Source organism: Paenibacillus sp. DCT19 (assembly GCF_003268635.1).
Lineage (GTDB): Bacteria > Bacillota > Bacilli > Paenibacillales > Paenibacillaceae > Paenibacillus.
In genome coordinates, this window is record NZ_CP029639.1 from 5,925,343 (window position 1) to 5,983,013 (window position 57,671).

Here is a 57,671-nt window from a genome sequence, read left to right on the forward strand (position 1 = left end):
ACAGCTTCAATGAATTGCTTAGGATTCTTTTAGAATGTATTTTATACATCTCAACACACGTTAAAACAAATACTAGTCTGTTTCCAAAAATGAATTTTGAATAGGTTCTGTATAATCCCAACTAATCAATTTAATTTTGTACTTGTCCAATAGTTCTTCTGCATAGACAACCCCATACCTTGTTATTTCCCCATCTCGTTCAATAAATTCTGCATCAGGGAAAGAGTGTTTGTATTCAACGTAATCTTCCAAATCATCCATATAATACTTGGTACTTCCAGGAGGGTAATATATTTCGAATGAATTATTCACCTTTAACAAAGTAATATTCTCCTTACCACTTTTCAATCTTTGCTTCCACTTTCTGAATTTGCCATTCCCCTCATCCATTCCAATACCATCATACTCGACGATTAATGTGTCTTGGATTACCTTTCGCTGACCATTAATATCATACTCTAGACGAAATGGGAACTCACCATATTCAACTTTTGGTAATGCCGGGTTCGGCATAGTCTTCATTCCTATAAAAATTAGCAACCATGGCAGAGAAATAAACAGAAAAATCAGTACCAGAACTCCCAGTAGTACTAGGATCCCCGTTTTCACTTATATCCCGCCTCTCTCAAAGCACTCTTAACAGCATCCATTGAGTGGTTTTTATATGAATTTTGGATATTTCTTTTCACGTTCCACTTTGAGTTAACTGGATACTGTGTTGGTAGATAAATTAGCCTATCAATTGGTTTTGAAAATGTTTTTAGTCCCTGATTTAATATTTCGCCTTTTACAATATATACTGTCATTCTACCACTATACTTTGAAGAATTTAAACCATATGATTTCAAACTAGTAGTTGCAGGATTAAAAATTATAGCGTTTTTATTGGTAGCAACTGCGTTAGCAGCCGCTTCTGCTCCTCCTTTTGAATGTCCTACCATAGTTATTTCATTGCTTTGATGCGTCTTTACAAAGTATTTAGCTTCTTTAATTGAATCTTTCATATCATCAGATATTCCAAACGGTTGCTCTACATTATTGAGCCAATCTCCTCCAGTTGAGGAGCCTTTATTAACCAAGGCGTATTCTTTAGTCTTATTTGTTTTCATTCTAGAATAAACACCCAGCTTTAACCCCTCATTATTATAAATAATCCACTCAAGTCCCCATCCTCCAGGAAGTACATCCTTTCTGGAACCATCATATATATGTTGTGCCATATTTGCTGCTTCCATCACTGTTGGAATATGCCCACTCGGATCAACATATTTCAACGGATTGTTATGCACATACGAATACAAGTTCAAACTCAGTGGATCATTCAATTCCCCTTCGTACGTATCCTCACCGATAAATCGTGCCATGCTAGGGTCATACCACCGAGCTCTCAAGTATTGAAGCCCTACCGTCTCATCCCAATACTCTCCTGCATAGCGAAGTACATTTGGCACATTTTCTTCCGTTGTTAACGGTCCACCCCAGATATCATACGTATATTTATTTAATTCTTGACCTGTATCGTCCACAAGCCCGATGACATCTCCGTGTCCGTTCAACTGGTAGTATTCTAATTTACCTGTCTTCTTGTCCTGCCGAGCCCATAGCTGTCCATACAAGTCATAGATATAAGCGTAAGTAAGCTCCACCTTGCCGGATGTTACAACTGCTTCTGCCATCAGTTTGGCTTGCTCATCATAATAATACCGAACCGTCTGCTCACCTTCGGTACGTTCATACAATAACCCATCTCCGTTGTAGCTATAGGTCACCGTTTTGCCTTCACCTGTTGCTTTAATCAGGCGGTTCTGGCTGTCATACGTGTACTGCGCATCTTTCAGCCCATAGACCTTATTATTTCCTGTACTGTACCGATTACCATTAGAGTCGTATGTGTATGTTTCCTGTTGTGTACCCGTTTCGGCCTGAATCCGGCTCAGTTCATCATACGTATATTGATCAGCCTCTCCGTTCTGTGTCCGAGAAGTGATATTTTTGTTTCCATCGTATTCATAAGTAAACTGATGTACCGTGGATGTCCCTTGAGAAATAGTAACTCCTGATAGATCATATCCGCTGAACTGGTAACTTGTACTAAGTCCTTTACCAAAAGATAATTTTTCCAACATGCTGTTTGGTGCATAACTGAACGTCATTCGATCCACAATTGTTGTTCCTGAGGTAATGTCCATGGAAGTTACCCGGTTCATAGCATCTACTTCACCGTGAACACGCAATGCTTGTCCTTGTGCATCTGTCATGGTATACCCTAGACGTTGCTGGGTATTACTTTCATATTTCAGCTGTGTTCCATCTGGAAACGTTAGTCCATCTAACATACCATCTGATACTTGATAACTGTACGTGGTTTTCCCATGATCGTCAGTCATTGATATTCTGCGTCCAACATTATCGTACGTGTAAGATACGCTCGTATCCGGCGCCTTCATGCTAGTGAGCATGTTGTCACTGTTGTAGGTATATTCTATTACTTGACCAAGTCGATCTTGCTTCTTGACTAGATTACTTCGTTTATCATAATAGTAGCTGGTTGCAGAACCATCCAGAATAGCAGGTGTTTGTTTAATCAATCTTCCCAACTCATCATACTGCTTGGTTACCGTTTGTCCGTTCGACGATACTACCTGCGTTACTTGACCTTGATTGCTGTAGAAATAGCGACTTGTTTCTTCTTTTGGTGTTGTCGCAGTTGTTATTTGTCCAATCGCATCGTGCGTATAAGTCGTTCGCTCTCCGTTGCCATCAATGGATGCTATTACGTTTCCGTCCAGATCGTACTCGTTTTGTTGTAATGGAACGTATGAACCATTTCGATATTCTTCCATCACTGTCAAGCGGCCTAATAGATCCTTCTTCTCTCGGGTTTTGTTACCAGCCGCGTCCTCATAGGTTACCATCCGATCGACAAAATTATAGGTTGTGGTTGAGGTGGACTTATCTGGGTACTGTGTCTTGGTCGTTTGTCCAAATGCATCAACTACAAATCTTGTAACATTCCCTTCTGCATCTTCAACAGCTGTAACATTACCTTCACGATCATAGGCATACTTGTAAGTAGCTTCTGCTGTTTGCTCTTCAACCAATAAATCCAATGGATTGTACTGCTCTTTGGTAATTATACCGTCTGGTGCAGTATTGATAATGATATTTTTGGTATCATCATAGGATGTCATTGATTTGGTACCGTCAGCATGTATGGACTGAAGGATCCGTCCTGCTTGATCATACTGATATACTTCTTCTTCACCTGAAGGATCTGTTGTTTTGGTCAATTCCCCAGCGCTGTTATACTCATAGGAGTTTACGTATGATTCAGCTTTCCCAGCAATATCACTTACAACTATAGCTTCCGATTGGACTAGATGTCCCGCATTTATATCATAACTTAGTGTTGTGACGCTGTCTTTTGCCAGATAGCCGCCTTTATCTGTGGTGCTTACAACTCTTCCTTTACTGTCCAGCTTCAATTCCGACTCAGAGAGCAGCTGTCCACTGTATCCATTTTTAGTTGTACTTTTCAAGACGGTACCTTGGCTGTTATATGTTGTTTCGGTGTATCTCTCCAATGAACTATTAATCTTGGTTGTCGATCGAATAGGCTTGATCCAATGATACGGTGTTCTTCCTGTTTCATACGCATAAGTTGATTCTTGCCCTGTACTAAGCTTTTCGAAAGTTACCATTCCGTCCTCATCATATGTGTAAGTCGTGCTCAGTTTTTCGCCATTACGGCCACCCTCACTAACCCACTCTGTCATTTGAATGGGAAGGTTCCGCTTCGTTTGACTGTCATACTGGAACTCCGTGGAAGAAGTTGTGTCATCTCCAGTTAACATGTGCTTATCTGCATAAACCAAATCTGGATGCGCTGCAGCGTTAAACGTTTTGGAAAACATCCAAGTATCTACAGTGTTCTCTGCTTTTACTTTCGTTGTCCATGATGCAGATTGACCATAGCTGTCAAGATCTTCCTCAGAGTACTCAAAGTTAACCTTGCCTAGGAAGCCTTCGCCATCTGTTGTACTAAAATGACTCTTTCTCTCTCTGACTTTAAATACGAAATGAGAGGAAGCTTCTCCGATCTGCTTCAACGCCGGAATGTATGCATAATCTGTTATAGCTGATGAAGGGCTTGTAATACGTGATAACAATGCTGTGTGCATCACACCTTGAGCATTCTGGTTGCTTTGCAATTCAGGTAAAAAGTTAAATTTGGATTCTGGATAATAGTACGTATACGTAGTTGTACGATCTAATGCATCCGTAAACTCTCGCAAAATACGAATCCCATCGTCTTCACGTTGTGTATAGGTTACTTTCCGATCTGTTCCAGCTAGTTGTACGGTAACCTTAAGGTTGTCATAAGCAAATGTCAGTGCTTGACCCTCACTATTTACAATTTTTGAAATTACTTGATTTCCATTCAAAGTCGTATAGTGAAAATTCACATTATTCCGGTAGCCGTCTGTAATTTGCAACAGTTCCCCGGCTTCATTAAGAAGATAATCGTAGCCGTTACGGATGGATAGACGGTAACTGCTAGATATGCCATTAACAGTAACGGTCGTATCTCGCTTAATGGTTAAGTCATTCCATACGTAACCTTCTAGTTCCAGGTTCGCGTTTAAGCGGTAATACCCCACGCCAGGGATCAGAATAAACTGATTATCTCCGCGCGTCTCATATAAGGGATGTCCCAGCGCCAGCCCTGCCCCAATCCAGAAGAGAGTCCTTCCTTACGTGGCGTAACCACATTGGAGTACGTTTGTGTCGTTTCATCATATTCAACACCAAGTTGTCCACTTGCTCTAGCGCTATCATAGACACGTGTTAAATCAAACGTAATGAGTCCAGGCAGAGAGAGGTCAGTACTCTGAATTATCATCTCCCCTGTAGCAGCAGAGATTGACTCAGCTCCATAAGACGTCATATACAGCGATACGTCATCGCGAAGATCGACATGATCCAGACCTGTTTTGTCTATAGTCGTTCCGGTACCTGGCTCTTCATCTTCAAGCGCATTTGTTGAAAATGTATTTAACTGTGATGAATCAGGCAGCGGTGATCTGGAAGGAAGCAGCCCCTCCATTTGAATTGGTTCGCTGATTTCTTGTGTTCTTAGCCATTTCTCAGCAGTCTCGCCGCCTGTGCGGTCTGTCTGTAAAGCCTTGTACAGTTGATACAACGAGTACCCTTGATCTAGTTTCTGTTCAATCCAGTCTTCTTTAACTCCAAATTGCTCTTGTAAACTATGAATTGTAATGTAGGTAGCGGAAGGAAGGGAATCCCTACCTTCTGCTGCCGCTGCTGCTTGTCCTCCATATCCAAAAGAAACAAGTCCACTAAACACCAAAGTCGCACATAACCAAATAATCGTTATTTTCTTAAACACTTCATCACCTCAACCTAGTTATAGAGAATCGTTTAGTTAAACGGGAAGATTTTCTTCGTTCGTTTCGTCAAATTACCATTACGGTCATACTCAAATACAATTTGGTCCCCTGTAAATAAAACTACTTTAAGCAGTTGATTGCCATAACCATATTCGTAGCTGTTATCACTCCGCATGTTCATTTCTGCTGCTTTAATTTCACCTTGGACTGGTTTCCCATCCTTTTCGCCTAACTTCAGATAATAATTCTGTCCACCCTGAAGTTCCCACTCCAGCACGGTATACTGTTCGCCATACACCTGCTCCTGTTCGACTGAAGCAGCTATTCGACTGCTTAGTTCCTTATCTGTATATAACTCAAGCCAAGGCTCAATGGAAAAATCTTTTGACTCTTTAATCGCTATTCGATACTTACCTGTACCGTAAGGATTAAAGCGGTAGTACACGTTTCCTTGTTGCTTCTCAGGCAGCGTTGTTTCCAAACCTTCATACAACGTCAGAAACTCGACTTCTGGTTCTTTGACCGTAAAATGACGGTAAGGAGCTACAAATTTCAGCGATTGGGACGACTGATTATGCACCTGAATATTAGACTTTCCAGGTATGTGTTGTGACCCTGCCACATTCTTACCTTCCCTTACAACCACTTGGTTCTGATCCCTTATAACGTAATCATAGGCTAATGCTTCTACATGAGATGTAAAGAGCACTGATGAATAAGATGATGAGTTTGAGAACAACATCGTGTTGTTTGGCTCCAAACTTCGTTTAATGAGTGCAGGCTCTTGACTGGGACTGGCTGTCACCGGAACGTTATATTGAATGGTTACCGGTTCTGGAGATATTACAGTGACGACAAGTGTTCCACCCGCTGGAATTTCCCATGTATCAAGACTTGAGCCTACCACTAAATACTGATATTTATTATTTGCTTCGTAGACCACGAAATCTACAATAGAATCGGTTGTTCCAATTCGGTTAACCTGTGCAGGTTCTGAACTCGGATTCGTAAATACTGCGCTCTGCCCTTGGTTGATTGTGATTTCCGTTTCTGGTGAAGGTACTTGATCATCTTGTCCACGGAAAATACGGTAAATTCCACCATATGTGATGGGTTGATCTGAGACATTGGTCACAACAACTTTTTTGCCACCCAGGACAAGCGGTTCCATTGTTGTTGCTGATCTACTGCTCGATACTGTTCCATCTACGTTGTAAATCGTGTAATCATACACTCGCCCCGCACTGCTGGAAGCATCGTTTCGTAGCCTCTTCGAATCAGAGCTTATGTTGGTATAAGCATAGCTTTCACTTTTGTTCAACGTTACACGTAGATATGCCGGTTCCTGGCTATCCACTACAGAGAAGTCATCCGTATATTCAAATAACACAGGTGTACTTCCACCTACAGTAACGATGGCTTCACCACCAGAAGGAATGGTAGCGAGACTTACATTGCTATTGAATTTGTCGCTATGTGCTCTGCCGTCTGCCTTATACACGACAATATCAAACATTGCACCTATTTTTTTGGCGTTACTCCGGATCGGGTTGCTAAGTGAACCCCCATTATGGAATTTGACCGACTGGCCTGGTGACACAGTAATTTTACTGAGCGCTTCATTTGGTCGATCCTCTACATCAAAAATCGTATAAATTGCACCTATGGTCACAGGCTGAACAGATACACCCGTAACTACAGCTTTATTTCCATAAAAGACAACAGGACTAACTGCCGTTGCTTTTCTTGTGCTCCGCTCAGTACCGTCCGGATAATAAGTTACGTAATCAAATATCCGCCCTTGGCTGACGGACGCATCACTGTCGAGATACTCTCGGTCGGTACTGTTATTCCAAAATGTCACACTTTCTCCCTGATTCAGTGTTACCCGATGATAGGCGGGTTCCATGCTTTCTTCAACGGAGAAATCATCCGTGTAACTAAACTCAATCGGAACTTGACCAGCTACTGTCACGACTGCATAACCTTGAGAACGAATGGTCGGATTCGTAGTTTTGTTGAAGCCATCTGAATGAACAACATCTTCTGCTGTATACAGGACATAATCAAAAACGGCTCCATTGGAACTGCTTGCATTGTTTTTTATCGGATTAGCCAAGGAACCGTTATTCCGAAAAATCACGGATTCACCGGGATAAACGGTAATTCGAGTAATGGCGTCACCACCGGCTTTCTGAACATCAAATGTTCGATACGGCACACCGTATGTTACCGGTGTTGCTGTTACCAAGGTCACTATAGCGGTTCTCCCAGCAGCTACCGTAGGCTTAGTGGATGTATTGGTTCCGGTGGAACTTTCTGTACCGTCTGGAAGATATACGACATAGTCATGCTTATCTCTGGTGGAACCATCACTTTGAAGTGCATCGGACTTAGCGCTAATATTGGTGAATTGGTAGCTTTCGCCTTGGTTAAGTGTCACTCGAGTATACGCTGGCTCATCGGTCCACTCACCGCTATAAACTTCGTAGGGAAATCCAACACTAACAGGCTGTGAGCCAGCACCAGTAATAATGATTTCGTTCCCTGCTGCAAGTGAAGGTTTCCCAGTTGTTTGGAAATTTGAAGTCACTAGACTACCATCTTCTTTATAAGAAGCGTAGTCTATCCTCCTATCCTGAGCTGTGGAAGTATCGGCACTTAAGACTCTTGACTGTGTGCCATTATTGAAATAGCGATAACTCTCTCCATGGGATAAAGTAACTCTATTCATGGCCGGGTTGGCTGAGACGCTATATGAAAATTCTGAACGGACTGTCACTGTAAAAGGGTTTTGCCCCGTTGAGGTAATTACAGCTGTATAACCTGAACCTACTGACAAATTGTTAATAGAGTTCATATTTTCGCCCATAATACTCCCATCCGGTCTATAAACAACATAATCGTAAGCACTGCTTCTTGAGGTCGCCGCATCAGTACTTAACGATCTTGTAGCACTTCCGTTATTCGTAAACGTATAGGAATCTCCGGGGTTCATGATCAAAATGTCCTCAGCCGCCAGAGCCATAGATTGAGGAGTGTAAATATCTGCTTCGTATGTATCATCAGTTACCTCTGATGCACCTTCTGGTTCCTCAATAATTTCATTTACGTCCTCTGGTTCTTCGTAAATTCCTTCTATATCTTCAAACTCATCATTATCTTCGTCCACACCTTCTGGTCCTTCTTGGATGTCCTGATCTGTAATATCCAAATTATCCTCGTCTGCCAAAGCTGGATCCTCAGTAAAGACATCGACGTTCTCGATGTCATCCTCCATTGTAACGATCTCATCAGATTGATCAGATAGAGCATAACCGGTTGTCGGATATATGGTGCCAATCAACAATACAGCCATCATTAAAACAATAAAACCCTTTTTTAAACTCATGAAATCAAATTCCTCCTTTTGTAATATTCATCCATTGAATCCCTAAAAAGATATTCAAATGGATTGTGAATAATTAATATCGGCATTATCCTAATTTTAGGTAATAGTAAGATAGTCCTTATTATCTGGGATAATTCTCCTTTTCGAATTCGGATAACAAGAATTCATCATACATACAGACATAAAAAATATTCAGACTATGAGGGTATCTGATAAGCCCTATTTAAGAAGTAAGCCGGCCTTTACACTCTGAAAAAAAATAAAAACACCTCAAGAAATGTAATTTCTTGAAGTGTTCCTATCAATTAATCTCTATGCTTTAACTTTAAATGAATCGTATTACTAGTATTGTTAATCTATACCCTTTACAGATACCCTAACTTATCCAATACACGCTTCAACATCACTGCTGCTTGTGCACGGGTCGCATTACCTTGGGTTCGAATGTTCTCGATGTCATCCCTTGAATAATTCCCTCTTGTACCGCTTTGGCAACAGAATCCTTGGATTGGATTTTCTTGTTGTCATTGAACTTCGATAAAATGGACGTCGATGAAGAGCTCAGCACCGTTTGCTTACCTCCGTAATTCAAAGCACGAACCATCATAATCGCCATCTGTTCACGCGTAATTGGACGATCTGGCTTAAACGTACCATCGGTATTACCTGTAATGATTCCTGCCTCAGCAGCAGCACCAATATAGGCACTTGTGATACTCCCACTACGAACGTCAGGAAAACGACTTGCAGCGGTCGGTTCTCCGCTTAACCCTAGTCCTCTAGCAACTAATTCAGCGAACTCTGCACGTGAGATGTTCTCATTCGGACGATAGTAAGAACCATTCGGCGCACTAATGATCCATTTAGCCGAAAGCTCCTTAATGACCTCACTTGCCCAGTGTGAAGTTGTATCCGGATAACTCACAACGTTATTAATCGGAACAATCGCCTGATTGCCGTTTAGTTGTCCTTGGATGACTACTCCACTAGCAATATTTTTGAAGGAACTAGGTACATTCGAAAGTTTAAATGTCACTGGATCAACAAAGGCAAATCCAGAGGTTTTAATAGACGTGTTGGCAGCCAGTTTCATTGCCAATTGGCTTTTAACCTTTTGCTCTACGCGCTGATTATTCGTTCCAGCAAATACATAGACATCCGTAGAGTTAGCAAGCTTTTGCGCTCTTGCGCTTGCAATCAAACTCTCCATTGTCCCCGATGAAGTTACAGGAACCGTTTCTAATTGAACATAGAAGGATGGAGCCGCTGCCCCTGTAGTTGTGCTTGTGTTAATCGGTGTAATCACCGTAGCAGCACTAATCGTTCCCAGGCTCCGGTTCATTGCCGCCAGATCTAGATTAGCTAGTGGCACTGTCCAGAGACGATCACCATATTTTACACCAATTGAACCTGTACGATAGCTTGTTACCACCTGAGTCAATGCATTCAATGGGAATCCAACAAACGCAGAGGCTTCACTATCTGGAATCTCGAACACAATCGGTTGAGTCAACTTGCCCGAAGCCGAAGCATATTCAAATGCCTGAATCAACTTCGCTGCATCCACATTGAACTGACGAGTCGAACGATTATTACGTGACATCGTAGACTCGGCAGCAGAGGCAGTGTTATTGTTCATCACAAGTAAAGGTTGACCATAGTTTGATGTATCCAATTCCGTCACCCAAACCGGACGACTTCCCGTCTGATTACTACTACCATTATTATTGGTTGTATGCTGCAAAGTAAGCGGCCCAAAAGCTGGTACAGTTACACTAGATGCATCCCGGATTGGGACAGCTCCAGGTACATAACTTACCGTTCCCGTTGGTGTAGTTGTAGTTGATCCTGTCCCAATAGTAGACGTATCTAATTTCAATGTCACCACTGAGCCAAAAGCTGTAGCTGATAATATCGTTGCAGTTGAACTGCCCACGACTACACTGAACTGAGGCAATGTTAGTGATGCCTCAGTTTGGATTGGATCACGGAAGTTAATCTGAACCGTGTCTCCCTGAATCGTAGCTGACAGGATTTTGCCGTTACCGTACGTATACGTGACTGGCGTGAGATTCAGATATCCAGCAGGGTTATTATTCAGATCCGTTAAGCGTAATGAACCAGGTACATAAGATAATGAAATATTTTGAGTATCCCTCACAGCCGAAACCAGTGTCAACGTAACCAGATCATCCTCGATCACCGAATCATTAACGTAGACCGGCTTGCCATCGACTAGAACCGAATACTGGCTATTCGCTGGTTTGTTCGTTGTATTCAATGGTTCATTGTAGCGAATCCATAATTTGTTACCACTGACCTCTGCACTCTTGAACTCAGGTGGTTTGGTATCAATCGAGTTACGGACATAGAATCCGCTGAAGCCAGCAAGAGCTTGTCCACGTGTATCTTTTACAGGCCATGCGCCTGGTGTGTATGCTACACGAACCACTTCACCATCTGTAATAGAACGACTGAGATTCAAGGTTACAACTGAACTTCCGTTGATCGATATGCTATTGATGCCTACAGTAGACTGATCTGCTGTTACGCTGAATTGTCTCGCAGCATCACTCGAAGTAATGTACACCGTCTCAGGATAATACAACGTAATGGTACTGTAGTATGCATTTCCTTCACGCGGCTTAGACATAACGGAGTCTAACCCGTTCTCTACATCTCGTGCGCCAAATGCAGCCGCAGCATTAGAAGACTGGTCGGTCACGCGATTACCTGTCGTGCTAGGCGTATACTCAATCCGTACAACCTGTCCTACTGCTACTCCCGTGCCCAGTACTATATATACACTGTCACCTGAGATGTACGTCGTGCTGACACTCCGATTTTCTCCGTTCACCGTAACCGTATAGCTACTGCTTAGTGGGCTAGTGCTGCTAAGCCACTTGTCATACGTAAGACGAATCGTTGAATTGTCGTGCATCTTAGACGTTTTCAGCACAGGTGCTGTTGTATCTCTGCTTATTGTCTTAAATGCCCATGAGGTTGATCCATTCAGGCCGGCAAACGTATTGCCTGCTTGATCACGGAACGTATTGGCAGGAATATCGACAACATAATTCGTATTATTCTCCAACGTGCTGGTTGGGGTAACAATCAGCTGTCTGTTGTTCGAACTAAAGGTCGTTGTTGAAGCAACCGTTGTTCCGTTTGATTTTTTGAGTGCGATTTGTCCTCGATACGTAGGATCGAGTTCCTTGCTAAATGTAACCGTTAGCGTGCTGTTTAGAGCAGCATTGGTTGTTCCATTGGTAGGAGACAAATTGGTCACAGTTAATGCAGTTGGATCAGACTGCACAGTGAATCCCCAATCCATACCGCTGATCGCACTGATGTCATTCCCCTGTTGATCTCGCAAAAATCCTTCAGGCATCACGATGTAATATGTATTATTGCTGTTGAAGTTTTTGACAGGATCAATCGTAATTGTCCGAGTTCCCAAACCTTTAATTAACGAAGATCCAATAGCAATTTCTTCAAATGGTGTGCCCGTAGCATTTCCTTGGAAAATCTGTAGCGTACCTACACCAGCAACGACTGGCTTATCAAATGTCATCGACACACTGGAAGCAGGTGTCACCCCAAAAGCTGCATTCTGAGGGGTTTTGTTCGTAATGGAAGCTGTACCTACACCATCCGTATCAAACGTCCACTCTTTGTTCAATCCCGCAAAAGCAGCAGGTTCGGTACTATCCGTGTAGACAAATGCCCCTGAATCGATCTGAACGTAATATTTCCCCCCTGGGATTGTAACTGAAGAACCCAGCGTAATGGTTACAAATTGTCCCGTAGCCGGTGCTGTAGTTGAGTCATCTTCAGTTGGTGGTACTGCTGGACTGGTGATTGGCCCTGTAGTTCCAATGATTACTTGATTACTGGATACCGGTATCGAAGCAACCACCGTATCGTCATTAACACGTTTAATCGCTACGATACCTTGTGTATCCATTGCTTTCTGTACCGGTCTGGCGAATTCAATCACCAATGGTGTTGAGCCATCGACATTTTTCGCATTCACTCCTGGAACTGTATTCACAATTCCTTTGTTCGTCAATTCACCAGCAGCATATGTTGCCTGCTCTACTCCACTCCAACCCGTTAGCCAGCCTTGTGCGGTCAGCATCACGATGAGAATTCCAAGTAAGCCTTTTCTCGCTATTCTATTCAAATTCACTGATCTTCCCCCTTATCCTGTATTTCTTCTCCTGTCTGATGTACAGACCTCATTATGTATGTCGGCAAAACAAGGCATTTCGTTTAGATAAAAGGGGAATTTGGTATTAATTTCTGAACTTCCTGTAGGAAATCCATCGGAGTGAAGCACCTGCTCTCACCAAAACAAAAAAGCTCCTGATTCCTTAGATCGGAACCAAGAGCTTTCTTCAGATCGTTCTCATATGTTACTGGATTAACTTACAGACCTGCTTGAGATTTCAGAAGATCTGCTTTGTCCACTTGCTCCCAAGGTACATCCAAGTCTGTACGGCCAAAGTGACCATAAGCAGCGGTTTGTTTGTAGATTGGGCGACGCAGATCCAGCATACGGATGATGCCAGCCGGACGAAGATCGAAGTTGTTACGTACAAGCTCAACCAATTTCTCTTCGCTGACTTTGCCTGTTCCGTATGTATCTACGTTAATCGATACCGGATTGGCTACACCAATCGCGTAAGCGAGCTGGATTTCTACTTTGTCTGCAAGACCTGCTGCTACGAGGTTTTTCGCCACGTAACGAGCTGCATATGCAGCAGAACGGTCTACTTTTGTCGGATCTTTACCAGAGAACGCACCGCCGCCGTGACGTGCATAACCGCCGTAGGTATCTACGATGATTTTACGTCCAGTCAGACCTGCATCTCCCTGTGGTCCGCCAATAACGAAACGTCCTGTTGGGTTGATGAAATATTTAGTCTGCTCATCCAGCAATTCAGCTGGTACAACAGGCAAGATGACATGTTCTTTGATATCCTTTTGGATCTGCTCAAGCGTCGTTTCTTCCGCATGCTGGGTAGATACAACGATCGTGTCCACACGTACTGGCTTGTCGCCATCGTATTCGATCGTTACTTGAGTTTTACCATCTGGACGAAGGTATTCTAATGTACCGTCTTTACGCACTTCTGCCAGACGGCGTGCGATGCGGTGAGATAGTGCGATTGGCAAAGGCATAAGTTCAGGTGTTTCATTCGTAGCAAAACCGAACATCAACCCTTGGTCACCAGCACCAATATTTTCTGTTTCGCGCGCAACTTGCTCAGGATCACGGTGCTCAAGAGCTGCGTTTACGCCCTGTGCGATATCAGCAGACTGCTCGTTCAGAGAAGTCAGTACGGCACAAGTGTTATAATCAAAACCGAATTTCGCACGTGTGTAGCCAATATCCTTAATCGTATTACGAACGATGGACGGAATGTCCACGTATTCAGACGCTGAACTGATCTCACCGATGACAAGCACAAGACCTGTAGCTACGGAAACTTCGCACGCCACACGAGCGTTAGGATCGTTCGCAAGGAACGCGTCCAACACGGCGTCCGAAATCTGATCGCAAATTTTATCCGGATGTCCTTCAGTTACAGACTCCGAAGTGAATAGATGCCGGCCTTTAATAGACATTGAAGTTTCAACCTCCCATAACGAGTAGTATGGCGATTGCCCGAACAAAACATTTACGGTGGTTCGTTCACTGTACCCTCGAAGCTTTCCAGTCGGAATAAGGACCCAGAGTCCTAAGTTACGAAGATAAGGATTTTTCAGGTAATTGCCCTAATAAAAAATCAACCTTCTCCTACCATGGAAAAGGTTGCATACCTAACTGCCATCTTATCGTATTTGTCAAGTAGTGTCAAACATTGTTGATATGAAAGAAAAGCTATAATAAGTGCTGCTCTGCCTGGCGAATCAGCCTTTTGGTGATCTCTCCACCGACGGATCCGTTCTCACGGGAAGTCAGATGTCCCCAGCCTTTGTATTGACCATAAGAATGATTGATCTCGCCCAGCTCAGAGCCAAACTCAGTATCTGCACCTGCAAGACTGCCTCTACCGCCATACCCCACATTAAGACCAAACTCCGCTGCAATTTCATACTTCATCTGATCCAGCATTTGTCGACTTTGCGGTACCACTTTGCGGTTGCTTCTAGCCATCGTTCCTGCACCTCCGGTTATTGGTTGTTTACAGGTTTAGATTGATCCAGAAGCAGGCTGGCTAGCCGTATAAATGTTTGTTAGAACTGGTTAATCTGCGCAATCCATTATACATAATCATGAATAATTGCTACTACTTATGCACACTCTATTTCAGAGTATATCCGCCGCGTACCATCACAGTCAGGCTGTATTTGTTACCGTCAAGAACGGCAATACCGCGCCCATCCTTTGGAAAAGAAAGCAGATGATTGGTCGGTGCCTCTTGACCATTCGTCAGGTCTACCCCGTCCGTCAGATCGGCTACACCATTCGTACCCTCACTGACGATCACAGCTTTACCGCTACGTACAATGAACTCCGCGCCAGTTGCACCGATAAGCTGTTGACCAGGCTTCACCATAACAATCTCCAGCGATTCCGAAGCACCGGATACTAATGGAGGAAGCGTCGTATCTCCACCTGTGCTACCTGTAGAAGGTGGAGTTGAACCTGTACCGGACCCACCTGTGTTGCCTGAACCAGCGTTGCTGTTATCACCACTAGTATTTCCACTTGTCGGAATTTTACCGCCCAAGGCTTGTTGAATCTGCTGATCTACATAACTTTTGGTCACCACCGGATCGTCTGCTGTTCCCGGTTGAATTGTCCCTGCACCAATTGCCGTATTGCTGTATACCGACCCAACCCACACGCCAACACCAATGGCCAGCGCCGCCAGGGATACTTTCATATAAGGTTTCATCTGTCTATGTTCCTCCTCTGGTAATCTATCTAATATTTACTATAGAGAAAAAAGCGCGATGCGACAAGCAAAACCTCGTCTCCTTTACACTAGAGACGAGGTTTTGGATGCCTACCTGGCAAATTGATAACTAAAATCTCTTAATACAAGTAACTTTGTTTTATTACCTTATTCAACCCCACCCTCAGGGATCACAGGTGTTTCAGGTTCTTCTTTCGGTAGCTTGGATACATCATACCCATAAGCTTGATCCGCAATTAACAGACGTTGTCCTTGGAATTGGTCATACAAAGCTAGTCGATATGAGCCACCTCTTAATTTTTCGAAGAAGCTATCCTCTACACTCCAACTTAATGTTTGATTGCTTCCCACTTTCACATCTGTTCCTGGAGTCAGTTCTTTCTCGAATACTTTCCCATTCTGAGCAGTAAAGGTAAGAATCCATTTGTGTTCGTACTCAGCCATCTCGATCTCTTCACTGCGATCTAATGTGTAATTCATGTCGACTTGTACAGAATTACTGCCCACCAGATAAGCACGTACGCTGTTAGCAGTTAATGCATACGGATAAAGATCAATATTAGTAAAGTTACCTTGAACACTTATAGTAGTAGGCGGTACCTCGAATGCCATTGCATTCACATAAGCGGTAGCTTCTCCATCTCCAGTAACAAACTTGCTATCCGCAATACCTTCACCTACAAGCAGACGCAAATCTGAGAATGTAACTGACTTCGGCAGTTTAGCCGAGAACGTAACAATTGACTTCTGACCTGGCCCAGGAGAACGTTCGGATTGCTTAGACGTTGCTTTGTAATACTGACCATCTGACGTTTTAAAATAACCTACTAATTTGCCAATGCCATTCTGACGGAGTGATTTATTGGTCATCTCAAACTCAGTATATACAGTATCTGACGAGGTTCCAGGATAACGGATTGTTCTACGTACACTCATTTCAGTCTCTTTATCCGTAGCTCCAGTTGTGTAAGTCTTGCCCGCTCCCACGTATGATACAGGTTGGATCAATCCCGACGTATTCAAAGTAATCCATTCATTCGTTTCTTCTTCACTTATCTTCTCAATCAGACTTACCTCTAGACGTCCCATACGCAGTTCTGAAGGTATCTTCGTCAATAGGTACGCTTCGGTACTCATACCCGCACCAAGGAGCTTTCCACTTTGAGTGTAGATCAGTTTCTTGTCTCCATCAATCTGAGCCGAATCAATCGTAAACATCGCTTCAAGCTCTGGAAGCTGTACTGTTTTAGTGCCTGCATTACGAATTGTAACTTTAGCCGCAACAATATCACTATCTAGCCATGGTAAGCGTTGTAATGAACCCAAGGATACACCGAATGTTCCTTTATTGTTCTTAATCACGGTTTCCGTTGTTAGACCATCCCCACTTGATACAGACTCTGGAATAGCATAGATTCCAACAGGGTAAGAAAATACAATCGGATTAGACGGACTCGTATTTTCAGTAGTCTCATTCTTATCTACTGGACTCATTACATATAACTTATTCTGACTTGCATCACCAATTCCTTGAATCGTCGTATTCAATTTAATCGTCTTGATATCTCCTGGATTCAACTTCAACGATTCTAATGCTTTCGTATCAATAGGATAAACGGTACCATCCTCAGTACGAATTTCGAAGGTGTACGTAGGCACTTTAATTGCCTTCTTACCTTCGTTTTTGAATACAAATTGCATGTTTAAATCGTAGTCACTGTCATTTACACGTATTTTCGCGGATTCAAGCAACGTTGATAGTCTTTGACCTTCAACAGAGATGATGTTAGGTTCATTCTCTGTGGTTTCAACGTTTGAGGTGCTTGCTTCTGGTAGTTGAAGAGCTGCTACAGGAAGTGCTGTCTTCTCTTCACCCTGTTCTTCCACCAGTAGTAGTTCTGATTTTAATAACTTTACTGAGGTAGGCAAGGATGCCATCAAACTAAGCGTCTTGTTCGCTTGAGCTTGAATACTAATACTTGCGCTATCTTTGTCTGGAGTTAAAGGATAATTAGTTCCACTTGGGGTACGTAAAATCCACTTAATATTTGGGTTTTCAAGTAATTTATAACTGATATTATTGAGGTTAACACCGACTTTGACATATTGATTCTTGTTTTCCCCAGGGAAAATCTTGATACCTGATACCTTCACTTTTACAGATGAGTCATTCAGACGAACTGTTTTTGTTTTACCTACAGGTGTGGTAATGCTATAGGATGCAGGAACATTAAATTTCCCGAGTGTACTTTCATAGTTAGGTTTACTGAAATCCCACTTTACGATCAGGAAATTCAGATCACTAAGCTTTACTTCGCGTCCAACCTTCATTGTATAGGTTAGATCTACACTTGATCCAGCAGCGACGGTTTTCTTTTCTTGATCCTTAGCTATTAATTTGGGGGAGAAGCTAGTTCCACCTTTTGTTTTCACTTTGCTCCAGTAATCGAGCATCATTAATGGTTTGCTATCATTATTCTTATATGTCAGTGTGTACGTAACCACATTGCCATCATCTTGAGAGAGAATGTTTACGTCAGTTAATCTAACTGAACTACGTGCAGTTACCTTCACAGGGGACAAGTTCCCTAAAGTATGTACTACCTTGTTCTCTGATGCTGGTTTACTAGATGTAATATTCGAACTATTGGTAGTTGTTTTGTCATTATTATTACCCGCATTCGCTGCAGCTGTAATTCCAGCAGTTGAACTCAAAACCAAGGCACTCGCCAAAAGACTCACTAAAACTTTCCTTTGCTCCACTTCCAAACCTCCCATAAGTTGCTTGTTGCTTTATAGTATAAACGTTTGAGAGAGTGAGAAAGTTACGATCTTGTTTACAAATAAAAAACAAGCTAGCAAAGGCTAGCTTGTTTCCTAGTTTAAAAATTAGTTCACTTCAATGTCATCAATTTCTGGAACTGTTACAGTAAATGTTTTCACATCTGTAATATTTCCTTTAGTGATATTAGCAGTGATTGTTTTTGTAACATCTGGTGCTCCACCAGTAGGTCTAGCTGGAGTAGTATATGAACCACCAGAAACAATTGCTCCATCAACTACCCATGTGATATTTGTACCATTCTCGCCTGTTGCAGGCAAAGTAATTGTTGCATTTGCAGCGCCAGCTTGAGCTGTAGGAACTTCAAGTGTCAAGGCTGCCTTAGCTGCTGCAACAGCTTCAGTGTCAGTTGCTGCATTTTTAGAAACTGTTACTTCTGTAGCAGCACTTGCAGTACCAGTTCCAGCTGCAAATCTTACAAGATATGTGCCAGGATCTACTACAATTTCAGAAGAACCAGCTGCTACAGAGCTGTAAGAAGGAGCTCCAACTGCTTTGTACTCATATGATTTAGTTGTATCAAGACCTTTGATTTTACCTTGAGAAGCAGTAGCAAATGCAGCATTCTCAGTAGTCAAACCAGTTGGAGCAACAGCACCAGCAAGTTTAACACTGATTCCATCGAAGTCAGCTACAGTATTGCCAGCTGCATCAACAAGAGCTTTTGCATTTTTAACAATTACACGATAAGCAGTTTCTGAAGAACGAGTATCAGCATCGTTCACAGCAACAGTTACAGTGTGATCGCTGTTAAGAATAATTTCGAATTCACCTTTAGTAGCGATCAGTTCTTTGTTGTCAAAATCACGAATCACTTGGAAGTCGCCAGCTGCGAGCTCTGGAGAAGCTGCTGTAACGTTCTCAGAGAAGGAGATTTTGAACTGATTATTATTAGTTCCTACTTTAGGGAATGGATATACATTCACATCTGCACTTGGTTTCAATGCCACAGGCTTAACGGAATCCTTAACATTGGCAACACCTGTAGCTGTGCTTACAGTAATAGTTCCAGTAGCCGGAGCGTTTCCTGCAGTAGTAACCAATTGGCTCAGGTTAATTTTAAGATTCAGATCGCTTGCATCAGTAGCAAGATCACTATTAAATTTAACGCGAACTGTGGAAGTACCATCTACTTCTACGTTAGATACAGAAGGTGCATTTGTTCTATCGTTGTAGAATGCTCCTGTACTGTAGTTATTGATACCAGAAGTGAATTTGATTTTCACAGTTCTTCTGTCAACCAATTCAGCTTTACCATCCAAAGCTACAACAGTATCAGCTGTTACAGGTACTTGGTTAGCAGTTCCACCTTGAGTGAATTCTTTCAGAACATTACCAGCTGTACTCTTAACACCCAGAATTGTCAGTGTGTTAATGTTTGTAGTAGTTGTTGTTCCAGTGCCAGATGCCAAACGTACAGTTTTACCATTCAGGCTTTCAGCAAATTTAATCGATACCGCCAGTCCGTCTTGGAATGGAGTAATTTCAGCGATGGAAGAAGTCAATGGCTGGAATTTATCATCGATTGATACAAGATAGTTTGAGTAGTTTGCCAATGATTCAGCATCCATTTTTTTATCAAAAGTAATAACTACACGACGTTCTGCAGTATTTACTGTTTTGGTATCAATTGCTGGAGCAGTCTTGTCAGCCAAGTTCACTTTACCAGTGTAGTCCAAAATAGTGTTTTGCAGTTTAGTGTTGTCTTTTACGTTTTGAATTGTGAATGCATTGTCACCAACAGACAAGTCAGTGTACAGATATACACGTACAACTTTGCTGTCCAAGTTGTCACGAACTGCTTCACGAACTGTAATAGATTTACCATCTTTATCTTTCACAGTGTAGTTTGCATTCGTTTCAGCACTAGCTTCGTTCACTTCTTTGGAGAAAGTAACTTTAATAGTGCGTGCATCTTCTGCAATTACAGAAGCAACTTCAGGACGAACTTGATCAATAACAGGTGTTACAACAACAGAAGTATCTGCAGCGATTTGATTTCCAGAGTAGTCTTTCACACCTTCAACAAAGATCGATACGGAACCAGTTGGAAGGGATTTGTCTACTCCAAAAGTGAACTGCCATTTGTTATCAGCCAATTGTTTTTTGCTAATTGCTGTGATTTTGTCGGAACCGGATTTCCAGTATACTTTAGCAGCATCAACAGTTTCTACATCTACATCCTCAGAGAAAGTAACTGTAACAGTTTCCAATGTTGCAGTCGCTTCAGTGATTGTAGGCGCAGTAGTATCTTCTACAACAGTAATGTCATGAGTGGAAGCCAAAGATACGAAATCAGCATAATCTTTAACACCGCTCACTCCAAGTTTGTGTTCACCAACAGCTAAAGCAGTTGTGCTGTATGGAGTCAAAACTACTGTTCTGTAGTTGTTGCTTACAGTTACTTTACCAAAGTACTCTTTGCCATCCAAAGTAAAGTTTGCTTGACCAACGTTTTTCACTGGCTCACTGAATACCACTTTAACAGATTTTGTTCCCAGAGATTTAACTTCTTTAACTTCTGGAAGAACGTTATCTACAGCAGTGAACTCAACGTTAGTAGCGCTAATTGTAGCTGTTCCAGCTTTAACATTAGCAACAGTTACAGCATCAGCACGGTTGTTAGTCAAAGCACTGTCTTTCAAGAGCAAAGTTACAGAAGCTTGATCATCAGAAAGTGTTGCAGTATCAATCACTTTACCAGATCTCAAAGTGTAGTTAACTACGTTTTCCGCAGAATCTTTATCAACTTTACCATCAAATTGAACTACTACTTCTTTGAGGTTAGTTGCAGCTGCACTTTGTACTTTAGTAGCTGTAGTTACTACATAAGTAACTTTCTCAGTGAATTCTTTATCTTTGTAAGTGAATTTCACTTCAGTTTCTTTGTTAGCTTCAAGAGCTTTATCCAAAGTTACTTTAACGGATTCACCATCGCTAATTTTGAACGTTACAACTTTACCAGCTTCAGAAACTTCGTAAGAAGAAACTTTCAAGTTTTGAGCTTCGTCAATTACGTAAGCTGCGCCTACGAGCAATTCACGGGAAGCGTTAGCTGTGAAGTTAGCGTTAGCATCCAAGAATCCAGCGTTGATTGCTGCTTGAACGTAACCCTTAGCCCATTCAGGAGCACTGTTGTTTGTTTCAGCAGGGATTTCAAGATCAAGTGCACGAGTAAGGATTGTAGCCATCTCGGACACAGTCACTTTGCCGTTGAAGTCGAAGATTTTCTTCTCAACGTTTTTACCTTCCATGATACCTGCAGCAGTTACTGCTTCGATGTAAGGTACAGCCCAGTTTTTAGCTGTGTAGTTTTGATCAGTATAAGAAAGGGTACCAGTGATCTCTTTCAAGCCAAGCAATTTAGTGATAACTTTAGCGAACTCAGCGCGAGTCATGTCTTTTTCAAGACCTGCTGTACCATCTGGATAACCAGAGAAGATACCTTTTGCTTTCAAAGCATCAAACTTTTGTTGTGGTGAAACTGCTGTATCACCGAATGCTACAGATGCAAACATTGAGAATGCCATTGCTGTAGACAAAGCGACGGATAAAATTTTCTTCATAACCTTTTTTTCTCCTCCTTGGGTGTTCATAACATTGGAATTTTCTTTAATAGGGTCGCTCGTATTTCTCATTCTATTGTCGCACCCCCTTTCCAGAGTTCTGAGCAAGTTAATATAAATGATGTCTGTGAGCTATCACAGAAACTTGTAAACTAGTTCATCAATCAGAATCACACATAAATAGAGTAGTTTCCTAATCCTACCTACGTATTATACAATGGGTCTTGCGAGTCGTAAAGCAATTTTTTCTAATAAATAGACAAGATTCTTCACGAGGTCATTCTTGGTAAGTTCCCCAATGTTTTTGACTCTACATCTTAAACGCAGTAGATTCTGAAAAGTTGCGGATTCCACAAAAAAAGTTTTGAATTTATTTATGTACTGTTACCGTGCGGGTCTTCTTGGAATTCAAAACCTCCGCAAACCATTGATACAACAGCATTTCCAACTCTTAGGATTTGTTTTCACTCGAATGCCAACGTTTAAATATACCCTCCATTTTTATCCTTGAACCGACATTTTTCTCAATTTCAAAAATAAAAAAAGCACCCTCGAAAGGATGCTTTTGCGTAAACTTGGCTATATTGGTTAGCGAATTTTCATCGCAAGTTCAATAATTTGGGCACGCATTTGTGGATCACTATTCAATCTCAGATACATATCATCGATCGGAAGTCTGTTCTCACGATATGTTTTCTCATGCTTCATTGTTGTATGAGACCATTCAATTAGTTCATTCTCAGCCAAGACCAAATTATTGTATGCATCATGGAATCCAGTAGACTGTACAAGTCCTTCCATGACTTCCTGAGAGATCTCTTGTGTCTTACGTGTATCTTCCAACTTTTTCTCCAGAATGACTGCCTGCTTCTCGAACTGTGTCTTTGCCTTCATGTAGCCCAACTGAGCTTTGGAATAAATCGGTTTCATTAGCTAACTTCACCCTCTAGATCATTGTGTATTTACCGTTATTGTATCTTAAACTCTAGCAAATTACAAAATTAGTTATTGGTAATAAATCTGTTTCTTCTATTAAAAAAGTGTTCTTTACAGATCGATGAACAGTCATGAAAAGACCTGTCCCTTTTGTGCAAGGGACAGGTCCTTCCTACATACATTGATATCTTATCTAAATTAACTCAAGTTTTTAGGGAATAACTTCGTGCTTTTCTTCAGTAATTCTACTGCAATTTTAGCAGCCTCTGCACGTGTCATATTGCCTTTTGGATTGAATTGGAACTGCGCTTTGGTTGCTCCAGGAACTGTAACTGGGCTGCCCTCCATTATTTTTGCCTTTGTAATAGCAAGTACTGCTGGGCGAGCATAATACTCAATAGAACCTGAATCAAGGAAAGACTTACCAAGCGTGTCTGCTAGCTTAGTATCATTTGTAGCTAACTTCGAGTTCATTGCGCGCGCAATCATAACCGCGGCCTGCTCTCGTGTAATCGGCATCTCAGGTTGGAAATATCCATCGCTCAGACCTTGAACGATACCCGCACGAGCTGCTGTCTCAATAGCTTCGTATGTCCACCGATCTGACTTGGTGTTAATCGATACATCTTGGAAGGTTTGTTGGTTGGCATAGTTCAATGGTATGTCCAGACCTCTAACAAGTAGTGTTGCAAACTCTCCACGAGTTGTTTGATCATCGGCTCCAAAAGAACTTGCTCTTAATGGGTTCATGATTCCTTTAGAGTACAAAGCATTTAACAAATTACGTGCCCATGGGTGATTCGTAATATCAGGATAACTTCTACTTAGTTTCATGACTTTGTAGTACCCGAACTCATCAAATGGTACAGTAATTGTGTGACCTTTAGTATCTACTACTCCACCAATAGGAACCCATTTACCTACATTAGTTTTGTCTGAATATCTAAATACAGTGATCGTAGACCCTACATCATCCACAATAGCAGGATCGTATGCAATGGTTAGAGTTCCTCGTTGCGAAGGCGTTATAACTCTCTCAGCTGCGTATTGGGTAAAGTTCCCCTCTAAGCTATAGGGAGCTAGACCATTCGTTCCTGCGCTATACCCACTTTCGCCTTTATCACCTAGTTCCCCAATCCCCCCATGAATCCAGTAAATTTCCGAGATTGGTGTAAAATTGTTTGTGTTAAGTGTTGAACTGAATAGCCCAGAAAGTTCTGGCGATACAGTGATGAAACTCTGTGCATTTTCACTGCCCTCATCTGGAGAACCAATCCAGTTACCGTAATCGTTCTTTCTCTCTACGATCCCTTTATCTGAATCAGCTATACCAAACAAAATTTTATTATCTGGATAGAACTTTGTCATGTTTCTTACCGTTGTAGATTGCATTACTGTTCCCTTGGGAAGTGATAGTTGCAATCCTTTATTGAATACAGTGTACTTATTGGCTACCTTTGGAGCCATAAATTGAGTGTCTGTTGTAATTGTAGATGTATAGAATACATTTACAGTGTCATTGATAGTTCCACCAGGACGAGTGATTTGAATTTTAATAGCGTTGTTTTTATCAGGTTTCAAACCTACATAATCCAGTACAAAACGATTGTTAGAATCAGTACGTTTGGTAGCAGGTTGCTTATCAATTACGACTTGAGTAGCACCTTCAGCCTCAATATCGAACCTTACGAAGTTTTTGTTAACTACAATCTTATCTCCCACGGTTGGCTGAGGAGCAAGTATACGATAAGACGAAGGCTCACGTACAATTTCAAGTCTTTGAGTAGTTCTGGCACCTGTTCTATTAATAAGTTCAAGTGTATATACGTGTGTACCAGGTGCATCGAATTTCAAATTTTGAATTCTGGCGAAGAACTGATTTTCATTACCTACAAAATCATATGTAGGCATTCCATCATCACCTGTTTTATTCGTTTGCAGTACACGATCGGTCGCTTGTGTATGGGTAAATACCAGTTTGGAACCAAAATAAACATTAGCAATTTGGGCTCCTCCCCCGTTGATCACGAGGTCGTAATTTTCTTCACCTGTTACATATTTATCCTCTTTATATGCAAATTCCGGTGTGACGGCAAAGATTTTTTTCAGTTCATCTTGTGTATAGCTGGTTAAGGCTTTATCCACAAACGGCTGTCTGGCATCCTTAGGAACCAGAGTAGGCATAAAGGTTGTTACGGTTGATTGATTGGTATCAATTACATTAATTCTTAAAGTTGTTGTTATCGTTGTAGGTTGCTTATTCGCATCCTCATCGATTGCACGAATCACAATCGTGTTCTCACCAAAAACAATAGGACCTTCTTTCAGAACTTTTAACTTGATCGAGAAATCTCCATCATTATTTGGGAAGCCCGTTGTCACTTGAGTATATTCAGTACTTTTGAGCACCTTACCATTCACTACAAGTTCTGGCATGAAGTCATTCCCAAGTGTTTTAAAGCCGATGAACTTACCTTTAACTGCAAGCGTCTGTTCAGTACTTCTTGAGTCAAAGCTATACGTCTGTCCGTCTTGCAAGTTCTCCACATAAATCGAACTAACAGAAGAGTAGGAAATTTTAGCTACTTTTGGCAAGTCAGTAGGATCCCCGAAGTAAAATCGTACTTGTTGCTCTCCGCTCACAAATCCTGTGATTTTATAAATCTGCTGAGTTGCGGTCAATTCCATCGCAGGAACTGTCGGTACGGCATCAATCTTCAATTTATTTACACCCGTAGGCAAATATTCACCCAAAAGAGTTGCTGCGTTAATCGCTTTGCTGGATTCAACCAAGATGAAGAATGTATCACTCTTCACTCTCGACCCATCTAATTTAGTTTTTGACTCTACTGGCCCACTTGTGTAGTCCGGCAGATAGTACATATTAAGAATATCTTGAGATCCTGGAGAATATACGTATCCACCCGTAAATCCTGTGCTGAAAGTACCATAAGTCAGATTGACTCTCACTTCCTGATTTTTCTTAACATCAGTTCCACCATCCTCCAGTTCCATTTTGAATGGTGTATCAATTACAAAATCTACGAGTCGATATTCCATGCTCAAGCCATCTGCGCCAGCAATTGGGGTTGATTTGGTTACATGAAAGACAAATGGTGTCGTTTGATCTAAATTACTGTTGGAGATAGTGATTAATCCATTCGTTGGACTAAAATCCAAATTACTTGCTGAATAAGGCAACAAAACTTGTCCTGATAATGTACCTTCTGTTTGACCTGTTATCGTAAAATTAGGATTAGCATCATTCAGAATTGATTGCGTCTCTGTTCCTACCTTAAGATCGAGCTTGGTAAAAGCTTGATTTCTATCAAAGTAATATATCGAGCGCTCTGTTTCAATCGAATTAGATGCACTTGAAATCTTGAATTTCAGCGTATTCAATCCTGCTGTAAGTTTCAATTGTGGCAAGAAGAATGAACCATCTTGTAGCATTTGTGAATCAAAAGAGTCAGTGCCATTTACTGTCACAGATACCTGTGTAGCATTTTGCACTTTACCTTGGATTGATACCCGTTCCGTATTAACTACTGTTTCAGAACCTGCATTCAGATCATATGTCGCATTTCCCGTGCCTCCGGATACTACAGTAGAGACTTTGAAATTCTCAATATATGGAGCTTGATCGTATAAAATATAGAATGTATCCGAACGTTCAACAGATCCCTGCACACCTAAAAAGGTGATTTTGTTGAATCCTGGGAACAATGTAAGGTTATTTGCGTTAAATTTGCTATTACCACTACTATCGGCAGTTACTGCTGTAGTGATAGACTTCGTTTCATCAGGAACCCACTTATCGACGCCACCCACAGTGGTTGAATTCAACTGTTCAACTTTAACTTTCATTGTATCTTTGGATACAAATGAGTACGACCCTGAAATACTTATAGTCGATGTTGTTGTGGTGTATGCGTTACTTCTTGAAAGGAACTCTTTTCCTGTCTGACCTGAGACCAGTGACAAAATAGATGTTTCCCTTAAAACTTTAATATCTGGTGTAAAATACGTCGAATATGCGTTGGAGCCTGTCGTGTCATCGTCCGCAGCGGAAGCAACGGCTCCACCGAACAGACCTTGTGGGAACAATGAGAATACCATGGCGACCAACATGATCCATGCCAACGGCCGTTTCTTATGTTGCATTAAATATCATCTCTCCTTCTTTTAAGTCAGTTAGTGTTATATATCGGTCAGAAGGTTCCAATTATTTAGTAAAAACAGCAAAAAAAACAAAAAACCTTATCCACGAGGGATAAGGCTTGGGGCAGGAAAAATGGTATATATAGCGTTAGGCATATCGTTTATTATGTTATGATTTCGAGCGAGTCTCTGGACTTAGTTTGACGCGCATGCGCATTAGGAAATTAATAACTGGTCTTCTCGTTTTGCTGACTAAGCCAATGACCTCTGCGCCGACCTGTAGGAAGAACATCATGATACAGATCACGACGAACGTCACCCAATTGGCTTCGAACATGGCAGCAGAAGATTGGATAATCGCAAGCACACCGAAGAATGCAGCAATACCGTAGATGATCAGCACCGTCTGGCGGTGACTGAACCCAAGCTCACGCAGGCAGTGATGCAAGTGACCTTTGTCCGGTGAGAAAATCGGCTTCCGTTGTACCGCACGACGAATGATCGCGAAGAAGGTATCCGAGAGCGGCACACCGATGATGATCAGCGGTGTAATGAAGGACACGACTGCAATTTGCTTGAATCCGAGCATAGACAGCATCGCCAGTGAGAACCCGAGGAATAGTGACCCGTATCTCCCATGAAGATCTTCGCCGGATGGAAGTTGAAGAACAAGAACCCGATAATACTTCCGAGCAACACAAGACACATCAAGGCAATCATCATGTTCCCCATCAAGAAGGACATCACGGCGATTGTACCAATGGCAATACCGGATACACCGGCTGCCAGACCGTCTAAGCCATCAATCAGGTTGATCGCATTCGTTACCCCAACAATCCAGAAGATGGTCAGCGGAATCGCTACCCAAGCTTCCAGTGAAGAATACGCATCCTGAAATGGAATGTTAACGAAGTCTACGCGAATATTGAAGCCAAACACAACAACGGAAGCAGCAACGATCTGTCCAAGCAGCTTCACTTTGGCTGACAATTCAAATCGATCATCCAGTGCACCAATCAGTACGATAATGGAACCACCAATTAGAAATGCACTTACAAAACTCATATCTCTTGTTGTAAACCATGCCGACACAAAAGGCAGCAAGGCTGCAACTGTAATAACAAAAGCTAGAAAAATTCCGAGTCCACCTAAGCGTGGCATAATCCGAGTGTGCACTTTACGTGCATTCGGCGTATCCATCGCGCCAATACGTACTGCGAACTTTTTGACAAGCGGTGTCAGGGCAAGAGCCAGTCCCATTGACACGATAAATCCAATGATAAAGATCGCTACCATTTGAACATTCGACCCCCAATTATAATGCCGTGCATAATGTTAAATCCCCTGATCTCTGTTTGAGGTTTTAATCCTCTTTTATATATAAAATTACTTGTTAGACATGTTTAATGAATAATACAATTTGCACTCAACGGAGAGGGCAGAAATAACCTGTAGAAGCGAAGCGTTCGCCTTTATCACCGGATTTCATCCTTCTAGAAGGATAATAAAAGAAATCTGGGGATAACAGCGATCAGAAGGTTATTCTGACATCGTAGTGATACTGTGCAAATAAAAGTGTTTCATTTCAGTGGCACACATGTAATCCAGAACGAATTATACGCTGAACCCCAACGAAACGCCAACCTCAATTTTTAGCAAAAACACGCATTTTTCTCGTATTAGCCTATATTTATTGGGCTTTTGTCACGTTTTCTTTGTCCGTTATGACTTTAAGTGCAAATTTCGGGAGCGCAAGCATTCGACCTGCCCGACTTGGCTCGCGAAGCAAGCGATAGAACCATTCCAGCCTTAATTTCTGGAACAGTTTTGGCGCACGTTTCGTTTTGCCTGAGATGACATCGAAGCTTCCTCCAACACCCATCATCACCGGAACTTGGAGTGTATCCTTGAACTTGTTAATCCAAGGATCTTGATTATCTGCACCCCGCGCAACAAACAATAGATCCGGAGCAGTTTCACGAATTGCAGCCACGACTTGATCATCTTCATCCGAACCGAAGAAGCCGTCACGATAACCTACAATACGAATCGCCGGATACTGCTGTTGTAACCGAACTGCCGTTTCTTGAATCACCTCAGGTGTAGAACCGAGTAAATATACACCCCAACGATAGTTTTCTCCAACGCGCAGCAATTCATGTAAAAGTTCATATCCGGGAACACGCTCAGCTACAGGATCTCCGCAATAATTTGCAGCCCATACAACGCCTGTGCCGTCAGGGACGATCATCTCAGTCGATTGCATAACGCGCATGATGGCTGGATCTTCCATTGCCGCCATAACCATGATTGGATTGGCTGTAATAACATGATGCGGCTGCTTCGACAGCACCGCTTCCCTCAGAACCTCTACTGTCTCACTCATCGGCAATTTGGAAAAAGGAATACCATAGATGGAAACGGTAGGTATAGATCCGATCTCACTCATTATCTTCTCACCCTTTGCGGCCTAAATAGTTGATAATCTGCTGTGCAGGCACTCTGGCCTCCTGCTTCAATTCCGTAATTAATTCTTCATGCTCCTTCAGCCATTGTGACCGCTGATCGAGAAGCTTCGATACATGCTTGGCTAGTTGATCTGCATCAAGCGTGCTTGTGCTACCTACAATATCACTGTCCAGGCGAAGCATGAACTGGTCGATCTTCGGATCGTAGGAGATCCCTACGGGTGGCACGTATTGTGAAGCCGCATAGATGAGACTGTGCAGTCGCATACCAATGACGATATCACACTGACTTACCTCTTGCAGCATGAGCTGTGGATCGGTCAGATTGTCCGTTATGCTGACCTCGCTTCCTTTGTTACTCACATCGCCCATCAATTCCATCACGAATCGTGATGCCTCTTCATCCTTAGGCAGATGGAATGGCATGAACCGCAAATGTACTGCTTTGTGCACACAGAGCTTCTTCAATCCAGCTGCAATAGCCGTAAGCTCTTGGCGATCCGATTCCCAGAAGCGAACCGAAATCCCAATAACGGGAAGTTTTGTATTCCCCGCAGGAGTGTTATTATCGGGAAATTCCTCATTCACCGAAGACTTCTTACCCGATCCCGCCACAACAGACTTCTCTGTTGCTCCATTCTCCGGCAATGGCAGTCCCATTACCGGATCAGGTACAACGTGAATCTGATTCCACTGCAATCCTAGCTGGCGAAGCAGCTCGGCAGATTGCTCATCACGAACCGATACATATTTACAGGCTTTGAAAACGGAACGGATCATCGGATTGAAAATCTTCCGGTTCACCGGGCCGATCCCTTGTGCATATATAAACGTTGGTTTCTTCAACCACTGGGCAAGTTTGATAACACCGAGGTAATACGGGATGGACTTCAGCCCTGTTGCATCCTGCAGCAGGCTACCGCCACCGCTAATTAACCCGTCACTTTCCTTGATAGCTTCTCGAACTTCCTTGAATTTCATACGATGAACAGAACGAACACCATACATTGAAGTGGTCGATTCCGGATCACCGGAGAGCACAATGGGTTCAATGGTGATGCCCGACTTGCGGCTCTCCTCTTCCAGTGCTGTCAGAATTGACTTCAGCACCGCTTCGTCTCCGCTGTTACGGAAACCGTAATATCCTGAGATGACTAATTTTTGAGAAGTGGTGACCATTTTTTCCAACATCCTTCCGCGACTTGCCACACACCCACAGCAATGATCCCGAAGATTAAGCCAAGTCCCAATCCCATCACACCACGAATGAGGGACAACACAGCTGGTGTGTGGATATGCGCAAACGTATCAACCATGGACAACTGTCCAATCGTTGCAAGAATAAGAACAAAAACGAATTTACGATATTTCAATGCAGCGAACACACCAACGATGAACAGTGGGTGTCCTCCCATGAACTCTTTGAATCTTGGACGTACGCCGAAGGTATCTTCAAGCGCTGTACGCAGGAACATTTCAAGTGGTGTAACCGAGCCTGAATTACCTGTACGTGTCAAATAATAATAGCCAGCTGCTGCAGCAATGACTGCCAGCACAACCATCAATACGTTAATTGGCATACGGAGCATTTCCTTGATTTTCTTAATCGAGAAGCTGCCCGAGCCCCGATAAAACACAACATAAATCGCAACCAGTGCGATTGGTGCAAAGTGCAACAGGCTCACGCCTCGGAACTGGTTAATGACCAGACTGTACGTAATGCTGTTAAGCAAAGCGATCACAAACGGCACTGCCATAAATGAAAGAATCGACGTTCTTACATATAGAATGATAGTCTGACCCAAACGACGACCTGCGGACGCATCTGGCTGACGTTGCTGTTGGTAATTTACCGTACGAACGGCAAGTACCATGGCAATCGTCGGTGCCGCAATGGCTACTAGCAATGCGATCCCTTGCTCAAGCAGTGTCGGTTTCAGCAAGAACAATCCGGCACTTCCTACTAAACTTAGCGCGAACACAAGCAGAGTTAGCAATGGTACAAAGTACGATACCATGAGTGTAATCAAGGCAATCGCACCAATCAGAGCAACCAGTTTGGCATAACGCTGAATGGACGAATCCTTCACCGTAAATGCTTCAGCTTGTCCAAGTTCGAATCCGAATTTACCCATACGTTCAACGGCATGACCTGGTTCACCCAGACTGTTGATCAGATTCTCAATTGGATCTGTGATCATGGCTTTGGACGTATTTCGACTTGGTGAAGCATTCATGTAGAGCATGCGAATGTTACGGTCTTTCGTAGCCAATACGAAACGGTCTGCAATGGTATCTACGTCCAGATTGGCATCGGCATCACTCAGGGAATATAGGCGTGCAACATTATAATCAATTTTGTAAGCGAGTGTCTGGAAGCCTGATTGTGGCTTCTTCAGATTCTCAATCGCTGCGAGTCCGATATCATATTTATTGAGCAATTGAGCGAATTGATCAATACTCTTCATCTCCGCATTATCATTGTACCCTTTCACAGCATCCCCATCAAACAAGATGCGTGTAACCCCGTTCTCTTTGAAGAACGACAGTAGTCGCTCCATGGAGGCTTGGTTGTAAGGTACGCTATCTGAGATCCGCGGCAAGATGTGGAAGCCGTGATCACGCAGCATTTTCACAGCAACTGGGTCAGGCTGCAATGGCTGCATGTTGGCATTCTCCGGCGGAGTCTGCAATATTAAGCCGCTACGGCCTTCGTATTCCCATGGAACCACAGGAATCTGGCGGTCAGCGAACGTTTGTTCAATGATAGGGGCATACGTCTGTGCATTCTCTTCATTCGTGAACAGTACATACGTGAAGTTCTCATTCGAAGGAATCACATTCTTCGTCAGATTCGCGAGATCCTGACCGTTATATACCATGATACGGCGTGTCTTTCTCAACTCATCCAGTGTACTTTCGAACACTGCCATGGTTGTTACGCCAGCACCTTTTAGACGTGTTAATTGTTCATTCATAAAATCTTGCGGATGGGCCTGATATGCTGAGATATCCAGCAGACCCCGATAATTGAAGACCAGTTCTACCTTCTTGGCAGAAGACTCTGTCTGCACTCGATCACTAATCACGGGAATGGAGGCTACCAATCCAATGATGACAACAAGCCACAGCCACTTCCGGGAAGCGGTATTCCAATAAAGCCATTTTTGACGCACTATACGTGTACCTCCTCAAGTGTTGGAACCAAAATCCACGTTCAGCTCAAGTAATTCCATCATTCATTCCACTTTTACAATATCCACTCCGATGACAGAATAACCTTCCGATCGCTGTTATCCCCAGATTTTTTTGAACCCTTCATCTAAAGGGAAAATCCGGGGATAAAGGCGAACGCTTCGCTTCTTCATGTTATTTCTGTCCTCTCCGTTCTCATGTAAACGTTAAGTTTAACTCTTCACTCTAAAATAAAAGCCCCTCCGCCAACCAACCTTTCGGTGCGGAGAGGCTTTCTCATGTTCAAGCTACATCCTTTAAAACCTGTAACTGAATTACGCGTCTACACGTGTCATTACTGCATCAGACAAACGCTCGATACGGCTTTGAGCATCGTCTGTGCTCTCACCACGTACAGCAAAGTAAATTTTGATCTTAGGCTCAGTTCCTGATGGACGCAGGCAGAACCATGATCCGTCCGCCAAAATGAACTTGAGTACATTTTCTTTAGGCAAACCGTCTAGGCCGAGAGAGTAGTCCAGCACATCTTGTACTGCGATTCCCGCGACTTCTTGTGGCGGATTGGAGCGCCAGTCTGTCATTTTAGCTTGAATCTGAGCGACTCCATCTTTGCCTTTCAGTGTACGGGACTCCAGCTTCTCCAAGAACGTTCCGAACTGGCGATACAGCTCTTGCAGTACGTCGTACAACGTTTTGCCTTGGCTCTTGTAATATGCAGCTGCCTCAGCGATTAACATGGAAGCAAGGATGGCATCCTTATCGCGTGCATAATTACCTGCCAGGTAACCATAGCTCTCTTCATATCCGAACAAGAACGTATGACTGCCGCTTTCTTCGAATTGATCCATTTTTTCACCGATATATTTGAAGCCTGTCAGGGTGTTCATCACTTCTGCACCATAATGCTCAGCGATGACCGCGCCCAACTCGCTCGTTACAATCGTTTTGATCACTGCACCGTTGCTTGGCAGCTTACCTGTCTCTTGCAGACGACTTAATACATAATGAACCATAATGGCACCGGACTGGTTACCGGACAAGACGAAATATTTGCCATCGTTGTCTTTTACCACTGCACCCATGCGGTCTGCATCTGGGTCTGTACCGATTAAAATGTCTGCTCCAACTGCTTCGCCCAGCTTCATCGCCAGCGTAAATGCTTCGCGTTCTTCCGGGTTAGGGGACTTCACAGTGGAAAATTCCGCATCTGGTTGTTCTTGCTCTGCTACGATGTGCAGTTGTTCGAATCCGATCTGTTCCAATACACGACGTACAGGTACGTTTCCTGTTCCGTGCAGTGGTGTGAAGACGATTTTAAAATCACGTCCTACACCGTCTTGGATCAGTTCACGACTCAAGCTCTGACTCGCCACCGTATCGAAGAATGCTTGATCTTCTTCTTCCCCAAGCCATACGAGCAATCCTTGTGCTTCGGCTTCTTCTTGAGTCAACTTTTTGACATCGGCAAGAGAAGGAACCTCCTGGATGTACTGAATCACCTTCTCCGCTTCATGCGGCACAAGTTGACCCCCTTGGTGGTTGTACACTTTATATCCGTTATATTCAGGAGGGTTATGGCTCGCTGTCACCACAATACCGCCTGTTGCTTGCAAATGACGCACGCTGAAGGACAATTGAGGCGTAGGGCGCAAGGATGTGAACAGCTTCGCCACGATCCCGTTGCCTGCCAGAACAAGTGCAGCATCCAGTGTGAACTCTGGTGAATAGTGACGGGAATCATGCGCAATGACAACAGAAGGTCTGCCTTCTTTGTCACCATGCTGTTCCAACAAATACCGAGCGAATCCTTGTGTTGCACGACCCACCGTGTAGCGGTTCATCCGGTTGCTTCCGGCGCCGATCACACCACGTAATCCACCTGTACCGAACTCCAAATTACGATAGAAACGGTCTTCCAGCTCTTTCGGCTGATCCTGCAAGTCACGAAGCTCCTGTTTCGTCGCTTCATCAATCGAAGCATCCTCCAACCATTGCTGCAGCGTCAATGCTGCTGTTTCGCTTAACTGTTCCATTCCTGCAAACCCTTCCTCTATGTCCATTCAATAAATTACTTATCTCTTAGCTTGGGTCAGACAATGCAAACATGATCTCGCCTTCAGCGACAATTTTATCTTCCACTCTAGCTGTAGCTTTACCTTTACCAATAGAGCCCTTCAGTCGAGTGATCTCCACTTCAAGCATCAGCGTATCTCCAGGCACAACTTGTCCACGGAATCGGAAATTGTCCAGTCCCGCTAAAAATCCAATCTTGCCTTTATTGCTCTCGATGCTAAGCATAGCTACTGCGCCAACTTGAGCCAGCGCTTCTGTAATCAAGACACCCGGCATTACCGGATACTCTGGAAAATGACCCAGGAAGTGCGGTTCGTTAATCGTTACATTCTTCAAACCAACGGCACGCTTGCCCTCCTCCATCTCTACAATCTTGTCCACCAGTAGGAACGGGGGACGGTGCGGAATGATCGCTTGAATCTGTTTGCTATCGAGCACGTTGTATTCTCCTTTCGTGTCACATTTTATATGAGACTCGTGATTAAATATTTTACGTTATCTGCATCTTAGACGCTTCGGGGCGGATCGTTCTTTCGATCGCTGTTGTTTTCTAATTTTATCTGAATATGCTTTTTAAAAGGTTAAAATTAGAAAACAAAGGCGAGTTTATGCTTCCGAAGTAAGCTTTCTTGAGAAAGCTTGTAGCTTTCGCTTCTTCAGAATCGATTCCTTTCCCTACACTACGTATGCTGATATGACAAACATTTAAAAAACAGGTCTCATATAAAATATAGTTATTGTATTTGTTTAAAAAGCGCATTTTCGGTTAACACTAGAAATATCCTTCATGACTGCAGTAGTGAAGGTTGAGATAAGGGGTCTCTCTTGGCGATGATGCATATCATTCGCAGGGGAGGCCTCTTTTGATGCTTAGACGTTAGAAGTCAAACGTCATCCATCATTATACTGTTTTCAACGCCAAAAAGAAAACTCCTGCCTACGCAGGAGTTTTCCCTCATTACACGTCCTATGGAGCGAACACCAGATTATACACATGCTCCCAAGTGCTCCACTCGAATACGGAGCCGATATCCTGTTTACCCAGTACTACATAGCCAGCGACCATACCACCAGCGAGGGCAAGAACAAGCAGAAACGGAACCAGAAACCATCTGGCAATACGCCATCCACTCTTCTTCTTGACTTTCGTCTTATCCGGCTTACTGTTCTGCTGCTCTGTATCTGTCATCACATTCACCTTTTATGCTCTCAAATTGTTGGCTAGACCCGCCATCGAATCACTGGATGTAAGTGCCCGAGCTGCCAACTGATACGTACGCTGTCCTTGCATCAGCAAAGCCATCTCCGAAGTCAGATCCACATTGGACTGCTCCAGATAACCCGCACGAATAGTAGCTGCCGCTTGACGCGTCGCCGCATTAGCTCCAAATACATCATCTTCCGTTAAACCAACGTCCAACCCAAACAGGTTATCGGCAAATTGCACCAGACCTTCTGGACGCTCAATATCAACGAGTTGCAACTGAGCACCAATGGTTGCGTTAGCCGCATTACCTTGGCGGATCAGCAAATTCCCATTCTCATCAAATGCGACCTTGCTATTCACCTGTGCGGTAATTCGATTACCATTACGATCAAGTGCAAAATGCCCTTCACCGTTAACGAGAACCATCATCTGAGGTGCATTCGGGTTCGGGTTCGGTCTCTCATCAGGTACAAAATGGAATGCACCTTGACGTGTCCACATTTTCTGTCCATTCGCTTCCACAGCAAACATGGCGTTGCCTTCAATCGCTAGATCCGTTGGGTTACCCGTCTCATTCAGCGGTCCTTGCGTCATATCCTTCGTAACATCTGACAAACGCACACCAAACCCAAGGTTAAATCCCATCGGTGTAGAACGACCGTCTAGTTGATACTTCTCAGGCTGTTGTTGTACACGAGTCAAAACATCCTCAAACGCTGCTTGCTTGCTCTTATAGCCTGCCGTGTTCACGTTGGCAATATTATCGGCAATGACTTCCAGACGTTGCTGAATGCCAGTCATGGAAACTTTGGCACTAATCATGGAATTATTCATCGGTGGTTTACCCTCCCCACTACGTGGTTATATCTACGATTGACGTTATACACGTCCAACTTCATTAACGGCCTTTTCTAAACTTCGGTCATAGAACTGTACAATTTTCTGATTGGCCTCATACGCACGGAATGCAGCATTCATATCCACCGTTGCTTGAGATGCATCCACATTGGAGCCCTCCAAGTAACCTTGACGGATCTGAACGTTATCCCCTGCAGCCATCATTCTCGCCGTTGCACCGCCCTGTTCGTCCAGGCTGAAGTTACCGTCACCTTGACGTACCAACTGATTCGGCAGATCAACCACGCTAATTCCAAGTGTAACGCCTGTTGGTGCACCTGTAGCTGCATTCACGAGACGACCTTGCTCATCCACTTTAAATTGCTCCACGGAACCTGTCAACACGACAGGTTGTCCATTATTATCCAACACTTGTGAGCCCGTCGAGCTCAGCAATTGTCCTGTTCCCGTAACAGTGAAATGTCCATCACGCGTATATCTTGTATTACCATCTGCATCCTGTACCGTAAAATACGCTTGTGGTTGGTACGTAACAGTACCATCTTCTCTCACAAACTTGCCTGATGCATCAAATGGTACAGGTTGTCCCGTCTGTGGATCGTTTACCACCAAATTAGATGAAATGGCAAAATCACTCTTCTGCCCGCTCTCTCTAATCGCACCTTGCACATTCATGGACAAGCTCTCTTCGGCAAATACACCTGAGTTCAATCTACCCAACCGCTTTGTTGGAGTATTCGCATCTCCGCCCACCAAAGTAATGAGCATTTCCGGGAAAGAACGGCTGACACTGCTCACCTGTTTGTATCCCGTTGTGTTCATATTCACGATATTCTGCGTTGCTGTGTCATGGCGACGTTGTTGCGTAAGCATTCCTGCGGTGGCCGTATATAGACCTCTTAACATGGTTGATCCCCTCTCCTCAAGCGCTTGTCCTGCATGGCAGGCTTATGGCTTATCCGTTCTTAACCCGAGCATGGGCGAACCTTTGTTGATTATATCGGCAGATTAGAATTTTTTCTTAACCACTTGATCCAAATTATTGAGCATAATGCCTGTTCCTTTTACAACACAGTGCATTGGATCCTCTGCTACCCATACCGGTACATGCAATTCATTCGATAACAGCTCGTCCAATCCGTTCAATAGCGCACCCCCGCCAGTCAACACAACACCACGGTCAATGATGTCCGCTGATAATTCAGGTGGTGTCCGCTCCAATACGGACTTCGCCGCAACGATAATGGATTGCACAGAATCCCATAGCGCTTCTTGTACTTCATGGCCTGACACGGTTACGGTAATTGGAAGACCTGTTACCATATCACGTCCACGGATATCCATCTCCGTTTGGCGTCCGCCTGGGTGCACAGAACCAATCGCAATCTTCAGATCCTCGGCTGTACGTTCACCGATCATGAGCTTATATTTGGCTTTGATAAACTTGATTATTGCTTCGTCGAACTTGTCCCCTGCAACTTTAATAGAAGAGGCGGTGACTACGTCGCCCATAGACAGGACTGCAACGTCAGTCGTTCCGCCGCCGATATCCACGACCATATTGCCGCTCGGCTGAAAAATATCCATGCCTGCACCGATCGCTGCCGCTTTCGGTTCTTCTTCTAGGAATACTTCTTTGGCACCGCTGCGCTCAGCAGCTTCACGAATTGCCTTCTGCTCTACGGAAGTAATATTGGTCGGCGCGCAGATCAAAATCCGTGGGTGGCTGTACCAGCTTCTCGCCCCCACACGGTTAATGAAATGTCTGAGCATCGCTTCCGTAATCTCGAAGTCCGCAATAACGCCGTCACGCAGCGGTCTGATGGCAACAATGTTACCTGGAGTACGCCCCACCATACGACGCGCTTCTTCCCCAACAGCAAGGACCCGCTTCGTATCGCTTTCAATGGTCACAACGGAAGGTTCATCGAGGACAACCCCGCTTCCTTTCACGTGAATTAGCACGTTCGCCGTGCCAAGATCAATACCGATATCCTTGCTTAACATAAAAGAGCCCCCAAAGTGATATTATTTGGTCAGCGTATCCTGTGAAAAAGAGTCCCTTATCACGTCACCGCTCGTTCGACAAAGTGCAACATATATATGTAAAAATCGGGCTGATAAGATGTCATAATTCGATCCTGTACCAGCTTTTAACATATCATACTTCAGGGAGGGATTCAATCCAAGTTTGAGCTTTTTGGCCTATGTCTTGTCAAAGATGATTACGATTTTGCAGAAGCCAACACTTCACGCTTTTTTCCACTCGTTTTTTTGTATTTGATCTTGGTCGCTTCCCCGCCCCGCAAATGACGGATCGACTTGTGGTACTCCAAAATGTGTTTCACCTGGTCAGCAAGATCAGGGTTGATTTCCGGCAAACGCTCCGTCAGATCCTTATGCACAGTACTCTTTGACACGCCGAATTCCTTGGCTATGGTACGGACCGTATTTCTTGTCTCAACAATGCAGCGACCAATTTTGATGGTCCGTTCCTTGATGTAATCGTGCACGCTCCCGCCTCCCTACTGTGTGGATAGTTTGGTACATTATATGAGGAGCATGCCTATATATTCGCGGTTTAGAGGTGTGACAAGCTTCGAAGGTCCCATAATTTTCAGAAAACGTAAAAAAAGCAGAGGGAACGTTCCCTCTGCCTTCGGCGTACTGCGGTAAAAAATCAATTATTTTTCCGGGAGAAATCCTTTTGGGTTAACCGGCTGTCCGTCTTCGTAAACTTCGAAGTGCAGATGGTTGCCAAGCGTTTTGCCAAGCTCATTCACGCCAGCTGATGCAATCGCATCCCCTTGCTTCACTTCGTCATTTTCTTTTACTTTTACATCGGACAAGCTCTGGTATACCGTCTTGAGGTTCTCGTCGTGCGTAATTTCCACAACTTGACCTGTCAGCGGATTTTGCTCAACCCGGGTTACTTTTCCACTAAGCGCTGCTTTTACTTCAAACGACTTGTTATCTCCTCTTGCCAGGTCTACACCGGTATTCGGGATAAACGTATCGTTATACTGTACCATCGCAGCTTCATGCTCTTCCGTCGAACCTTCGTTTTCATAGAAAGGCTTCACAATCGATACTTCCGAAGGGCTCGCTACTGGCCATACAAAACTCTCCGACTTCGCAACTACTTCCACACTTTCCTGTTCGCCATCAACGACAGCTGTTTCTTCTGTACCCTTGGTGCCGGTTTCTACTACACCTGCTGGATCCGAGTTAAGCGCTTGTTCGCTTGTTCCCTGATAGACCCACACTAAGGTTAGTATAATACCTGCTGCTGCGATGTAGGCTGCTGGGAACACCCAACGTTTGGACATTGCTCTTTTCCATGAAGAGGGCTGGCTAGCCGGTACTCCTTGTGTTGTTTTAGGAGTTTCTTCTTGGACTGTTTTTTTGTTTTGTTCATTCATCTTGATCACCTCAGTAACAAGTGTTACCGGGTGCAACTCTTTTATACACGCGCGACTCTAATTATTTTCATAAAAATTTCAGAGAGTACTATATACGGGGGAATAACGGTTACCCTAGACCACTCCACAGCCAGAGCAATCTTCCGATCGCTGTTATCCCCAGATTTCCTTTATACCTTTTTTCAAAGGTTGAAATCCCGGGATAAAGGCGAGCACTCCGTTTCTCCAGATTATCTCTGTCCGCTCCGTTCAGGCGCAACAATGCATACCATCCGATATAGGCAAAGCTTGAAAGTTTTAAGACGGGGCGGGTAGTAGGATAGGATGACATAGATGTGCAGTTGGTATGCGCTCCGCTCCGGTGACAGAAAACCTTTCTACTCGCTGTTATCCCCGGATTTCCTGATTATAATCTCCTAAGGAAGAAATCCGGGGATAAAGGCGGACGCTTCGCTTCTACAGGCCTTTTCTGTCCCCTACGCTCACCCAACACTCGCACTCTCCCTCCGATGATATAGTCAAAGCTTGAAAGTTTTAAGGATAGGCGGGCAGGTGGGGTAGGATGGAGTAAATAGTATGCACTGGTTGAGTTCCTAATTCGCTAACTTGTCGTTGGTGCACTGAATGAGCCAGTAATTTGCTAGTTTGGGAGTTGATGCAACGGCTAAGTTATCGATTCGTTAGAGATGGCTGGACACACCAAGCATGTTATATCTCTAACGAACTCAGATGACCTTATTGGTGAGAAAATGGCATCCAGAGAATTCTAACGAATCGTCGACACGCTAATCACTCATTTGGCCACTATGATTGCACTAATTCTGTGGTTTTTCTCGCTATAACACTTCTGAGGTTCGTTAGAATTTCCAATCGCGGTGATAGAGCCTAATAAGGTCTCTCAGATTCGTTAAACACCAACGGCACCCATCTCATCTACTTCGATGCCAGTATCTTGGATGCCTGTCCGAAGGATATGCCGGTGTAGTAGTGTTTGAGGATCTGCGTTGCAGTGTGGCCCTCTTGCGCCATGCCATTAGCTCCCCACTGACTCATGCCTACACCGTGACCGTATCCATAGGTTGTGAACTCGATCTCGTCGCCATCGTTCTTCCAACTGAATTGACTCGATCGGAGTCCAAGTAGGTTCCTAACTTCAGGGCCGCTGAATGTCTGACCGGCAATCTGCATTTCTTTAATCCGGTGTCCCTTTGTTGTAGACAGCACTTCCATCCAGGCACTTCCCTTTTGAGCTGATACGGGTATTGCACTGGCGCTCAGATTTAACTTTTGCAACACTTCACTGCGCTTCATCGTAACAGTCTCCTCGAATCTCGGGGCGATCTTCTTGTCCCACGGGCTGTCTACACTTTTGAGATAAGGTACAACATTGCCCCATACATCTTCTGCATTCTCGGTATACCCATTACTGGTTGAGAAAAAGGAAGCTGTGATCGCTTTACCCTGATATGTCATGACCGCATCACGGCTCTCGCGAATGGCTTGCTCTAGCTTCTCCCAATCTTCCGCTTTGCCGAGCCGCGTCCATTCAGCCTTCGCTTGATCTGGTGGGATAAATACTTGGTGACTTACCGTATCGGTAACGTCTGCATCACCCGAGGGCACGCCACTTGTATCATTCGCCGCCAATCTTCTGACGATAAACGTGCGAGCTGCAATGGCTTGAGCCTTCAACGCTTCCAGTCTGAACTCAGCTGGCATCTCGGCCGCAACCACGCCGGATACGTACTTCTCCAGCGGCAGTTCCATCGTTGTACCTGTTGCCGACAGATATACCCGTACATTAGGCTCTGGATACGTTACAGGTACAGCAGGAGTGGGTGCTGGAGTAGATATACTATTGGCGGTAGGTGATGCTGGTACCGATTTAACCGGGTCATCTGCTCGCGGCCAGACCAGAATAACAGGGATTAGCAAAGCGAGCGTAAGTAGTGTAGTTGCTGCTGCAACAGGCTGCCAACGTGGAGCCTTGTGTCTTCCCCACCGATTCCCTCGTCCAAATGTCCGCATTCGTCGCCGCTTCACAGGGCGGAAATGATCCAGTTCAATAACAGGTACATGCATCTGGCCTGTTGTATCATCTTCTGATGTGTCTACCCTCGCTTTGCGTGGAGCAGATGTTGTCACTGAGCCGACGGATGCCAACCGAATAGGTTTCACCGAGGCTAGCTTGTCATTTTCCAAACCTGAATTAGAAGATTGTTCCCCTTGATCTGTAGTTCCTGGGCGAGGGACAAGAGGTACCTTAACCTGTACGCGTGCTTCTTTCATTTCGACATAACCCTCCGTTGTCCACGAGTGACTGTGCACCGGCCTAATTTGTTCAATTCCATAGTTTAGGGTATGAGTTGAATCGATCTGATAGAACAATATTTAAGAGAAAGACACTTCTCTTCTATTCTTTCATTCGGGCATCTATATGCACATTCTGCATTGAAAAATATTGATCTGACGCGATGTTCCGCTTCCTAGTTCCCTATTTACTCACTCCGTTCCCAGCGTTTCCGGCTCTTCTCTCACGTTCAAAATCAGTCCGGGATTAAATGTTATGGTACACATAGATTAGGATCAGCTATTAATAGAATCTGGTACTTATATCAACACCGAAGCGTGATCTTTACTCCAAAAAAAGACAAAAAAAAGCCAAGCCCAGTGGGCTCAGCTTGGTTGGTTCATTTCTCCAATACAGTTCATGCGTTATTCGCATGACCACGCACAACAACAGTTCAGCACAGCGAACAACTATGCATACATCAATGTTAAGCCAAAGTTGGTTGTACCTTGAACAAAGGCACTTCTTCTTCAACTTTATCATGGGATGCTTTCGCTGCATCGAGCTTAGGCTCTTCAACGGAAATCCGATAAATATCGGCTCCAAGACCATTCAGCTTCTCAGCCAAATGAACATAACCACGATCGATGTGATGAACACCGCCCACTTCTGTTGTACCTTCAGCAACAAGACCCGCGATAATAAGTGCGGCACCCGCACGCAAATCGGTAGCTGTTACTTTAGCACCCTTCAGCTTGGCGTTACCGGTAATAATAGAAGAGCGACCTTCTACTTTGATCTCCGCATTCATCAGTTGGAATTCATCCACATGCATGAAGCGGTTCTCAAATACCGTCTCGGTTACTACGCTAGTTCCTTCGGAAGCCAGCAATAGTGCCATCATCTGAGACTGCATATCCGTCGGGAAGCCAGGGTATGGTAATGTTTTCACATCTACCGCCTTGAGTGGACGATCTGCGATAACTCGAACTCCGTTCTCGTCAGGTTGAATCGTTACACCCATCTCTTCCATCTTCGCAATAACCGATCCCAAGTGGTCAGAGATTGCACCTTCAATGTAGACGTCACCACCGGAGATTGCAGCAGCAGCCATGTACGTTCCTGCTTCAACCCGGTCTGGAATAACGGTGTGTCTAACACCAGAAAGCTTCTCTACACCCTCGATCCGAATTACACCAGTTCCAGCACCGCGCACTTTAGCTCCCATTCCATTCAGGAAGTTCGCGAGATCCACGATTTCTGGCTCTTTAGCGGCGTTCTCCAGAACAGTCACGCCTTCAGCCAATGTTGCAGCCATCATAATATTTTGAGTAGCACCCACAGATGCCACATCTAGATAAATTTTAGCACCACGTAGTCGACCTTGACTGCGTGCTTCTATATAACCTTGACCCAGACTGATCTCCGCACCCATAGCTTCAAAGCCTTTGAGATGTTGATCAATAGGTCGTGTACCGATGGCACATCCACCAGGAAGCGAAATTCTCGTGTGACCCATACGTGTAAGTAGTGGTCCCATTACCAAAAATGACGCCCGCATTTTACTTACCCACTCATACGGAGCTTCACAGGAAGTAAGTTTTTCCGCATTTACGGTAATCACTTCGTCCCGGTATGTAACACCCGCTCCTAGCGATTCCAACACCTTGTTAATCGTCATCACATCGTCTAGAGGAGGTGCGTCAATAATAACGCTTTGTCCTTCTTCCCCTAAGAGAGAGGCAGCGATGATCGGAAGAACAGAATTTTTAGCGCCGCTAACTTTGACACTTCCGGTCAACCTTTTGCCACCGCGGACGATAAATTTGCTCATCATGGTTCCCTCCGCGCGTTTATTCCCTTTTCTTCATTCCGGAATACGTGTAGCCCTTCTTGCAGAAGGACTGTTGCTGTGTGTGGAATTCCGACATATCATGGCAAAATATACCATCGATGTCTGCTCAGAAAAGAATTGGTTTATAGTTCAAAAATTTGATGATGACACAGCCGAATCAAGTGCATAATCCCTTGTTAAACAAGACATATGGATCGGCGAAGAATAAAAACTGACGGTTGGGATAATTTTCAGCCGGATTCAACCGGAGATCCCGTTTATAGCCTTATAAATAGTGAACATTTGTGATTTCCCTAACTTCCATCATAACATTGTTGAATTGTTCGATACAAGCATTTTTACATAAAACATCTCAAAATCATCCAATTTCACGTCACATTTTTTTCGTAATTAGCACGTCGACAATCCATACTCTAATTGTTAACACAATTAATCGATGTTATTCGACAATGACCCTACTCTAAAGAGCCTAAGAGTGAATTAACCAACCATCTCAAGATTAAAACAAATGACGCAACATTTGTGTCCATGACAGGTAATCGATAACGAAACCTGAAACGGCATGACCTAGGATGATGGCGAGTAATAGGTGTAGCAACCTTCCCTGAGCTCCTCTAGGCTGTCTGATCACTACATCCAGCTTCAAGTTCTGCAGAGCCCACCAAGACAACGCTATGCACATCAGTGAGACGATAATCGAAACGAGACCATTTGTACTTAGAGCCTGGTTTACCTGATTCGTCAGATCAGTATCCATATATTCATTACCTCCACATTTGTTGCAGCGACCCGCGCAAATTTGCTTGTCATCCTTTGAAGTAGCCTTATAAGGATAATCTGATAATTAACACGGCATACACTGAGCCTATTTGGTTAGAGAGCCGCCAAGCGGATTCTCCACTGCCCAATCACTGAGTAACAACAAACTGGCTATGAATGACTATGAATTTCATCCCTGCAACTGCGTCTAATGCTGACTCTATGGAATATAGGCTCTTTCATCATACATTGTCAATTACATTGATTTCCACTTCGGAAATATTCTAAATGAAATTATTCGGGATTTTGGTACTAAAACGACATAAAAGAGCGCTATTTTGATATCAAGCTTGTCATTTCCTCGGAAATAATTTGGTTTTTGGTCTACAAAAATGGTTCTTACCACTTCGTTATCGTCATTACTTTAGTCCTATATCCTATTCATGCCCACCCAAACGGTGATTGTCATCTCAACAATTTAATATATTTAAAATGCAACTTTACCGTGCAACACTATTGTCTAGCTATCCACATATGTAGGTATCCGAACTGTAAATCGATGCTCAAAATTGATGCGATCTCATTGTATGCAACAGTCGTGACTCTACAGAACAATCTGTACAGATCTATTGTACCCTTCTTCCTTTTCAAAAGGGCAAACAGACATAAAAGCAAATTCACCTCAATATAATCGGCTTAGATGTCACCTGTACACGTCAAAAAAGCCTGGCGGAACAAGCCGCCAGACTTATTGAATCGCTTATTTGCCGAATACGTTAATCCGGTTAACCGCTTTTTGCAGAGCAATCTCTGCACGACGGTGATCAAAGTGATCCTGGTTGCTTTGGCTAGCAAGCCGGCGTTCTGCCCGCTCTTTGGCCGCACGCGCACGATCCACATCGATATTTTCCGGAAACTCGGCACTCTCTGCAAGTACAACCACTTTGTCTTTACGGACTTCGATGAAACCACCGCCAATAGCGACTTGTTTCGTCTCTTTTCCGTTTTTGATCAAGATTGGTGCGATTTGCAAAGGTGTGACCATAGGGATATGTCCTGGCAAAATACCCAGTTCCCCTTCAACACCACGAGCGCTGATACTATTAACCTGTTCGGAGTAGACCAGACGCTCAGGGGTTACAATCTCCAACAAAAAGGTGCTCAATTCCATCCCTCCTGAAAACTATCCGAAGGATAGCTCGCTTCATAAGGACAATCCTGGATTCAGATTATACCAGTGTTTTGGCTTTCTCCACTGCCTCTTCAATTGTACCCACAAAGAGGAATGCTGCTTCCGGAAGATCGTCATGCTTGCCTTCGAGAATTTCTTTAAAGCTGCGCACCGTTTCTTTAACCGGAACGTATTTACCCGGAATACCGTTAAATGCTTCAGCAACGTGGAAAGGCTGGGACAAGAAACGTTGAATTTTACGCGCACGATAAACGAGCGCTCTATCTTCCTCGCTGAGCTCGTCCATACCCAAGATTGCAATGATATCTTGCAGCTCGTTGTAACGAGCCAAGATACGCTTAACGCCTTGAGCAACGCTGTAGTGTTCTTCACCTACAACTTCTGGTGCCAAGATCCGTGAGCTGGATGCAAGTGGATCTACCGCAGGGTAGATACCCATCTCGGAGATTTTACGCTCCAAGTTCGTTGTTGCGTCCAAGTGAGCAAACGTTGTTGCAGGAGCCGGGTCAGTATAGTCATCCGCAGGTACGTAGATCGCCTGGATGGATGTAACCGATCCTTTTTTGGTAGAAGTGATACGCTCTTGCAATTGACCCATCTCTGTAGCCAGCGTAGGCTGGTAACCTACCGCGGATGGCATACGACCAAGCAAGGCAGATACTTCTGAACCCGCTTGAGTGAAACGGAAGATATTATCGATAAAGAGCAACACGTCACGGCCTTCTTCATCACGGAAATATTCCGCCATTGTCAGACCTGTGAGGGCTACACGAAGACGTGCGCCTGGAGGCTCGTTCATTTGTCCGAAGACCATTGCTGTTTTGTTGATAACGCCGGAATCACTCATCTCGTGATACAAGTCGTTACCTTCACGTGTACGCTCACCAACACCGGCAAATACGGAGATACCGCCGTGCTCTTGTGCGATGTTGTTGATCAGCTCTTGAATCGTTACCGTTTTACCTACACCGGCACCACCGAAGAGACCGATTTTACCACCTTTCGCATAAGGCGCGAGCAAGTCGATAACTTTGATTCCTGTCTCCAGCATCTCTGCTTGGGTAGTCAGTTCATCAAATGCAGGAGCTGAACGGTGAATCGGGTTCTTGTGTTCAGCAGCTACTGTACCACCAGTATCGATTGCTTCGCCGAGTACGTTAAATACACGACCCAGTGTCGCTTCTCCGACTGGTACAGAGATTGGAGCTCCAGTATCTACTGCTTCCATACCACGAACGAGACCGTCCGTAGAGGACATCGCGATACAACGTACCCGGTTGTCACCCAGATGTTTCGAAGCTTCGAGTGTAAGACTTACACTTACGCCGCTCTCACTTACTGTAGTGATCGTAATGGCATTGAGGATTTCCGGCAGACCGCCGCGATCAAACTCGACGTCAACAACCGGACCCATGATGCTCACAACGCGTCCTTTGTTCATCTTAACGTTCCCCTCCTACAAGCCTGCTACTTTTGCAAAAATAATGTCCGTTCGTTTATCTTTGCTCTGCAAGCCTTCATTAATAAAAAAACGATTATCCTTGTGCTGCGTTGGCACCTGCCACAATTTCAGTAATCTCCTGCGTAATCGCCGCTTGACGGGCACGGTTATAAGTCAATGACAAGTCATTAATGAGTTTAGATGCATTTTTCGTTGCATTACCCATTGCCGTCATTTTCGCGCCTAGCTCACTCGCCTTACCGTTCAGAAGTGCACCATAGATCAGCGTCTCCGCATAACGCGGTAGCAAAACCTCAAGTACAGCTTCAGCAGACGGCTCGTATTCGTAGCTCGCTGTTGGTCCTTCCGTAGCAGACACCTCAGGTGTTTCCATTGGAAGAAGTTTCTCTACCGTAGGAATCTGGGTCAACGCATTCACAAAGCGGTTATAACAAATGTACAATTCATCAAAATGAGCCAGTTCAAACCCATGAACAGCTTCGTGTGCAATGGATTTGATGTCTGCAAATGAAGGTGAATCCGACAGATCCGTTGTTGTGGATGCCATCGCAATTTCACGACGTCTGAAGTAGTCGCGTCCCTTACGTCCAATGACGAACAATTCGTAATCATCCTGAGAGGTGTGGCGTTCCTTGAGCGTCTGGTTAACCTGACGCAGAACGTTCGCATTGTAACCACCTGCAAGACCACGATCCGATGTAATGATTAGATAAGCTGTCTTTTTGACCGGACGGCTCTCTAACATTGGATGCTGAATACCTTGCGTACTGGATGCAATACTAGCTACAACTTCTTTCAGCTTCTCCGAATAAGGACGGGCTGCCTCAGCTTTTTCCTGCGCTTTACGCAGTTTTGCAGCTGCAACCATCTCCATTGCTTTGGTGATCTGCTTGGTGCTTTGTACGCTTTTAATTTGCCGCTTAATTTCGCGCATGCCTTTTGCCATGATTTCACCACCTCAAAACTTTGGCAGAACCAAAGTTACTTCGTAAGCATTCACACAGTTTTGACAAAGTCAAAACTACATCGTAAGCATAACCTTTACTTTGGCAAAGCCAAAGTTACTTCGTAAGCCTCAACACTCTTTCTGACCAAGTCAAAACTAGATCATAAGCATTATCTTACTTTGACAGAGTCAAAGTTTTACATGCAGACATGCGGAATCGGTTAACAACTCCGCAGACTGCAATCATCTATTTAGACAGAGACAGCGAAGCTCTTTCTGAACTTCTCGATTGCACCTTTCAGTGCGTTTTCGTTGTCTGAAGTCAATTCTTTTGTATCACGGATGGATGCGAGAATCTCTGGATGTGTGCTCTCCATGAACGCAAGGAACTCATGTTCAAAACGAGTAACATCACCTGTTGGAATCTCATCCAAGAATCCTTTAACAGCAGTGTACAAGCTGACAACCTGTTGTTCTACAGGCAGCGGCTGGTTAACACCTTGTTTCAGGATTTCCATCATGCGTGCACCACGATTCAGACGAGCCTGAGTCGCTTTATCCAGATCGGAACCGAACTGGGAGAACGCTTGAAGCTCACGATATTGAGCGAGGTCGAGACGCAGGGAACCTGCAACCTTTTTCATCGCTTTGATCTGAGCAGAACCACCGACACGGGATACGGAGATACCTACGTTGATCGCCGGGCGTTGTCCAGCATTGAACAAGTCGGCTTCCAAGAAGATCTGTCCGTCCGTGATGGAAATTACGTTCGTTGGAATGTAAGCAGATACGTCGGAAGCTTGTGTTTCAATGAACGGCAGTGCGGTTAAAGAACCACCACCCAGTTCATCATTCAGCTTCGCAGCACGCTCCAGCAAACGGGAGTGCAGATAGAAGACGTCACCCGGATAAGCCTCACGGCCCGGTGGACGACGAAGCAACAAGGAAAGCTCACGATAAGCAGAAGCTTGTTTAGTCAAGTCATCATAGATAACCAGAACGTGCTCGCCTTTGTACATGAAGTACTCACCCATCGAACAACCGGAATACGGTGCGATGTACAAGAGTGGTGATGGATCAGAAGCTGCTGCAGTTACAACGATTGTGTACTCCATTGCTCCTTTACGACGAAGAGTTTCCACAACCTGTGCAACCGTAGATTGTTTCTGACCAATAGCCACATAGATACACTTCATGCCGCTACCTTTTTGGTTCAAGATGGCATCAATCGCGATGGATGTTTTACCCGTTTGACGGTCACCGATGATCAACTCACGTTGTCCGCGACCGATAGGTACCATTGCGTCAATGGCTTTGATCCCAGTCTGCATCGGCTCATGAACCGATTTACGATCCATTACGCCTGGTGCTTTACCTTCAACCGGACGGAATTCCGTTGTAGCGATTGGCCCTTTGCCATCCACTGGAATACCGAGCGGGTTCACAACGCGCCCAATCAATGCTTCGCCTACAGGCACTTGCATGATCTGACCAGTACGCTTAACTTGGTCGCCTTCACGAATATCATAGTAAGGTCCAAGGATAACGACACCGACGTTGCTTTCTTCTACGTTCATGGCGAGTCCCATAACACCGCTTGGGAATTCAACCAACTCGTTGGACATTACGTTCTCAAGTCCGTAAACACGAGCAATACCATCACCAACCTCGATAACCGTTCCGACTTCGACTACATCGATATCGGTCTTGTATTGTTCGATTTGGCTCTTAATTAATGTACTGATTTCTTCTGGTTTGATACTCAAGTGTCCTCACCCCAATCTACTGTACTCGTCTGTTAAAAGACTGCTCAAGACGTTCGAGCTTGCCAGCCAAGCTGCCGTCATAGATCGTATCGCCAATGGCGACTTTCAATCCGCCCAGCAGAGTCGGATCAACAAAATTCTCGATACGAATCTTTTTATTCACACGGCCACCGAATTCACGAGCAACCGCTTCTTTTTCCTCATCATTCAATGCATAAGTTGAGTATACACGCGCATCAGCAATCCCGAGCGACTCGCCCTGAATCCTCCGATAATCATTCAGCAAGTCTTCCAGCAATTCAACGCGTCCGCGTTCAATTAACAGTAAGACTGTGCGAAGGACAGACTCGGATACCTTGCCATCAAGACTTGAGTGAAGCACGTTCCGTTTAGCTTCATCAGAGATATTAGGAGATACGATAAACTTCTGGATATCGGAATCACCAGTCAATGCACTGACAACGGCGCGCAGCTCTTGTTCAACCTCAAGTACTTGTTGTTGCTGAAGAGCAACTTCGAACAATGCTTTCGCATAACGTTTGGCAACAATCGTATCGCGGCTCATTGTCGGCCTCCTACCTCATTGAGGTATTGGTTCACAAGCTCTTCTTGTGCAGGACCGTTCTCAACTTCTTTTTTAATCAATTTGGATGCAATCTGAACGGAAGCGGTACCCAGTTCGCTGCGAAGCGCTGCGACTGCTTTGTTCTTCTCGCTCTCGATTTCGCGTACTGCGTCGTCTTTCAGACGATTAGCTTCCGCTTTGGCATCAGCCAAAATTGATTCAGCTTGTTTGCCACCCGTTTGTTTCGATTGTTCAATGATGTCGTAAGCATCTTGACGTGCTTGCTCAAGAGCTTGTTTTTGCTCCTCCACATAGGCGATCGCCTGTTCCCGAGTCTGAGCAGCCTCATTCATCTGCGACAGCACGAGTTCACGACGTTTTTCCATAATGGAGAACAATGGACCAAAAGCGTAACGGCTAAGCAGCCAATATAAGATTGCGAATGCAATAATCGCAAGAAGCGTATTTTCCCATACGAAACTCAATCTGTTCACTCCTTCCTGGAGGTATCCTTGAAACGTTCATCCGCTAGTAACGGATATTACCTAAAAAGAAGGCGCGGACGGCTGTGGCCTTCCCCGCCAAACCTTTATCAATTTAATTAAGCCATACCGTAGAACATGAACGCGAGTACCACACCGATGATCGGCAATACCTCGATCAAACCTACACCGATAAACATCGTTGTTTGAAGAGTGGATTTAGCTTCCGGTTGACGGGCAATACCTTCCACCGTTTTGCTGATTACCATACCGTTACCAATACCTGCGCCAAATGCGCCCAGTCCTGCAACAATTGCTGCTGCGATTAATGCCATTGCTCCCATTTGTATATCCTCCTTAAAATTATAAATCGAATTTTTTATTGTTCAGCCTGATGAAGAAATCTTCGAAGGCTTGAAACTTAATGCTCTTCGTGCGTCTCAATGCTTTGTGAAATGTACACCATCATCAGGATAACAAATACAAATGCTTGGATCGCGCCGATAAAGATACTAAAGCCTTGCCACACCATTAATAGCGGAATCGCTGCAATGGCACCAAATATCTTGAATGTGGTCAGCTTCAGGATCGTTGTGATCAGCACCTCACCCGCGAAGATATTCGCGAATAGACGCATACCGTGTGTCAACAGCTTCGATGCCGTCTCGATCAAGTTGATCGGTAAGAACAAGGCAAATGGCTGAAGGTAATGCTTGAGATATCCTCTTGTGTTCCGGAATAATCCGAGACCATGAGATACGAGGAACGCTACAAGAGCTAGTCCCATCGTTACAGACAAGTCGGCTGTTGGTGATTTCCACCAAGCCAGTTCGACGTGTGGATGAGCCTCAGGATCCTTGGCATGCGCTTCTTCAAACGCCTCCACCGCGGTTACAATCGGCTTACCAAACACCTGCGCGTGTTCTGCACTGTCCACTGCGGTTACTGCTTGGAACGGAAGTCCGAGCATGTTCCCTACAAAAATGAACATAATCATGGAAAGAGCGAGAGAGATAAAATGTTTACCTTTCTTCATATCCATTGTACTGGAAATCAGATTGCGGACGAATTCTACTGCCCACTCCATAAAATTTTGCAGCTTGCCGGGGTTTTCAACGGATAATCTTCGTGTGGCTAGTACAGCGAAAATAAAAACAAGGGCACCTGTAACTACCAGCATCAGCACAACAGATAAATCCAGTCGAAATCCGCCAAGCATAATAATTGGAGCTTCATGCATATTTTTCTCACCCCTTTCTCGACTTGAAAGCTGCAGCACCTAACATCATTCTGCTCTGCGGGAATAGACAATCCCTATAATCAGTAAGGAAAATTGTGCAATAACCAGACCGCCTGCAACCGCATATGTATTGAAGTATTGCGGAAAGCGCATCGATATGAATATACCGAGCACAGCGAGCGCCGCTCTTGTCAAAAATCCTAGGTTCACACGCTTCAAGTTACCTTCTGCCGCATCATCAGACATTTTCCTTACTTTGTAGCCTAGGTAAAATGCATTGATCCAGCTAATTACCGTCCCCAGAGCCAATCCCAAAGCAATTGTCTCCACACGTGGCATGAAGGCCGCTGCGAGAAAACAAATCATAAGAAAGTACATGATGAAAACAGTCATCATTCTGCGGTATCTGGTTAGTTCACTCATCACTTTCCCCCATGAATTTTTTCGCGATAAAGTAGATGCTTACCCGCCTGCTGCCAGAAAAAAGAGAACGCTTACGGCGATCCATATTCCGTTACCTCCAATGGTCTTGTCCAACCAGGAGCCAGCGTAATATCCGACTACAGCGAGTATGGCAATCTCGATCCCAAAAGCTGTCACGAGTCCCATTGCTTTCCACACATTATCGTCATGGTTACGGGATGAATTTGGTTTGTTCGAATCGGCCATTTTCCACGCCACCCTTGCAATCCCAGTTAATTTTACTGAATGATGAGAGCCTTTGTCAATTGAATGATTTTAGCGTTTTAAAGGGTAAAACGACAGGTAAACAGACTCTCAGAGCCCATAAACCCGCGTAAACCGTACAGTTTAACTGTATACTATGCCCTTTATAAATCCGCTAGAAAATTTGAATTATTTTTTGAACTTTCTGTGAAATGGTTCCGGACGTTCGCTATTTACTCCAAAATGGTGCAAAATCGCATTGACAATTCTTTCCGAAGCATGTCCATCGCCGTATGGATTCGCAGCTTGACTCATGCTTGCATACAACGCTTCGTCTGTAAGCAGCGCTTTTGTCCGTTCATATACACGTTCTTCATCTGTACCTACAAGCTCAAGCGTTCCAGCCTCGATTCCTTCTGGGCGCTCTGTCGTATCACGCAGGACAAGAACAGGCACACCGAACGAAGGTGCTTCTTCCTGCAAACCGCCTGAATCAGTCAAAATCAAGTGTGTATGCGGGTAAAAATTATGCAAATCCACTACGTCTAGTGGATCAATTAGTTGAATCCGTGGGTGATTCCCCAAAATCGCGTGAGCCGGCTCCTTCACAGCAGGACTTGGATGTACCGGGTACACGATGGCGATATCTTCAAACTCATCAGCAATTCGTTTGACGGCCTGGAAAATGTTGCGGTGAGGCTCGCCTTGAGATTCACGGCGATGAGCTGTCAACAGCACAAGGCGTTTGCCTTCTGCCCAATCAAGTACCGGATGTCTATAGCCCTCCTGTACTGTATATTGAAACACATCTGTAACCGTGTTGCCTGTGACGTACGTACTAGACTCTGGTTTATTTTCTTTGGCAAGATTATCAAAGGACCTATCTGTTGGCGCAAAGTGTAAATCAGCCAGTACGCCCGTCAATTGACGGTTCATCTCTTCCGGATATGGAGATAGCTTGTTCCACGTCCGTAGTCCCGCCTCGACATGCCCTACCTGAATCTGCTGCAAGAACGCTGCATAGCTGGCTACAAATGTAGTCAGTGTATCTCCGTGAACGAGCACAATGTCTGGTTTCGCTTCACGCAGTACAGGCTCCAGCCCTCCAAGGACACGAATCGTGATTTCATTCAGTGTCTGACGATCCTTCATCACATCCAGATCATAATCCGGATGGATGTCGAATACCTCAAGTACCTGATCCAACATCTGACGATGTTGCGCAGTTACGCAAACAATAGATTCGATAGACTCGGGATGTTTCTGCAACTCCAAAATAAGCGGAGCCATCTTGATTGCTTCTGGACGTACCCCGAAGATCGTCATCACTTTAATTTTGTTAGACATTCGAGCAAAGCCCCTTTTCTATAAGTTCCGAACCTCTATTACCAGCGTGTTCAAAAAGGGTGGTTTTCAGTACCGAGAAGATGGGATGAAGATAGAAATGGAGTAGCGGAGCGTAGACAAATCTACGTGAGCAACGGACATTTCGGCTGAATCCCATATTCGATGCTGAGATGCCGTTAGGCATCCTTCGTAATCAAAAGCAAACTTTTTGAACAACCTCTACAAGCATGTCATATGCTTATTTGGTGCCGTATAGACGGTCTCCTGCATCTCCAAGGCCTGGAACGATATAACCATGATCATCCAGACGATCATCCAGAGCAGCTACATAAATGTCCACATCAGGGTGAGCATCCTGCACAGCTTTTACACCTTCTGGAGCGGCTACAAGGTTCATCATTTTGATCTGTGTGCATCCGCGTTTTTTGAGCACGTCAATTGCCGCGATTGCCGAACCACCCGTTGCTAGCATCGGATCAATCACGATCAATTGGCGCTCTGTTACGTCCGTAGGAAGCTTGGTGTAGTATTCAACAGGTTGAAGTGTTTCCGGGTCACGGAACAGACCAACATGTCCTACTTTTGCCGCTGGCAACAATTTAACAACGCCGTCCAGCATTCCGAGTCCTGCACGCAGAATTGGCACCAGTCCGAGCATACGTCCAGAAATAACTTTACCTTGTGTCGCGGCTACAGGAGTCTGTACATCAATCGTCTCCAGCTCAACATCTCTTGTAATTTCATAAGCCATCAACGTTGCTACTTCATCCACTAATTCACGAAAATCTTTCGTATTCGTACGCATGTCGCGTATAAACGTCAGTTTGTGTTGGATCAAAGGGTGATCACATATTACTAATTTTCCCATCTAATTTGTCCCTCCGGTAAGTTCATCATGTTACAGCATTTCCATAAATGCCTAATCATCATTCATAGGCTCGATAAATCCTGTATATTATATCATCACCAACACCGAATTACACCATTAAAGGGCACCTAATCATTACAGAATACCGAATACTACAAAAACAGGACCGGAAACATGATGTCTTCCGGTCCTTTTGACTCTTGCTGTTATGTCGTTGAGAAGATAAAAATGATTGATACATTAGCACTCCGCTAACAGAATGATCCTTCGATCGCTGTTATCCCGGGATTTTTTTGATTCTTCTCAACATAATAAGGGGAAAATCCCGTGATAAAGAATATGCTTCCGAAGCAGCTTTCTTTCAGAAAGCTTTTAGGCGAGCGCTACGCTTCTCCGGCTTCATTTCATTTTGTTTGCTCCGTCTGTATGTTTACATTAAATCAGGAACACTCAAATACAAACAGCGCGAGCAACGTTTTTTAGTATTTAAGGTCAGTGTAGAGCGGGAATTGATCTGTCAGTGCCGTTACTTCTGCACGAGCTTGATCAAGTGTTGCCGCATCTTTAGGGTTTTTGAGCGTTTTTGCAATGATCTTACCGATGGAAACCATAGCCTCTTCGTTCATGCCACGGGAAGTAGCCGCAGGTGTACCAATACGGATACCGCTAGTGATGAACGGACTTGTTGGGTCAAATGGAATTGCATTTTTGTTAACAGTGATTCCGATGGAATCAAGTACGTGCTCAGCTTCTTTACCTGTGATGTTCACACTGCGTGTATCGATCAGCATCAAGTGGTTATCTGTACCGCCAGATACGATGTTCAAGCCTTCGGAGATCAACGTCTCAGCCAGAACCTGTGCGTTTTTCACTACATTTTGCGCGTACTCTTTAAATGATGGTTGCAATGCTTCACCCAATGCTACCGCTTTGGAAGCAATAACGTGCATCAATGGTCCACCTTGGGAACCAGGGAATACCGCTTTATCAATTGCAGCAGCCCAAGCTTTGGTACAGAGAATCATACCACCGCGTGGTCCACGCAATGTTTTGTGTGTTGTTGTTGTTACGAAATGTGCATGTGGAACCGGGCTTGGATGCAGACCAGCAGCAACCAATCCAGCGATGTGTGCCATGTCTACCATGAACAATGCGCCTACATCATTTGCAATCGCAGCTAGCTTTTCAAAATCAATCGTACGTGGGTATGCACTCGCACCTGCTACGATGAGACGAGGGCGGTGCTTGAACGCTGCTTTGCGAACTTCATCATAATCGATCAAGAATGTATCTTCTTGTACGCCATATGCTACGAAGTTGTAGAGCAAACCAGATGCATTCACTGGGCTACCATGCGTAAGGTGACCACCGTGTGCAAGATTCATACCTAGTACTGTATCACCAGGCTTAAGCGCTGCAAGGTAAACGGCCATGTTCGCTTGTGCACCAGAGTGTGGTTGAACGTTAACATGCTCTGCTCCAAACAATTCTTTAGCGCGATCACGTGCGATATCTTCCACGATATCTACGTGCTCACAACCGCCGTAGTAACGTTTGCCTGGATATCCTTCAGCATATTTGTTCGTCAGAACGGAACCAAGTGCTTCAATAACCGCTTCGCTTACAATGTTCTCAGATGCAATCAACTCAATGTTGTTTTGCTGACGTTTCAACTCCAGATTCATCGCTTCCAATACTGCCGGGTCATTCTTACGCAATTGTTCCATGATTAAATTCCTCCTAATATAAGTGAAGTTATAAAGTGAAACAT

The 57,671-nt window shown here is 44.2% G+C and carries 39 protein-coding genes and 1 pseudogene; all 40 read right to left on the reverse strand.

Annotated features, from left to right (window positions below):
- Positions 1 to 72 precede the first annotated feature (72 nt).
- Positions 73 to 609: a hypothetical protein gene (locus tag DMB88_RS27030; protein ID WP_128103764.1), complete on the reverse strand. Its 537-nt coding sequence runs from the start codon at positions 607 to 609 to the stop codon at positions 73 to 75.
- Positions 606 to 4,661 carry an RHS repeat-associated core domain-containing protein gene (locus DMB88_RS27035; protein WP_128103765.1) on the reverse strand — a complete coding sequence of 1,352 codons (4,056 nt, stop codon included), beginning with the start codon at positions 4,659 to 4,661 and terminating at the stop codon, positions 606 to 608. The genes DMB88_RS27030 and DMB88_RS27035 overlap by 4 nt, the downstream gene beginning before the upstream one ends.
- 8 nt (positions 4,662 to 4,669) lie before the next feature.
- The gene (locus DMB88_RS27040) at positions 4,670 to 5,410 is read right to left on the reverse strand and encodes a DUF6531 domain-containing protein (RefSeq protein ID WP_128103766.1); all 741 of its coding nucleotides are present in this window, start codon (positions 5,408 to 5,410) and stop codon (positions 4,670 to 4,672) included.
- Positions 5,411 to 5,442: 32 nt separating this feature from the next.
- Positions 5,443 to 8,802 (reverse strand): RHS repeat domain-containing protein, encoded by a 3,360-nt coding sequence (locus DMB88_RS27045; protein ID WP_128103767.1) that lies wholly within the window; start codon positions 8,800 to 8,802, stop codon positions 5,443 to 5,445.
- 403 nt (positions 8,803 to 9,205) lie between these two features.
- Positions 9,206 to 12,994 carry a SwmB domain-containing protein gene (locus tag DMB88_RS27050; RefSeq protein ID WP_128103768.1) on the reverse strand — a complete coding sequence of 1,263 codons (3,789 nt, stop codon included), beginning with the start codon at positions 12,992 to 12,994 and terminating at the stop codon, positions 9,206 to 9,208.
- Positions 12,995 to 13,233: 239 nt separating this feature from the next.
- Positions 13,234 to 14,436 (reverse strand): methionine adenosyltransferase, encoded by a 1,203-nt coding sequence (gene metK / locus DMB88_RS27055; protein ID WP_128103769.1) that lies wholly within the window; start codon positions 14,434 to 14,436, stop codon positions 13,234 to 13,236.
- A 256-nt stretch (positions 14,437 to 14,692) separates the two neighbouring features.
- A complete protein-coding gene (locus DMB88_RS27060) occupies positions 14,693 to 14,968 on the reverse strand; it encodes an alpha/beta-type small acid-soluble spore protein (RefSeq protein ID WP_128103770.1) in 276 nt (91 codons plus the stop codon).
- A 148-nt stretch (positions 14,969 to 15,116) separates the two neighbouring features.
- On the reverse strand, positions 15,117 to 15,713 hold the full coding sequence (locus DMB88_RS27065) for a hypothetical protein (RefSeq protein WP_128103771.1): 597 nt from the start codon (positions 15,711 to 15,713) through the stop codon (positions 15,117 to 15,119).
- A 168-nt stretch (positions 15,714 to 15,881) separates the two neighbouring features.
- Positions 15,882 to 18,497: a hypothetical protein gene (locus tag DMB88_RS27070; RefSeq protein ID WP_128103772.1), complete on the reverse strand. Its 2,616-nt coding sequence runs from the start codon at positions 18,495 to 18,497 to the stop codon at positions 15,882 to 15,884.
- 126 nt (positions 18,498 to 18,623) lie between these two features.
- On the reverse strand, positions 18,624 to 22,214 hold the full coding sequence (locus DMB88_RS27075; protein ID WP_128103773.1) for an immunoglobulin-like domain-containing protein: 3,591 nt from the start codon (positions 22,212 to 22,214) through the stop codon (positions 18,624 to 18,626).
- Between the two features lie 516 nt (positions 22,215 to 22,730).
- Positions 22,731 to 23,072, reverse strand: coding sequence for a hypothetical protein (locus DMB88_RS27080; protein ID WP_128103774.1), 342 nt, complete (start codon positions 23,070 to 23,072; stop codon positions 22,731 to 22,733).
- Between the two features lie 204 nt (positions 23,073 to 23,276).
- Entirely contained in the window at positions 23,277 to 27,242 is a 3,966-nt protein-coding gene (locus DMB88_RS27085) for an S-layer homology domain-containing protein (protein WP_128103775.1), read from the reverse strand.
- Positions 27,243 to 27,408: 166 nt separating this feature from the next.
- Positions 27,409 to 28,535: pseudogene (locus tag DMB88_RS27090) on the reverse strand (glycosyltransferase family 4 protein).
- A 394-nt stretch (positions 28,536 to 28,929) separates the two neighbouring features.
- Positions 28,930 to 29,688, reverse strand: coding sequence for a WecB/TagA/CpsF family glycosyltransferase (locus tag DMB88_RS27095; protein WP_128103776.1), 759 nt, complete (start codon positions 29,686 to 29,688; stop codon positions 28,930 to 28,932).
- A 7-nt stretch (positions 29,689 to 29,695) separates the two neighbouring features.
- Positions 29,696 to 30,886 carry a polysaccharide pyruvyl transferase CsaB gene (gene csaB, locus DMB88_RS27100; protein WP_128103777.1) on the reverse strand — a complete coding sequence of 397 codons (1,191 nt, stop codon included), beginning with the start codon at positions 30,884 to 30,886 and terminating at the stop codon, positions 29,696 to 29,698.
- On the reverse strand, positions 30,862 to 32,883 hold the full coding sequence (locus tag DMB88_RS27105) for a DUF5693 family protein (RefSeq protein WP_128103778.1): 2,022 nt from the start codon (positions 32,881 to 32,883) through the stop codon (positions 30,862 to 30,864). Before DMB88_RS27105 ends, csaB begins: the two co-directional genes overlap by 25 nt.
- Before the next feature lie 333 nt (positions 32,884 to 33,216).
- Positions 33,217 to 34,935 (reverse strand): phospho-sugar mutase, encoded by a 1,719-nt coding sequence (locus DMB88_RS27110; protein WP_128103779.1) that lies wholly within the window; start codon positions 34,933 to 34,935, stop codon positions 33,217 to 33,219.
- Positions 34,936 to 34,981: 46 nt separating this feature from the next.
- Complete coding sequence (gene fabZ, locus DMB88_RS27115) at positions 34,982 to 35,413, reverse strand: 3-hydroxyacyl-ACP dehydratase FabZ (protein WP_128103780.1); 432 nt, start codon at positions 35,411 to 35,413, stop codon at positions 34,982 to 34,984.
- Between the two features lie 529 nt (positions 35,414 to 35,942).
- Positions 35,943 to 36,164 (reverse strand): DNA-directed RNA polymerase subunit beta, encoded by a 222-nt coding sequence (locus tag DMB88_RS27120; RefSeq protein WP_128103781.1) that lies wholly within the window; start codon positions 36,162 to 36,164, stop codon positions 35,943 to 35,945.
- A 12-nt stretch (positions 36,165 to 36,176) separates the two neighbouring features.
- Entirely contained in the window at positions 36,177 to 37,016 is an 840-nt protein-coding gene (locus DMB88_RS27125; protein ID WP_128103782.1) for a flagellar hook-basal body protein, read from the reverse strand.
- 45 nt (positions 37,017 to 37,061) lie between these two features.
- Entirely contained in the window at positions 37,062 to 37,946 is an 885-nt protein-coding gene (locus DMB88_RS27130) for a flagellar hook-basal body protein (protein WP_128103783.1), read from the reverse strand.
- Positions 37,947 to 38,048: 102 nt separating this feature from the next.
- Positions 38,049 to 39,047: a rod shape-determining protein gene (locus tag DMB88_RS27135; RefSeq protein WP_056693831.1), complete on the reverse strand. Its 999-nt coding sequence runs from the start codon at positions 39,045 to 39,047 to the stop codon at positions 38,049 to 38,051.
- Between the two features lie 218 nt (positions 39,048 to 39,265).
- Positions 39,266 to 39,553 carry a sporulation transcriptional regulator SpoIIID gene (gene spoIIID / locus DMB88_RS27140; protein ID WP_024632710.1) on the reverse strand — a complete coding sequence of 96 codons (288 nt, stop codon included), beginning with the start codon at positions 39,551 to 39,553 and terminating at the stop codon, positions 39,266 to 39,268.
- A gap of 171 nt (positions 39,554 to 39,724) precedes the next feature.
- On the reverse strand, positions 39,725 to 40,462 hold the full coding sequence (locus tag DMB88_RS27145; RefSeq protein WP_128103784.1) for a stage II sporulation protein SpoIIQ: 738 nt from the start codon (positions 40,460 to 40,462) through the stop codon (positions 39,725 to 39,727).
- 933 nt (positions 40,463 to 41,395) lie between these two features.
- Positions 41,396 to 42,751, reverse strand: a complete 1,356-nt coding sequence (gene spoIID / locus DMB88_RS27150; RefSeq protein WP_128103785.1) for a stage II sporulation protein D — start codon at positions 42,749 to 42,751, stop codon at positions 41,396 to 41,398.
- A gap of 488 nt (positions 42,752 to 43,239) precedes the next feature.
- Positions 43,240 to 44,586: a UDP-N-acetylglucosamine 1-carboxyvinyltransferase gene (gene murA, locus DMB88_RS27155; RefSeq protein ID WP_128104626.1), complete on the reverse strand. Its 1,347-nt coding sequence runs from the start codon at positions 44,584 to 44,586 to the stop codon at positions 43,240 to 43,242.
- Positions 44,587 to 45,106: 520 nt separating this feature from the next.
- Positions 45,107 to 45,364, reverse strand: coding sequence for a DUF1146 family protein (locus tag DMB88_RS27160; RefSeq protein WP_128103786.1), 258 nt, complete (start codon positions 45,362 to 45,364; stop codon positions 45,107 to 45,109).
- 762 nt (positions 45,365 to 46,126) lie between these two features.
- Complete coding sequence (locus tag DMB88_RS27165) at positions 46,127 to 46,531, reverse strand: F0F1 ATP synthase subunit epsilon (RefSeq protein ID WP_128103787.1); 405 nt, start codon at positions 46,529 to 46,531, stop codon at positions 46,127 to 46,129.
- A gap of 64 nt (positions 46,532 to 46,595) precedes the next feature.
- Positions 46,596 to 47,999 carry a F0F1 ATP synthase subunit beta gene (gene atpD / locus DMB88_RS27170; RefSeq protein WP_095359962.1) on the reverse strand — a complete coding sequence of 468 codons (1,404 nt, stop codon included), beginning with the start codon at positions 47,997 to 47,999 and terminating at the stop codon, positions 46,596 to 46,598.
- Between the two features lie 94 nt (positions 48,000 to 48,093).
- Positions 48,094 to 48,966, reverse strand: a complete 873-nt coding sequence (gene atpG, locus DMB88_RS27175; RefSeq protein WP_128103788.1) for an ATP synthase F1 subunit gamma — start codon at positions 48,964 to 48,966, stop codon at positions 48,094 to 48,096.
- A gap of 251 nt (positions 48,967 to 49,217) precedes the next feature.
- Complete coding sequence (atpA, locus tag DMB88_RS27180; RefSeq protein ID WP_128103789.1) at positions 49,218 to 50,732, reverse strand: F0F1 ATP synthase subunit alpha; 1,515 nt, start codon at positions 50,730 to 50,732, stop codon at positions 49,218 to 49,220.
- Between the two features lie 16 nt (positions 50,733 to 50,748).
- Positions 50,749 to 51,297 carry a F0F1 ATP synthase subunit delta gene (locus DMB88_RS27185; protein ID WP_128103790.1) on the reverse strand — a complete coding sequence of 183 codons (549 nt, stop codon included), beginning with the start codon at positions 51,295 to 51,297 and terminating at the stop codon, positions 50,749 to 50,751.
- Positions 51,294 to 51,782: a F0F1 ATP synthase subunit B gene (gene atpF / locus DMB88_RS27190; RefSeq protein ID WP_128103791.1), complete on the reverse strand. Its 489-nt coding sequence runs from the start codon at positions 51,780 to 51,782 to the stop codon at positions 51,294 to 51,296. The genes DMB88_RS27185 and atpF overlap by 4 nt, the downstream gene beginning before the upstream one ends.
- A gap of 116 nt (positions 51,783 to 51,898) precedes the next feature.
- Entirely contained in the window at positions 51,899 to 52,123 is a 225-nt protein-coding gene (atpE, locus tag DMB88_RS27195; RefSeq protein ID WP_017691934.1) for a F0F1 ATP synthase subunit C, read from the reverse strand.
- Between the two features lie 77 nt (positions 52,124 to 52,200).
- On the reverse strand, positions 52,201 to 53,019 hold the full coding sequence (gene atpB, locus DMB88_RS27200; protein WP_128103792.1) for a F0F1 ATP synthase subunit A: 819 nt from the start codon (positions 53,017 to 53,019) through the stop codon (positions 52,201 to 52,203).
- Between the two features lie 45 nt (positions 53,020 to 53,064).
- Positions 53,065 to 53,442, reverse strand: coding sequence for an ATP synthase subunit I (locus DMB88_RS27205; protein ID WP_128103793.1), 378 nt, complete (start codon positions 53,440 to 53,442; stop codon positions 53,065 to 53,067).
- Between the two features lie 39 nt (positions 53,443 to 53,481).
- Positions 53,482 to 53,688, reverse strand: coding sequence for an AtpZ/AtpI family protein (locus DMB88_RS27210; RefSeq protein ID WP_128103794.1), 207 nt, complete (start codon positions 53,686 to 53,688; stop codon positions 53,482 to 53,484).
- A gap of 186 nt (positions 53,689 to 53,874) precedes the next feature.
- On the reverse strand, positions 53,875 to 55,032 hold the full coding sequence (gene wecB, locus DMB88_RS27215; RefSeq protein WP_128103795.1) for a non-hydrolyzing UDP-N-acetylglucosamine 2-epimerase: 1,158 nt from the start codon (positions 55,030 to 55,032) through the stop codon (positions 53,875 to 53,877).
- A 238-nt stretch (positions 55,033 to 55,270) separates the two neighbouring features.
- Entirely contained in the window at positions 55,271 to 55,900 is a 630-nt protein-coding gene (upp, locus tag DMB88_RS27220; protein ID WP_017691929.1) for a uracil phosphoribosyltransferase, read from the reverse strand.
- 479 nt (positions 55,901 to 56,379) lie between these two features.
- Complete coding sequence (gene glyA, locus DMB88_RS27225) at positions 56,380 to 57,627, reverse strand: serine hydroxymethyltransferase (protein WP_128103796.1); 1,248 nt, start codon at positions 57,625 to 57,627, stop codon at positions 56,380 to 56,382.
- Positions 57,628 to 57,671: the final 44 nt, after the last annotated feature.

What these genes read in the sequence shown, in the direction of transcription:
- DMB88_RS27045 (WP_128103767.1), bottom strand. Translation starts at nt 8,802, where the DNA reads ATGAGTTTAAAAAAGGGTTTTATTGTTTTAATGATGGCTGTATTGTTG.
- metK (WP_128103769.1), bottom strand. Translation starts at nt 14,436, where the DNA reads ATGTCTATTAAAGGCCGGCATCTATTCACTTCGGAGTCTGTAACTGAA.
- DMB88_RS27060 (WP_128103770.1), bottom strand. Translation starts at nt 14,968, where the DNA reads ATGGCTAGAAGCAACCGCAAAGTGGTACCGCAAAGTCGACAAATGCTG.
- DMB88_RS27065 (WP_128103771.1), bottom strand. Translation starts at nt 15,713, where the DNA reads ATGAAACCTTATATGAAAGTATCCCTGGCGGCGCTGGCCATTGGTGTT.
- DMB88_RS27075 (WP_128103773.1), bottom strand. Translation starts at nt 22,214, where the DNA reads ATGAGAAATACGAGCGACCCTATTAAAGAAAATTCCAATGTTATGAAC.
- DMB88_RS27080 (WP_128103774.1), bottom strand. Translation starts at nt 23,072, where the DNA reads ATGAAACCGATTTATTCCAAAGCTCAGTTGGGCTACATGAAGGCAAAG.
- DMB88_RS27085 (WP_128103775.1), bottom strand. Translation starts at nt 27,242, where the DNA reads ATGCAACATAAGAAACGGCCGTTGGCATGGATCATGTTGGTCGCCATG.
- DMB88_RS27095 (WP_128103776.1), bottom strand. Translation starts at nt 29,688, where the DNA reads ATGAGTGAGATCGGATCTATACCTACCGTTTCCATCTATGGTATTCCT.
- csaB (WP_128103777.1), bottom strand. Translation starts at nt 30,886, where the DNA reads ATGGTCACCACTTCTCAAAAATTAGTCATCTCAGGATATTACGGTTTC.
- DMB88_RS27110 (WP_128103779.1), bottom strand. Translation starts at nt 34,935, where the DNA reads ATGGAACAGTTAAGCGAAACAGCAGCATTGACGCTGCAGCAATGGTTG.
- DMB88_RS27120 (WP_128103781.1), bottom strand. Translation starts at nt 36,164, where the DNA reads ATGACAGATACAGAGCAGCAGAACAGTAAGCCGGATAAGACGAAAGTC.
- DMB88_RS27125 (WP_128103782.1), bottom strand. Translation starts at nt 37,016, where the DNA reads ATGAATAATTCCATGATTAGTGCCAAAGTTTCCATGACTGGCATTCAG.
- DMB88_RS27130 (WP_128103783.1), bottom strand. Translation starts at nt 37,946, where the DNA reads ATGTTAAGAGGTCTATATACGGCCACCGCAGGAATGCTTACGCAACAA.
- DMB88_RS27135 (WP_056693831.1), bottom strand. Translation starts at nt 39,047, where the DNA reads ATGTTAAGCAAGGATATCGGTATTGATCTTGGCACGGCGAACGTGCTA.
- DMB88_RS27145 (WP_128103784.1), bottom strand. Translation starts at nt 40,462, where the DNA reads ATGAATGAACAAAACAAAAAAACAGTCCAAGAAGAAACTCCTAAAACA.
- spoIID (WP_128103785.1), bottom strand. Translation starts at nt 42,751, where the DNA reads ATGAAAGAAGCACGCGTACAGGTTAAGGTACCTCTTGTCCCTCGCCCA.
- murA (WP_128104626.1), bottom strand. Translation starts at nt 44,586, where the DNA reads ATGAGCAAATTTATCGTCCGCGGTGGCAAAAGGTTGACCGGAAGTGTC.
- DMB88_RS27160 (WP_128103786.1), bottom strand. Translation starts at nt 45,364, where the DNA reads ATGGATACTGATCTGACGAATCAGGTAAACCAGGCTCTAAGTACAAAT.
- atpD (WP_095359962.1), bottom strand. Translation starts at nt 47,999, where the DNA reads ATGAACAAAGGACGCGTTGTGAGCATCATGGGTCCGGTTGTTGACGTC.
- atpG (WP_128103788.1), bottom strand. Translation starts at nt 48,966, where the DNA reads ATGGCAAAAGGCATGCGCGAAATTAAGCGGCAAATTAAAAGCGTACAA.
- DMB88_RS27185 (WP_128103790.1), bottom strand. Translation starts at nt 51,297, where the DNA reads ATGAGCCGCGATACGATTGTTGCCAAACGTTATGCGAAAGCATTGTTC.
- atpE (WP_017691934.1), bottom strand. Translation starts at nt 52,123, where the DNA reads ATGGGAGCAATGGCATTAATCGCAGCAGCAATTGTTGCAGGACTGGGC.
- atpB (WP_128103792.1), bottom strand. Translation starts at nt 53,019, where the DNA reads ATGCATGAAGCTCCAATTATTATGCTTGGCGGATTTCGACTGGATTTA.
- DMB88_RS27205 (WP_128103793.1), bottom strand. Translation starts at nt 53,442, where the DNA reads ATGAGTGAACTAACCAGATACCGCAGAATGATGACTGTTTTCATCATG.
- DMB88_RS27210 (WP_128103794.1), bottom strand. Translation starts at nt 53,688, where the DNA reads ATGGCCGATTCGAACAAACCAAATTCATCCCGTAACCATGACGATAAT.
- wecB (WP_128103795.1), bottom strand. Translation starts at nt 55,032, where the DNA reads ATGTCTAACAAAATTAAAGTGATGACGATCTTCGGGGTACGTCCAGAA.
- upp (WP_017691929.1), bottom strand. Translation starts at nt 55,900, where the DNA reads ATGGGAAAATTAGTAATATGTGATCACCCTTTGATCCAACACAAACTG.
- glyA (WP_128103796.1), bottom strand. Translation starts at nt 57,627, where the DNA reads ATGGAACAATTGCGTAAGAATGACCCGGCAGTATTGGAAGCGATGAAT.